The sequence below is a fragment of the Paraburkholderia madseniana genome (genome assembly GCF_009690905.1).
In the GTDB taxonomy this organism is placed as follows: domain Bacteria; phylum Pseudomonadota; class Gammaproteobacteria; order Burkholderiales; family Burkholderiaceae; genus Paraburkholderia; species Paraburkholderia madseniana.
This window is the reverse complement of the sequence record NZ_VOSW01000053.1, coordinates 1-56500: the sequence shown is the minus strand read 5'-3', so window position 1 is coordinate 56500 and position 56500 is coordinate 1. Positions and strand designations below refer to the sequence as shown.

The 56500-nt window shown below is 58.9% G+C and carries 54 protein-coding genes and 5 pseudogenes (1 of these 59 cut by a window edge); 27 read left to right on the top strand and 32 right to left on the bottom strand.

The genetic code is table 11. The features are described from left to right. The 4 genes from FSO04_RS26150 to FSO04_RS26135 form a co-directional block, all read right to left on the bottom strand. A protein-coding gene (locus FSO04_RS26150; protein ID WP_154563955.1) for a hypothetical protein crosses the window boundary here: on the bottom strand, positions 1–469 show its 5' portion. It extends 239 nt beyond the left edge of the window; only the first 469 of its 708 coding nucleotides appear in the window; it begins with the start codon at positions 467–469; its stop codon lies off the left edge, out of view. A 525-nt stretch (positions 470–994) separates the two neighbouring features. Next, a complete protein-coding gene (gene catB, locus FSO04_RS26145) occupies positions 995–1636 on the bottom strand; it encodes a type B chloramphenicol O-acetyltransferase (protein ID WP_154563953.1) in 642 nt (213 codons plus the stop codon). Between the two features lie 173 nt (positions 1637–1809). After that, complete coding sequence (locus FSO04_RS26140) at positions 1810–2277, bottom strand: hypothetical protein (protein WP_154563951.1); 468 nt, start codon at positions 2275–2277, stop codon at positions 1810–1812. Positions 2278–2748: 471 nt separating this feature from the next. Next, positions 2749–3009: a hypothetical protein gene (locus FSO04_RS26135; RefSeq protein ID WP_154563949.1), complete on the bottom strand. Its 261-nt coding sequence runs from the start codon at positions 3007–3009 to the stop codon at positions 2749–2751. Between the two features lie 429 nt (positions 3010–3438). Between FSO04_RS26135 and FSO04_RS26130 the strand changes: the two genes are divergently transcribed. The 4 genes and pseudogenes from FSO04_RS26130 (at position 3439) to FSO04_RS47110 (ending at position 6611) form a co-directional block, all read left to right on the top strand. Then, positions 3439–3888 (top strand): ester cyclase, encoded by a 450-nt coding sequence (locus FSO04_RS26130; protein WP_154563947.1) that lies wholly within the window; start codon positions 3439–3441, stop codon positions 3886–3888. A 234-nt stretch (positions 3889–4122) separates the two neighbouring features. After that, positions 4123–4299 carry a hypothetical protein gene (locus tag FSO04_RS26125; protein ID WP_154563945.1) on the top strand — a complete coding sequence of 59 codons (177 nt, stop codon included), beginning with the start codon at positions 4123–4125 and terminating at the stop codon, positions 4297–4299. Between the two features lie 88 nt (positions 4300–4387). Continuing rightward, positions 4388–5105, top strand: a pseudogene (locus FSO04_RS26120) (transposase). A gap of 1287 nt (positions 5106–6392) precedes the next feature. Then, the gene (locus FSO04_RS47110; protein WP_199203069.1) at positions 6393–6611 is read left to right on the top strand and encodes a hypothetical protein; all 219 of its coding nucleotides are present in this window, start codon (positions 6393–6395) and stop codon (positions 6609–6611) included. A gap of 49 nt (positions 6612–6660) precedes the next feature. Here FSO04_RS47110 and FSO04_RS26110 read toward each other — a convergent pair whose 3' ends face one another. Further along, positions 6661–7500 (bottom strand): hypothetical protein, encoded by an 840-nt coding sequence (locus FSO04_RS26110; protein WP_233464985.1) that lies wholly within the window; start codon positions 7498–7500, stop codon positions 6661–6663. A 185-nt stretch (positions 7501–7685) separates the two neighbouring features. Between FSO04_RS26110 and FSO04_RS26105 the strand changes: the two genes are divergently transcribed. Further along, a complete protein-coding gene (locus tag FSO04_RS26105; RefSeq protein WP_154563939.1) occupies positions 7686–8042 on the top strand; it encodes a SpoIIAA family protein in 357 nt (118 codons plus the stop codon). 49 nt (positions 8043–8091) lie between these two features. Here FSO04_RS26105 and FSO04_RS26100 read toward each other — a convergent pair whose 3' ends face one another. After that, the gene (locus FSO04_RS26100) at positions 8092–8430 is read right to left on the bottom strand and encodes a DoxX family protein (protein ID WP_233464984.1); all 339 of its coding nucleotides are present in this window, start codon (positions 8428–8430) and stop codon (positions 8092–8094) included. Between the two features lie 7 nt (positions 8431–8437). Further along, a complete protein-coding gene (locus tag FSO04_RS26095; protein WP_154563937.1) occupies positions 8438–9361 on the bottom strand; it encodes an NAD-dependent epimerase/dehydratase family protein in 924 nt (307 codons plus the stop codon). A gap of 127 nt (positions 9362–9488) precedes the next feature. On the opposite strand from FSO04_RS26095, the gene FSO04_RS26090 reads away from it, so the two are divergent. Continuing rightward, positions 9489–10094, top strand: coding sequence for a TetR/AcrR family transcriptional regulator (locus FSO04_RS26090; RefSeq protein ID WP_154563935.1), 606 nt, complete (start codon positions 9489–9491; stop codon positions 10092–10094). 135 nt (positions 10095–10229) lie between these two features. On the opposite strand, the pseudogene FSO04_RS26085 reads toward FSO04_RS26090, so the two are convergent. From FSO04_RS26085 to FSO04_RS47700, 6 genes and pseudogenes are all read right to left on the bottom strand, one after another. Next, positions 10230–10505: pseudogene (locus FSO04_RS26085) on the bottom strand (bifunctional Delta(1)-pyrroline-2-carboxylate/Delta(1)-piperideine-2-carboxylate reductase); the annotation flags it as partial. A gap of 110 nt (positions 10506–10615) precedes the next feature. Then, the gene (gene lhpH / locus FSO04_RS26080) at positions 10616–11623 is read right to left on the bottom strand and encodes a trans-3-hydroxy-L-proline dehydratase (RefSeq protein WP_154563931.1); all 1008 of its coding nucleotides are present in this window, start codon (positions 11621–11623) and stop codon (positions 10616–10618) included. Between the two features lie 57 nt (positions 11624–11680). After that, on the bottom strand, positions 11681–12940 hold the full coding sequence (locus FSO04_RS26075; protein ID WP_154563929.1) for a metal-dependent hydrolase family protein: 1260 nt from the start codon (positions 12938–12940) through the stop codon (positions 11681–11683). Further along, positions 12937–13965: an MFS transporter gene (locus FSO04_RS26070; RefSeq protein WP_325063535.1), complete on the bottom strand. Its 1029-nt coding sequence runs from the start codon at positions 13963–13965 to the stop codon at positions 12937–12939. The genes FSO04_RS26075 and FSO04_RS26070 overlap by 4 nt, the downstream gene beginning before the upstream one ends. A 163-nt stretch (positions 13966–14128) precedes the next feature. Next, positions 14129–15025 (bottom strand): LysR substrate-binding domain-containing protein, encoded by an 897-nt coding sequence (locus FSO04_RS26065; RefSeq protein WP_154563927.1) that lies wholly within the window; start codon positions 15023–15025, stop codon positions 14129–14131. A 658-nt stretch (positions 15026–15683) separates the two neighbouring features. After that, a pseudogene (locus tag FSO04_RS47700) lies at positions 15684–16988 on the bottom strand (collagen-like triple helix repeat-containing protein); the annotation flags it as partial. Positions 16989–17082: 94 nt separating this feature from the next. On the opposite strand from FSO04_RS47700, the gene FSO04_RS48785 reads away from it, so the two are divergent. Beyond that, entirely contained in the window at positions 17083–17472 is a 390-nt protein-coding gene (locus tag FSO04_RS48785; RefSeq protein ID WP_199203067.1) for a hypothetical protein, read from the top strand. Positions 17473–18089: 617 nt separating this feature from the next. Continuing rightward, entirely contained in the window at positions 18090–18530 is a 441-nt protein-coding gene (locus tag FSO04_RS26055; protein WP_154563925.1) for a hypothetical protein, read from the top strand. A gap of 373 nt (positions 18531–18903) precedes the next feature. Here FSO04_RS26055 and FSO04_RS26050 read toward each other — a convergent pair whose 3' ends face one another. Next, entirely contained in the window at positions 18904–19881 is a 978-nt protein-coding gene (locus tag FSO04_RS26050) for a helix-turn-helix transcriptional regulator (protein WP_154563923.1), read from the bottom strand. Between the two features lie 99 nt (positions 19882–19980). Between FSO04_RS26050 and FSO04_RS26045 the strand changes: the two genes are divergently transcribed. Next, positions 19981–20124: a hypothetical protein gene (locus FSO04_RS26045; protein ID WP_154563903.1), complete on the top strand. Its 144-nt coding sequence runs from the start codon at positions 19981–19983 to the stop codon at positions 20122–20124. Then, the gene (locus FSO04_RS26040; RefSeq protein WP_154563901.1) at positions 20121–20783 is read left to right on the top strand and encodes a glutathione S-transferase family protein; all 663 of its coding nucleotides are present in this window, start codon (positions 20121–20123) and stop codon (positions 20781–20783) included. The genes FSO04_RS26045 and FSO04_RS26040 overlap by 4 nt, the downstream gene beginning before the upstream one ends. A 312-nt stretch (positions 20784–21095) precedes the next feature. Here FSO04_RS26040 and FSO04_RS26035 read toward each other — a convergent pair whose 3' ends face one another. Together FSO04_RS26035 and FSO04_RS26030 are read right to left on the bottom strand one after the other, a co-directional pair. Beyond that, positions 21096–21554, bottom strand: coding sequence for an MEKHLA domain-containing protein (locus FSO04_RS26035; protein ID WP_154563899.1), 459 nt, complete (start codon positions 21552–21554; stop codon positions 21096–21098). Between the two features lie 378 nt (positions 21555–21932). Then, positions 21933–22175 (bottom strand): annotated as a pseudogene (locus FSO04_RS26030) (transposase); the annotation flags it as partial. 338 nt (positions 22176–22513) lie between these two features. On the opposite strand from FSO04_RS26030, the gene FSO04_RS26025 reads away from it, so the two are divergent. The 8 genes from FSO04_RS26025 to FSO04_RS46465 all read left to right on the top strand — a co-directional run bounded on the left by FSO04_RS26025 (position 22514) and on the right by FSO04_RS46465 (position 30259). After that, the gene (locus FSO04_RS26025; protein WP_233464982.1) at positions 22514–23692 is read left to right on the top strand and encodes an NHL repeat-containing protein; all 1179 of its coding nucleotides are present in this window, start codon (positions 22514–22516) and stop codon (positions 23690–23692) included. A 191-nt stretch (positions 23693–23883) separates the two neighbouring features. After that, positions 23884–24864: a chromate resistance protein ChrB domain-containing protein gene (locus FSO04_RS26020; RefSeq protein WP_154563897.1), complete on the top strand. Its 981-nt coding sequence runs from the start codon at positions 23884–23886 to the stop codon at positions 24862–24864. Continuing rightward, positions 24861–26045, top strand: coding sequence for a chromate transporter (locus FSO04_RS26015; RefSeq protein ID WP_154563895.1), 1185 nt, complete (start codon positions 24861–24863; stop codon positions 26043–26045). Before FSO04_RS26020 ends, FSO04_RS26015 begins: the two co-directional genes overlap by 4 nt. A 38-nt stretch (positions 26046–26083) precedes the next feature. After that, a complete protein-coding gene (locus tag FSO04_RS26010) occupies positions 26084–26818 on the top strand; it encodes a superoxide dismutase (protein ID WP_233464981.1) in 735 nt (244 codons plus the stop codon). Positions 26819–26913: 95 nt separating this feature from the next. Further along, positions 26914–27957, top strand: a complete 1044-nt coding sequence (locus tag FSO04_RS26005) for a YncE family protein (RefSeq protein WP_154563893.1) — start codon at positions 26914–26916, stop codon at positions 27955–27957. Positions 27958–27982: 25 nt separating this feature from the next. Beyond that, positions 27983–29038: a Cj0069 family protein gene (locus FSO04_RS26000; protein ID WP_154563891.1), complete on the top strand. Its 1056-nt coding sequence runs from the start codon at positions 27983–27985 to the stop codon at positions 29036–29038. 177 nt (positions 29039–29215) lie between these two features. After that, a complete protein-coding gene (locus FSO04_RS25995; protein ID WP_154563889.1) occupies positions 29216–29632 on the top strand; it encodes a cupredoxin domain-containing protein in 417 nt (138 codons plus the stop codon). Between the two features lie 177 nt (positions 29633–29809). Next, on the top strand, positions 29810–30259 hold the full coding sequence (locus FSO04_RS46465) for a hypothetical protein (protein ID WP_166618247.1): 450 nt from the start codon (positions 29810–29812) through the stop codon (positions 30257–30259). 274 nt (positions 30260–30533) lie between these two features. Here the strand turns inward: FSO04_RS46465 and FSO04_RS25985 are convergent, their stop codons facing one another. Beyond that, complete coding sequence (locus tag FSO04_RS25985; protein WP_154563885.1) at positions 30534–31091, bottom strand: hypothetical protein; 558 nt, start codon at positions 31089–31091, stop codon at positions 30534–30536. Between FSO04_RS25985 and FSO04_RS25980 the strand changes: the two genes are divergently transcribed. After that, on the top strand, positions 31090–31455 hold the full coding sequence (locus FSO04_RS25980; protein WP_154563883.1) for a hypothetical protein: 366 nt from the start codon (positions 31090–31092) through the stop codon (positions 31453–31455). The two genes, FSO04_RS25985 and FSO04_RS25980, sit on opposite strands and share 2 nt — an antisense overlap. Positions 31456–31579: 124 nt before the next feature. Here FSO04_RS25980 and FSO04_RS25975 read toward each other — a convergent pair whose 3' ends face one another. Next, complete coding sequence (locus tag FSO04_RS25975) at positions 31580–31936, bottom strand: hypothetical protein (protein ID WP_154563881.1); 357 nt, start codon at positions 31934–31936, stop codon at positions 31580–31582. A 547-nt stretch (positions 31937–32483) separates the two neighbouring features. Here FSO04_RS25975 and FSO04_RS25970 point away from each other — a divergent pair. From FSO04_RS25970 to FSO04_RS25955, 4 genes are all read left to right on the top strand, one after another. Next, positions 32484–34454 carry an alkaline phosphatase family protein gene (locus tag FSO04_RS25970; protein ID WP_154563879.1) on the top strand — a complete coding sequence of 657 codons (1971 nt, stop codon included), beginning with the start codon at positions 32484–32486 and terminating at the stop codon, positions 34452–34454. A 308-nt stretch (positions 34455–34762) separates the two neighbouring features. Then, a complete protein-coding gene (locus FSO04_RS25965) occupies positions 34763–36325 on the top strand; it encodes an HAL/PAL/TAL family ammonia-lyase (protein WP_154563877.1) in 1563 nt (520 codons plus the stop codon). Positions 36326–36439: 114 nt separating this feature from the next. Beyond that, the gene (locus FSO04_RS25960) at positions 36440–37276 is read left to right on the top strand and encodes a transporter substrate-binding domain-containing protein (RefSeq protein ID WP_154563967.1); all 837 of its coding nucleotides are present in this window, start codon (positions 36440–36442) and stop codon (positions 37274–37276) included. Positions 37277–37367: 91 nt separating this feature from the next. Then, complete coding sequence (locus tag FSO04_RS25955; protein ID WP_154563875.1) at positions 37368–38297, top strand: LysR substrate-binding domain-containing protein; 930 nt, start codon at positions 37368–37370, stop codon at positions 38295–38297. 77 nt (positions 38298–38374) lie between these two features. On the opposite strand, the gene FSO04_RS25950 is transcribed toward FSO04_RS25955, so the two are convergent. Then, the gene (locus tag FSO04_RS25950; RefSeq protein ID WP_154563873.1) at positions 38375–38959 is read right to left on the bottom strand and encodes a TetR/AcrR family transcriptional regulator; all 585 of its coding nucleotides are present in this window, start codon (positions 38957–38959) and stop codon (positions 38375–38377) included. 217 nt (positions 38960–39176) lie between these two features. On the opposite strand from FSO04_RS25950, the gene FSO04_RS25945 reads away from it, so the two are divergent. Further along, positions 39177–39953, top strand: a complete 777-nt coding sequence (locus FSO04_RS25945) for an SDR family NAD(P)-dependent oxidoreductase (RefSeq protein WP_154563871.1) — start codon at positions 39177–39179, stop codon at positions 39951–39953. A gap of 135 nt (positions 39954–40088) precedes the next feature. Here FSO04_RS25945 and FSO04_RS25940 read toward each other — a convergent pair whose 3' ends face one another. From FSO04_RS25940 to FSO04_RS25890, 11 genes are all read right to left on the bottom strand, one after another. Next, the gene (locus FSO04_RS25940) at positions 40089–41150 is read right to left on the bottom strand and encodes a maleylacetate reductase (RefSeq protein WP_154563869.1); all 1062 of its coding nucleotides are present in this window, start codon (positions 41148–41150) and stop codon (positions 40089–40091) included. Between the two features lie 38 nt (positions 41151–41188). Next, a complete protein-coding gene (locus tag FSO04_RS25935) occupies positions 41189–41485 on the bottom strand; it encodes a Dabb family protein (protein ID WP_154563867.1) in 297 nt (98 codons plus the stop codon). A gap of 139 nt (positions 41486–41624) precedes the next feature. Continuing rightward, on the bottom strand, positions 41625–42833 hold the full coding sequence (gene mmsB / locus FSO04_RS25930; protein WP_154563865.1) for a multiple monosaccharide ABC transporter permease: 1209 nt from the start codon (positions 42831–42833) through the stop codon (positions 41625–41627). Further along, on the bottom strand, positions 42826–44364 hold the full coding sequence (mmsA, locus tag FSO04_RS25925; RefSeq protein ID WP_154563863.1) for a multiple monosaccharide ABC transporter ATP-binding protein: 1539 nt from the start codon (positions 44362–44364) through the stop codon (positions 42826–42828). The genes mmsB and mmsA overlap by 8 nt, the downstream gene beginning before the upstream one ends. A 91-nt stretch (positions 44365–44455) precedes the next feature. Next, positions 44456–45526, bottom strand: coding sequence for a multiple monosaccharide ABC transporter substrate-binding protein (chvE, locus tag FSO04_RS25920; protein WP_154563861.1), 1071 nt, complete (start codon positions 45524–45526; stop codon positions 44456–44458). A gap of 96 nt (positions 45527–45622) precedes the next feature. After that, the gene (locus FSO04_RS25915; RefSeq protein ID WP_154563859.1) at positions 45623–46711 is read right to left on the bottom strand and encodes a Gfo/Idh/MocA family protein; all 1089 of its coding nucleotides are present in this window, start codon (positions 46709–46711) and stop codon (positions 45623–45625) included. Positions 46712–46735: 24 nt separating this feature from the next. Beyond that, on the bottom strand, positions 46736–47728 hold the full coding sequence (gene iolG / locus FSO04_RS25910; protein WP_154563857.1) for an inositol 2-dehydrogenase: 993 nt from the start codon (positions 47726–47728) through the stop codon (positions 46736–46738). A 41-nt stretch (positions 47729–47769) separates the two neighbouring features. Continuing rightward, entirely contained in the window at positions 47770–48648 is an 879-nt protein-coding gene (locus FSO04_RS25905) for a sugar phosphate isomerase/epimerase family protein (RefSeq protein WP_154563855.1), read from the bottom strand. Positions 48649–48715: 67 nt separating this feature from the next. Then, entirely contained in the window at positions 48716–49636 is a 921-nt protein-coding gene (locus FSO04_RS25900) for an intradiol ring-cleavage dioxygenase (RefSeq protein ID WP_154563853.1), read from the bottom strand. Between the two features lie 131 nt (positions 49637–49767). Next, positions 49768–50682, bottom strand: a complete 915-nt coding sequence (locus FSO04_RS25895) for a LysR family transcriptional regulator (RefSeq protein ID WP_154563851.1) — start codon at positions 50680–50682, stop codon at positions 49768–49770. Positions 50683–50818: 136 nt separating this feature from the next. Next, positions 50819–52033 carry a phytanoyl-CoA dioxygenase family protein gene (locus tag FSO04_RS25890; RefSeq protein WP_154563849.1) on the bottom strand — a complete coding sequence of 405 codons (1215 nt, stop codon included), beginning with the start codon at positions 52031–52033 and terminating at the stop codon, positions 50819–50821. A gap of 93 nt (positions 52034–52126) precedes the next feature. On the opposite strand from FSO04_RS25890, the gene FSO04_RS25885 reads away from it, so the two are divergent. Further along, entirely contained in the window at positions 52127–53170 is a 1044-nt protein-coding gene (locus tag FSO04_RS25885; protein WP_154563847.1) for a LacI family DNA-binding transcriptional regulator, read from the top strand. A gap of 75 nt (positions 53171–53245) precedes the next feature. On the opposite strand, the gene FSO04_RS25880 is transcribed toward FSO04_RS25885, so the two are convergent. Further along, complete coding sequence (locus FSO04_RS25880) at positions 53246–54430, bottom strand: porin (protein ID WP_154563845.1); 1185 nt, start codon at positions 54428–54430, stop codon at positions 53246–53248. Positions 54431–54940: 510 nt separating this feature from the next. On the opposite strand from FSO04_RS25880, the gene FSO04_RS25875 reads away from it, so the two are divergent. Continuing rightward, complete coding sequence (locus tag FSO04_RS25875; RefSeq protein WP_154563843.1) at positions 54941–55261, top strand: hypothetical protein; 321 nt, start codon at positions 54941–54943, stop codon at positions 55259–55261. A 128-nt stretch (positions 55262–55389) separates the two neighbouring features. Here the strand turns inward: FSO04_RS25875 and FSO04_RS25870 are convergent, their stop codons facing one another. Next, positions 55390–55851 (bottom strand): thioesterase family protein, encoded by a 462-nt coding sequence (locus FSO04_RS25870; protein WP_233464980.1) that lies wholly within the window; start codon positions 55849–55851, stop codon positions 55390–55392. Between the two features lie 342 nt (positions 55852–56193). On the opposite strand from FSO04_RS25870, the pseudogene FSO04_RS47695 reads away from it, so the two are divergent. After that, a pseudogene (locus FSO04_RS47695) lies at positions 56194–56373 on the top strand (ABC transporter substrate-binding protein); the annotation flags it as partial. Positions 56374–56500 lie beyond the last annotated feature (127 nt).

Here is a 56500-nt window from a genome sequence, read left to right as displayed (position 1 = left end):
CGTCGTTGCCGTCAACCGTTACGTGCAGGCTGGTTGGGCTGATGCCGTCTGCAGTAGTCGCGCTGCATTTGCGGCATGATGCTGCGTCCGTGCAGTGAAACGGCGGCAGGTCCTGGGTTGAACACTCAACGTTGATGAGCGGAAAAAGAATGGACGCTGTTGAGGGAATATGATTTGAGCACGTCAGGGTGACGGCTTTATTTGAAGCGCTGCCTGCAAGGAACCATACTGATCCCGCCTGATTGATACTGCAGTCAACCGCCCCTGTTGGTTGATTCTCCGGGTTGGTTGCGGACGGTATCGCAAGCAGCCATTGCCACCAAGTTGCAGACCATTCGCCATACGTTAATCCCAGGGCCGATGTGCCAGGTGGATAGACGGGGGAATTTGCACTCTGGGCGAAGGCAGAGGCCGAAAGACCGAGAAGGATGCTGGTTAATATTAACTGGCGGTACTTCTTCATCTTCATGATGGGTCTCGCTACTGGGACCATCCCAGTCAGGTCTGTTTTAGGCGATGTGGCGATGCTGTCAAGGTAGGAACAATGCCCACAATGTGAAGGTAGGAGAATCCACCATATTTCATCGGGCTATTGACATTCTGTGAGGCACAGCATGCGGAATCGGTCCAGCAGCGGACGATGCCGGATAACGCGTGTCGCAGCAATTACGCTTTCCTAATTAATTACATACCAGTACCACCAAGAATCCGGAGAGATGCGTGTGTCCGCCTTCAGTCTGCGCTGTCCCGCCGATCCCCAGTCCATCGCGACATGCTCCAGAGCCTGTCACAAGCTCACCGTCCCAACCGCGTCCCGCGTCCGTCTATGACCGTTCTGCCGCGCTGAGCCGTCATCTGGATGGCGGGAGCAGCGCCCACGCAAATGTCGCTTTGTGGCCGGTCACTGCCTCATGCGTTCGGCATGTCTCGACCCCGAGGCGACGGGGCGCGTTGTCCAACGCGGGCAATCAAAGGGACTGCCGCGAGCGCTGCATCAGCGTCCGGACAGCGATGATTCCCGCCAGTGCTCATACAGTGCTGCGATATCAGTCGAGCAGAACAACTTCATCGACTTGCCAATCTGATCGAGCGGCCAGTCCCACCAGTTCATCTCTAGAAGCATTCCAATTTCGCCGTCCGAAAACCGCTTTCGAATCGGCTTCGCTGGATTCCCGCCGACGACCGTATAGGGCTCTACATTCTTCGTTACGAGAGCGCGACTTCCGATCACAGCACCATGACCAATGCGGACGCCTGCCATAATCATCGCCTCGGAACCGATCCAGACATCGCTCCCGACAATCGTGTCGCCGGCAGGTTCGAATGCGTCACAGGCGTCGGCAAACGCAGGCTCTTCCTGCATGTAGAAAAACGGAAATGTGGTGACCCAATCGTTCCGGTGCCCTTGATTGCCCGCCATCATGAACGTGGCGCCACTTCCGATGGAGCAGAAGCTACCGATGATCAGCCGGTCCCCGACTGTGCGATCTGACCCAAGGTAGCGTGCACAGTCATCGAACGAGTGTCCGTGGTAGTAACCAGAGTAGTAGCTGTAACGCCCCACGATGATGTTGGGATTGGTCACCTGCTCGGAAAGCGGCTTCCCCTTGAATGGGCTGTCGAAGTAATTTTCCATAGAGAATCACGGTGGAGTGTGGGTTACGTTCATTTCTTCAGCGCGCGGGTCGCGAGGAAGATTGGTATGAATCAATCTACTGTCAGCGACAACATACCTGAGAGGCGAGTCGCAGTTGGCGTTCCAACGATTCGGACGCGCCGCGCTACCACTCGCCCGCCCTTCTTGATCGCCTAGTGTTGCGCGACGACCGGTTGCTGAACCGTGTCGGTTCTTAACGCTGCGGCAGTTTTCTCTACCGGGTTTTGGCGTTGTGAAGCGTTTGCGGTGGCTGTCGGTTCGCCTGCTCGTTGTGCCACCTCTTCCGCAAGCAGGTTCGCTGCGTGGCGTGCCGTGATGCGGCTTTGCGGAACGCCCTTCGCATCGAGCGCAATCACCTTGTACAACTCGCGGTCGCATTCGAGTTCCTGCTGATATTGCTCCGCCGTGTCCACCAGCAATTCAAGAAGCGTTTGACGACGCCGTCTTTCCTCAAGCGTGATAGAAGGATTCCTACATATCGAGGACGCAAGTGTGATCAAGGTATCCAGTTGAGCCAGGTGCCGGTCGCATAAATCGAAGGCGGACAGCGCAAGCTTTTCGTACTGGATTGCGTCGACAGGCGGACGTGAAGCGGGTTGATTTTTGTTGGACTTGCTCATGGTGACGATCTCCCTGTTACTTCTTGGATCGCCCGACACTCGCTTGAGAAGGGGGTGAGCGGGCACGTAGCAGGTTAGCAGACCGGGTCGAAAACAAACCGGCGAGCCTTGCGGCTCCCCACCACGGCCCGCCCATAGAAATATAGACGTGCAGAGGCAGACGCACGCCCGCCTGGGCGGGTGTGCGGTTTTCGACTACAGGCTGCTAAACCCGGCCGCCGGGTGTTTCCCAGCGACTTGGTAATTATAAGGGAGACCACCGAGGTTGACTTCAACCTTGTAGGCTAAATGTTTGATTTGGCCGAATGGATAAGAGGAGATAGGACGAGGGTGGCGTGTGTTTGACCGAGGCCGCCATTCGCCCATCGGCGCTAGTCCTTCCGCTAACTGCCACTGACTGGACGTTCGTCGTCCCGCCGCACGAACACCCGATCCCAGCTTCAACGAACGCGCACTTTCGCCCCGTTTGAGTCACTCAGAACTCGCCTCCCGCTGTCCGTTTTCGTAGCGGCATGAGACCTCCGCCGAAGACTCATCGGCTCCGCACGGCGCCACAGGGACTTTGGGAACAACGTCTACCGCTTGGGAGAGGAGTTCTGTTTCGACAGGTTCGATGATGGCAACCAGACCAGTCTCCAATCTGGCATGGCGTTCGAACAAGGCGAGAAGTTCAGGGCGCAGTCCGTCGCCGCGTTGTGCTGCAAGAGCGTGAAGCGAGAGAAATGGCAACATGGTCGAACTCCAGTCGATGAAAGGCAGGCGAGCGCGATGACGATGAAAGAATTGGCATGTCGGGCGCCTGCGAGATAAGTGTGGTTCGGACGCGCCGCGCGTCGTCCGCCGACCTCGGCTAGTGCGGGATCGAATGCTCAAGCTAGCGCAGCAGATCGGTACGGGCACTCCGTTTCTTGCTGTTCAATTGCGATGAACGTAGAGCCACGCTTAACGCGCACAGTTATGCGGTTTTGTCGCCTTTGACCGCCGGCGCGGTTGCCTACGAACGGCACGCAATAGTGACCATAGTCATCACAAGCCGCATGGCCGTTCTTCGAGTATTGCAGCAAGAAACGGGGGGCTGCTGACTGCTCGCGCCAATATTGTTCAGGCAGAGAGGCGCGATCGTGCATCTCTCTTTCAACCACAGTCAATGAGGAATTCACCATGTCCAAGGAAGATGACAACAAGGCCATCGTCGGCCGCTGGTTCACCGATTTCTGGGGCAAGACCTGCAACCTCGAAATCGTCGACGAGCTTGCCGCTCCTGACATGCTTCTGCGCTACTCGCTGCACGAGCCGCGCCGTGGCCGCGAGGACATCAAGGCATTCATGACCGATTTCCGCGAAGCATTCCCGGATCTCAACTTCTGGGGCGCCGCTGATCTCATCGCCGAGGGGGACTATGTAGTCGGTCGTTGGGAAGGTGGCGGCACGCATACCGGTCCGGCATTCAGCGATTTCCTCATTGGATCGTTGCCGGCTGCGACCGGACGGAAAATGCGCTTCACTGGCACGACTGTGCTCCAGCTAAAAGACGGCAGGATCGTTGAAGAAATCGGCCTGGACGACGGCGTGACCGCTCTGCAGCAACTCGGACTCATCAAAACAGCGTGATCGAAGGCACGATCCGTCCGATTTGTTTGCGCAACGCCATGTGCATCTAATGCTACAACGGGCCGGGTATCCCCCTGCCCGTTGTAGCCCGTGACGCCAACCGCGAAGGGATTGGAAACGATCGTTATCGTTCGGATACCTACCGATAAAATTCGAAAACCACATTACGCTGGGCTTTGACCGGTTCAGGTGGGATGCGAATGGAGACCATGGCGCTTCGACCGCCGCTCCGTCGTGCTGCTTGATGTATTGGTGCCGGATGACGCGCAGGCAAAGCATCTGGAGGGGTATCGCGCGGCGCTGCTATTCAGCGGCGGCATAAAACAGATGTTTGTAGCGATCGGCAAATCAGCGAAAAGAGGCCAGAAAAAAGGCCTGTTCGTGATGCAAACGCACGCACATGACCGATAGAATTTCGTCCTATACACACGTGACGCACTGTCGCGCGTTCGAGATCTGTCGGATCGCTTTCTCACATCGGATTTCTGGTTAATTCAGCATGGCACGGCTTGCACGGCACTACGTCCCAGAACAACCGCAGCACGTTATCTTGCAGGGGCTCACGGGGCCCGCATTCCTGGACGAAGGAGACTACCTGTACTTCCTCGCCTGCCTGGCAGACGCAGCGCGCGTCGCCGATCTGGCAGTCCACGCATGGGTGCTCATGCCTGACGCGATACAGTTCCTCGTCACGCCTTCATACGAGTCGAGCGTGCCCGTGGCGATGCAAGCGGTCGGCCGTCGCTATGTCGAGACCTTCAACCGCCGCCATGGACGCCGCGGTGCGGTGTGGCGTGGCGAGTACCGGGCAACAGTGATTGAGCCCGATCGATATTTCCTGCTCGCGAGCCAGGTCATCGATCATGCGCCGGTGCGCAACCGCCTTGTAGCCGAGCCGGGAAACTATCAATGGTCTAGCTACACGCACCACATCGGGCTGCGTGTCGATAACTTCATCAAGGACCATCCACTCTACCGGGCGCTCGGCGATACGCCGTTCGAGCGCCACCAGGCTTACCGCGATTTGGGCGTACAGCCTCTTGACGAACGCGAGGTCAATGACCTGATGCAGTCGACGCTCAAGGGCTGGGTGCTCGGCAGCGCCGCGTATTGCGAGTGGGCGGCCCAGACAGCCAACCGACGTTTGATGCCCCTGCTGCTGCGCGACCGGCCGCCCCAAGGTTTGCACGACACGCGTCCTCGCACACGTGGGCTAACCAAAAGATAAACGAGCAAGGAAACCTTGCTTGTTTGAGAGGTGCTACGTCAGGAGATGGCGATGCCGTTCGATGAACTGATGTGGCTCACTTCACGCGGCATGTGGAGGGTACGCTCAGAGGTCTAGCCGAGCCACTTGCAAAGGCAAAAAAGAAAAATGCTCGTCGCGATGCGATTCATACGCTTTCGAGCATCGTCGGAGCCATCATTCTGGCTCGCGCGGTTGATGACCCTGAACTCTCGGAAGAGATTCTTCGTGACGTGCGAGCGGCTCTGGACTAAATACGCGCCTATCAGGTGATGCCCAATTGAGCGGGCGATTGTCCCTTGTGACCCCTCCTTCTTCACAGGAGTCCAACGAGACTGCAAACACGGTAGACGAGTTGGTGTCCGCAGTGCAATGCATAGCCGACGTTAGAATGCCGGTGCAGGTGCAGTGACCAAGGACCACAGATGACCGGTCGCTGCCTGACGCGGACGGCTCGGTTCGACCCAACTTAGCCGTTGACCGATTGCGGTCGAGGGACGCGTCTAAGACTAGATCGAATTATTTTCGGGGTCGTCGCTCCCCAACTTCCCGATTCTCCGTCACGGCTCGGCGAACGGCTTCCAAAAGGTCGGGGCGCGCCTCGGGGTCGGGGACTTCGATCAGCTTGCGCGGAGCCTTGGCTTGGGGCTTCAGCGTCACACCGTAAAGTTTTTGCGGCGCAGTCATAATTCGTCTCCGGCTTCGATCACAGCTAATTCGGACGGCAGGCTCGGTCTTGCTTCTGGTTTCCGAAAATCACGCTTTCGGATCTTTACTGACTAGGGAACTGTGGACTCCGTGCGTCGCGCGTCTCCAGGCTTCGTCGGCGCGTTGCTGGGCCGATTTCACGGTATATGCAACCCCTTGCTTGCCTTTCGGCGCTGGCGAAAACGTCGAAGTCAGACCGGAAAATGTCCGGCGGATAGTCTTGCTCACCATGGCACGCTCCGAGTTTGTGTCGGAATGATAAGTCTAGGTCTTTACGTGCAATCCGCGATACTGTACGTTTATACAGTGTCTTGGGGAGTCCACTATGGACGCGAGAGAACGCCTCAAGCGAAACCGCGCCCGTACGATCACGTTGCGCCAAGCGAGTCCGCGTCAATCCACTACGCCCTTAAGAGAGTGCTATTGGGAATCAGGGAAGCTCGCCGGATTGTCCGCAGCCTTCGGCATTAGCAACGAGAGCCACGCGCATTGGAGCCGGTGGAGCGTGTCCAGTACGAACAGGAGGCGCTCGTCCGTCGGGAGGGTTGAAATGACCGATAAGCTGCGACGGCAACTCCGTGAAGTTGAGCAAGCCCTGGTGACGCTTGAAGGCGTGATTGCAGTGCGAAGGGAGTACATTTCGCTGCTTCAGCGTTTGGGATCTCGTGACAAGGAGCTAGCGTCCCTCGACGCGCTTATGACCGCCTGGTCACGTCTTCAGTCGCAGCGAGACTGTCTTGCCGCCGCAATCGCCAGCGGGGCAAGGTGACTAGTGTCGGGAGAGTTCATGCAGCCGCACGTGCTCCCGGAGAAGTCGATTACTTAGGCGGCGGCAGCGAAGGATCGAGCTTCGCCGATTCCTTGACGAGCTGATCCGTCATCGCGGCCGCGACCGGATTCGAGCCGGTGCCTGGCTTGGAGCTACGTTGGTCCGTGGTGACGCGAGCAGCTGACATATCCGGCGGAGGCAACGATGGATCGAGCTTCGCCGATTCCCTGACCAGTTCGTCCGTTTCCGGTGTCGCGCCTTGAGTCGTTATCGCGCGATGGTCCAAACCGTCTCGTCCACGCTGGGCGCGGTGCGCCGGAACCACCTTCGGCGCACCCGAGTCCTGCACGTTCACCGACGCGACGGCCGTCGACGGCGCCTGCTTCGGTTGTGCCTCCGGCTTCGGTTGCCCGGTGACTTGTGCGGCGGCCGGACTGGATGCGGGCGCGGCCGTCATGGGCGCAGGTGCTACTGCCAGAGCAGGAGCAGAAGCAGGCGCGGGAACCACCGGCTCCTGCGCGATGGCAGTGCTTTTCGTGATCGCGCCGGACGGCTTCGATTGGTCGATGCTGCCTTCCGTCACCTGATCGCCGGCGCGCGAATCGACGACGGGAGGGTGTGCGGACTCATGCATGGCGGCCGTGACTTCTGCCATTGAGCGGCGGTCCGCCTGAAGGAGCATCAAGTACGTGGTCCCTGCTGCTACGAGCAGGAGCCCTCCAATAATCATCAAAATCTTTCGGGTATTCATCATACTTACTGACGGCTCCTGCAAACGACGTGAGCCAACCATGGTAAACCACTGATCACGGATTTCATCAGACGAATAACAGCAATGGCGGACCTGACGAGCAGGAATGGGCGAGCGATAAACCGAACGGCTGGCCATGCAGCGACACGTGTCGCACGGGCGGGAAGATGGTAACGGGGCGGGGCCGTCAGCGTACTCTAAACGGCGTTAAACCTAGCTAACCGAGCCGTGTGAAAGAGGGTATCGTGAAGAAATTATCGAACGCTAGGCTCATCCGCGCCGCGCCTGAGCGTGTAACGTCTCCCTAGTCAGGCGGTCTTGCCATGATCCTGTATCACACCGAGCCCGATTCCCCTGTCATCGAAATTTCCGTCGAAGGCAAAATCACCGACCACGATCTGCGCGAAGCCATTGAGCGCATGCGTGGTGATCTCGAACTGAACGGCAAGACCCGCGTGCTCGAACGCATCGAGAATTTCACCGGCATCGAGCCGAAGGCGCTGTGGACCGATATAACGCTCGGCGTTTCCGTGGCCCGCAAGGTCACGCGCGCCGCCGTGGTGGCCGATGCGGCCTGGATCCGTGCCTCGATGCATCTGGCGCGGTTCTTTACGAAGGCCGAAGTCAAGGCGTTCCACCTCAACGAGCTGGAGCAGGCGCGCGTCTGGATCAACACCTGAGCGCCGCCTGGTGGCGTCCCGGGCTCACCCGTCTGGTGGCGAGCAAGCCTCAACCGCGGAGCACCACAGTAGCCACAACGAGAGCCGAGAAGATCAGCGCCGGGGCGAGATGCCCGAACGACTCCCGGTTTCGTAGCAACGTGAAGAGCACGGCGACCAGGATCGCACCGGCCAGCGTTAAGCCCAGGACTCTGGTTTGTTGTCCAAAAAGAAGTGCCGCACACAACAGCTCAAGAGCGCCACAGAGCAAATGAAACCATGCCGGGTAACCCCAGCGTGCGAAGTCGCGCTTCACCGCGCCGCGTCCTGTGAGATTGACCACCCCAGCAACCGCGAACAGAACCGCTACGATCATCGCGAGAATCGACTCGTAAGATGCATATTCCACGCCATGGTCATGCTCCGTTGATTTGCTGAAAGTGCTTTTGTACAGAGAGGTCCGCAATCAGGCCGGGGCCATGGGGCTGCCACGCAAGAACTTGCCGGGCATGGTGGCCGCTTACTGTCTGATCGAGCGCCAGTGCGTCCGCGAACGGTCCAAGCGATTTGCGAGCATCGTCGAGCGGCCAGGGTTCGACGCGATCGGCGCCGACCGAGGCCCGAATCGCTTCGCCCATTTCGGCAACGGCAACGGCATCTTCCGCGACCACGTTGAAGATCTGTCCCGCGACTCGACCGTCCCCACTTGCCGCCCGCTCCACCGCGCTCAGGTAGGCCGTGGCGAGATCATCGACGTGAACGGCAGGCCAGTGGTTGCGACCATCGCCAACGATCCTCACACTGCCGGTCTGACGGACCATGCCGGCAAGCATGCCGAAGACGCCGCCGCCGTAGCCGTGCACCATCGCCGGCCTGAGGATCACCGCAGCAATCGAGCGGCGTGCTGCTAGCGCAAGCACCTGTTGCTCCACCGCGGGCCGCCAGGCGATGAGTGGTGTCGGGTTCAGCGCCGATGCTTCAGTCGCGGGCTCCCCCTCCGTGTTGCCGTAGACCCAGGTGCCCGACGTATAGACAAACGCCGCGCCCGGATGCAAATGCGAAAGCATCGCTACAGCCGCGGCCTCATCAACCGCACCGGCGGAAGCATCGTTGGTCGACGCGGCGTGCACCACGCCGTCAGCGGCACCGGCAGTCGCAGCGAAAGACTGTGGCTCGCGCAGGTCGCCGGAATGCAGTGTTACACCGAGACGTGCCAGCGCGCTGGCGGCCGCCGAGCTGTCCTCGCGCACCAGCGCCGTCACCTGATGACCGAGGGTGATTGCCTTGCGCGCGACCGCTTGCCCGATGAAGCCAGTACCACCTGTAATGAACAGTTTCAAAGCGTTCTCCAATGATTGGCTGCGAAGTTGAAAAGTCATACAACGAGACTAGTCGGTCTCGTTTTGACGAATCTAAACGAGACTGCCCAGTCTTGTCAACTACTCAACGATCTGTTATTTATCTCGCATGGACACTTCTTCTCTCCCCGGCCTGAGCCCGCTGCAATGCCGCAAGCGGTCTGCGATCCTCAACGGCGCGAAAACCGTTTTCTTGCGCGAGGGTTTCGGTTTGGCAACGATGGACGATGTCGCCGCAGCCGCTGGGGTCGGCAAACAGACGGTCTACCGCCACTTCAAGTCGAAGGAGGCGCTCTTCGTTGGTGTGGTGAGCGAGATGTGCGCTCAGGTGGGCGCGCTGCTTGCCAGCGCTCAGGGCGAGCAAACCGATGGCGCACCCGAAGTCGAGTTGCGCGCGTTGGGATGGTTGCTGGCACGAAGCCTTATCACGCTGGATAATCTGCGGCTTTACCGCGCCATCGTTGCTGAGGCCGAGCGTCTTCCGGAACTCGGCCAGGTGTTTTACGAAAATGGTGCAAAGGTCGTGCGTGCCTTCGCCGCAAAAATTCTGCGAAGGCGGTTTGACGAATCGACTGCTGCATTGCGGGCAGCGACATTCGTTCAGTTGGTGCTTGGCGACGCGTATCTGGAACTGTCAATTGGCTACGCGGTACCCAATGTTGAAGCACGCTTTGCGCCGCAGATTGACGAGGCGGTGGCGGCTGCACTTCGCTAAGGAGCCCCGCATAAGATGTCGACCTGCTGCATGCGGAACGCAACAGCGTCTAGCGCGGGAAACGAGACACCGCATGTCCGCTTCCGAGCAATCACTGTTCAACACGCGTTCCGCAAATTCCCCATCCTCGATTAACTAGGCCGCCGATCGACGCTCTGACACCGCGCTTTGCTCATCCACTGCACGGGCGTTCAGCCCCTCTTCCTGCCATTGCGCTGCGCATGCCCGTGCGGTCTGCGGATTGATGTTCCATACCTCGACGGACTCGAGCTGACGTACGCTGGCTATTGCTGGCCCAAGCAGACGTCCTACCCGGCCGGCACCGACCACGAGCAGCCGCGACGCGCCGGGGTTGGCTAGCAACTTGACGCCGAGCGCCGATGCGGCCGCGGTTCGTCGCGAGGTAATAGCGTCGCCACAAGCGAGGACAGCGGAAGTAAGCGGCTGACCTCAGCGGAATCGATATTTATCGTGGCACGTAGTTGTTATTCGAAGATCCTGGAATCGTGAGCGAGCACCGCTCAACGTACCAGGAATCCATACTTGAGCGGATCGCGCTCGTCGATGATCCAGTTGGCGAATCCACAAACGTGGGCTGAGCCTTCGATCTCGGGGATCACGGCGGGGAAATCGCCGAGCTGCGTTTCACCGACAACGCGCGCGCGGAACACCGTGCCGATGATCGATTCATTCACGAGTACGTCGTCTCGCCCAATCTCGCCACGCAGATACAGTTGCGCCACGCGGCCTGCGCTGCCCGAACCCGTCGGAGACCGGTCCACTTCCCGGTCCGCGAAAATGCAGCAGTTCGCCTGAGTGGATTCGGGAAATCTCGGCGCGCCGTGAATGATCGTGCCGTAGATATGATTGATTTCCGGAATCTGCGGATGCACAAGTGGAAACGCGAGGTTGGCAGCGATCTTCACTTCAGCACCGAATTGCTTGAGCACTTCGACCGACGACTCACGAATCGCGAGGCCGTGCGGCGCGCCGTCCGTGTAGAAATAGAACGCACCTCCGAATGCGATATCGCCTGTCACCGTCCCGTACGTCGGCGTCTCGACGCTCACGTCGCGCTTGTAAATGAACGATGGCACGTTAATGAATCGCACACCGTTGGCGTGCATGCCGTCCCATTTGACGAATGCTTCGATAAAACCACAAGGTGCGTCGATGCCAACCCGCGTCTCGGGCGATTCGCGCTGCACCCAGCCGAGCTCCACCGCAGCCGTTGCCAGCGCGATCACGCCATGTCCGCAGTGGTCGCTATATCCTTCGTTGTGCAGGAAGATGATGCCGAAGTCGGCCGTGGGTGAAACGGGCGGCGTGAGATAGCCCCCGTACATGTCCGCGTGTCCGCGGGGTTCGAACATCAGGGCCTGGCGAATATTGTCCGCATGTTCGCGAACCCAGGCACGGCGCTCCACGATCGAGTTGCCCTGCAGGCGGGGAAGGCCCGAGGTGACGATCCGGAACGGCTCTCCGCCGGTATGGACTTCGACGGTACTGATTGTGCGACTGACCTGCATATCCTTATATCCTCCACGTGATGTCTGCGCGCCACTACGGACGCCGTGCTACGTGCGTTATGCTGCCACGGGCTCGAGCAGTTGTCCTGCCTGTTTGACGCAAACTCCGGCCTTGATCACCATCGGGATGTGCTCTCCCTGACCGAGCAATAGCGACAGATTCTCAACCGGGTCACCGGCCACAACGACCAGGTCGGCCTTCGCGCCCACGCTAACGGTGCCTCGCACGCCGGCTTCGCCGATGATCTCTGCTGCTACCGATGTGGCGGAACGGATCGCCTCCAGATTCCCGACTATCTGCGCGCGCGCCTCGAACTCGTCGGACTGGTACGTATGCAGTTCTCCCAGCATGTCAGAGCCGAAGCCCGCTTTGACGCCGACGCGTGCCAGCAACCTGAGTGCCTCGCGACCGACAGATCGGGCCGCATCGATCTTTTCCAGCGATTCAGGCGGGAAGCCAAGCGTAGGCCCCTGCGCGAACAGATGGTCCAGGGTAGCAAGCGTCGGCACCATGTAGACGTTGCGTTCCACCATCATGCGCGCGGTCGCCTCGTCCACCAGATTGCCGTGCTCGATGCAACGCACACCGCATTCGATCGCGCGACGGATCGCCCGCGGCGTGTAAGCATGCGCCATGACGTAAGTGCCCGCCGCCTCTGCTTCCTCTACCGCGGCCCGAAGTTCTGCCTCCGAGTACTGAGTGTTTGTGATGGAATCGTTCGGCGACGCTACGCCACCGGATGCCATGACCTTGATCTGCGTAGCACCTTTAAGAATTTCTTCACGCACGGCGAGCCGGATTGCGTCTTCGCCGTCTACGACACGCGCAATCGCGCCCTGACGGCCCAGACAACCGCAAGCGTCGCTCAACTGGTCGCTGCGCGGACGGAAGTCACCATGTCCGCCCGTTTGCGAAAGTGCCTTGCCCGATGAGAGAATGCGCGGCCCTAGGAGCACGCCGGTATTAACCGCCTCGCACATGCCGAAGTCCGCGCCGCCGGCATCGCGCACCGTTGTAAAACCGCGGTTGAGCATGCCACGCACAATCGGCACGGTACGCAGCGCGGCGAGAAAGTTCGGCATCACCGCATTCGCGCCGAGGTTGGTTTTGGAGGCGACTACATGCACATGCAAATCGATGAAGCCGGGCAGCAGCGTATGTCCCGGCAACGCGTACCGGGCGTCGGGCGACACCGACGTCGGCACGGTGCCGATCGAAGCAATGACACCGTCCTTCACGCAGACGTCGACGCCTTCGCGGCGCGTGCCGCTGGCGGGGTCGAAGACATTGATTCGTTCAAGTACGAAAGTGCTCATGAAATTGCGATTCCGCTCAGGATTGATAGGGTTTCATCAACAGAGTGCCGATCAGGCTGACGGCAGCCGCGAACACGATGTAATACGCGGCGCTTGCCCATGCGGTCGGAGAAAGCCCCGACGATTGGCGCCATCACCATCAGCACCACCCCGCTCACCACACCCGACACGAAACCCTGTTTTTGACTTAACCCGAGATAGCGCGTCGCATAGGTCGGCATGTAGAACAGGATGACGTAGGTGCAAACCGTCCACAACACCACCATCATCAAACTCGATACCACCTGGCGTGGGTAGACGCGTATTACTTCGCGCAAAGGTGTTTCAGCATGCTTCTTCTGTGTAGCGAATTCGGGCGTCTCGTCGATCTTCAGTCGGATGTAGTAGCCCACAGGCGCGATCAACATACCCACGAAAAATGGAATTCGCCAGCCCCACCGCAGCACGGCATCGGCCGGAAGGGCCGACACGATCAGCGTGCCCACCAGACTACCAATCACGACGGCAAAGCCGACACTGGTCTGGATCCAGCTCGAATAAGTGGCGCGACGGTCCTTCGGCGCGTGCTCGGTCAGGAAGGCGGTCGCCCCGCCCATTTCACCACCTGCGGAAATCCCTTGCAGCAATCGAGCGAGCACGATCAGGCACGGAGCAAGAATACCGATGGATTGGTACGTCGGTGCGAACGCAATGATTGCGGAACCCAACGCCATGAGCAGCATTGCCAGCGACAACGCGCGCTTTCGGCCGGCGCGGTCGGCATAGATGCCGAATAGAATGCCGCCCAACGGCCGCATCACAAAGCCAACACCGAATGTGGCCAGCGCAAGCAGCAGTGACGTCGTTTCGTTGCCCGCCGGAAAAAACAGCTTGCCGATGATGGCGGCAAAGAATGCATACCCTGAGAAATCGAACCACTCGAGGCCGCTGCCAATCACGGTCGCGAAGATCGCGTGACGTCGCGTGGCGGCGGGAGAAACTACGGGCACCGCTCCCGTGACGCCGCTGGGTATGTCCATTGCCATGACTGTCACCTCTCCGATGTTTTTGCCTAACGCGAACGTTCGCGGTCTGTGCACCCCTTGAATGTAATTTTTGACCTGGGGGGATGGAAACGTTAATTTCGCATTCGCGTTTGCGATATTTGCAAACGCATGGCAACGGGGAGAAGCCGTCAGCGTGCTTAGCTCACGGCGTCATCTGCGCGATGGCCCATTCACGGAAGCGTCGTGCCGGCGCACTTTCCGCTCGCTCCAGCGGGCGTGTCAGGTAATAGGCGCCGCCCATCGTTGCTGACGCCGCCGATGCTTTGACGAGCGTGCCATTCTCAAGCAGCAGATCGATGACCTTGCTCCATCCGAGCGCGATGCCTTTACCATGCGCCGCGAGTTCCGTGATCAACGGATAACTGTTCACGATGATCGTCGAGGCAGGATTGGTCCGCGTCACACCTACGCGTTCGAACCAGCTATGCCACGACATCCAGTTTCGTTCGGCATCTTCGAGTACGAGCAGCGTGTGCGACAGCAATTGCGCCGGTTCGAGAAGTGTGCCGTTCAGATAGCCGGGCGAGCAGACGGCATAGACCTGCTCATCGAACAGCTTCTGCGTGTGAGTGCCGGGCACGTCTGCGTTGCGCAGATAGAAGATACCCACGTCGTACTCCGCGGAAGAGACAACGCCGAAATGATCACGCACGATGATCCGCAGATCGATGTCCGGGTTGACCTCGATAAAGGAGCCGAGCCGGGGCGCGAGCCACAATGCGGAAAGCCCGGCAGTGCAGGAAATGGTCAGCCGCGACTTGACGACCCGCGCCATCATATTCGACGTGGCGCTGCTGCAAAGCTCGAGAATGCTTCGCACGTCAATTGCATAGGTTTCGCCGGCGGGCGTCAGGCGCAGGGCGTTGTGTTCACGTGAAAAAAGACGTCGCCCGAGGAATTCTTCCAGTTGGGAGATCTGCCGGCTGACCGCACTCGGTGACAGATGCAACTCGTTGCCGGCGCGAGTGAAACTCAGGTGTCGTGCGCTTGCTTCGAAGGCGAGCAGGCATCCGAGTGGCGGCAACGGGGTTAGTGCCATGAGTCGTGGTTCTTGGCCTAGCGGGTAGTAGCGGGAGTATGCACCGAAAGCGGAAGGACTTATGCCGCCAGCCAATCCACGCAACGCAGCCGGCTCTTACGCGTGCTCGAACTCGCATGGTTTGCGTTGACGTCGCAAATCATTCCATTGGATTTTGCCAATGCCTGTTCGATTGACGATTGCTGGCAACGTCAATCGGGCGTTTCGGTGCCGAAATCTATGTGGACGTTGCTGCCGATCCGCGTCAGGCGGACGCGCGCCATCGGCCCGTATCCTTAGTAGGATCGTTGCTTGATACCCCAACGATCCGCATCGTAGGGACCACCCAGAGGTTCTTGTGCAATGTGATCACTGAACCGTCTGCGCGATTCCTTGTGTACTCAACCAACAAATGCACTTTTTGCGGGCTGACCAGCACCGCGTGCTTATGAAGGTGGACGGTGCAGTCCCATCCAGTATCCCGCTCAAGGTCGTCAAAGAAGCTGGCGGGCAGTTGACCTTTGTCTTCTCATATCACCAGTCGCTCGCCTGAGAGAATGATGTGCGGAAAATGGAGGCAAGCGTCCATGTCCGTAAGATCACGCGCGTTGCATGGTGCCACGCGGATCGGCGGGCCGGTTGCCCGGTCCGCCGTTTTCCCCCATGCGTGGTGCCTTCGTTACTTCCTTGATGTCAGCCCACCGAGCACGCCGCCAGATGACCCGGACGTCCCTCCTCCGGCGCCGCCAAGCGCACTCGTCAGGGCATTGACGAGGCCAGTCACGGGCGCGAGCAGGTTGGTCGTGCCGGATCCACTTGAACCGCCCGAGGCGTGTAGCGCGCCCGTCGACGATGATGCTACTGACGTCGCTGGTACTAGCGGATTGTTGGCGCTGCCTGTCGCGCTGTTCGGCGCGACGCTTGCCGAGTTGGGCACGCCGGTGAGCGGCGCTAATGGATTGCCGGGTCCTCCGACCATGCTGGTCAGCGAGGAGGTCAGCGAAGTCAGCGTGCCGGTCAGAGGTGCGAGCGGATTGGTCGAACCGCCAATACTGCCAAGTCCGGCCGTCAGCGTGCCGGGCAGCGAAGTGAGGATGTTGGTGAGCGGTGCCAACGGATTGCCGGACGAGCTGCCGCCCGGATTGAGGATGCCGGTCAGGCCGCCGAGCGGATTACCGCTGCCCGAGCCGCCTGTGGTCAGCAGGCCGTCGACCGAGGTAACCGTATTGCCCAACTGGGTCACCACGTTACCTAGGTTCTTGCCGATCGGATTGCCCGTGGCGCTGCCGATCTGGCTGCCCGCAGTGTCGAGGCCATGGCCGATGGTCGACAGCAGTCCGTTGAGCGGATTACCCAAACCGGTCGTGTCGCCGACGGTCTGGGTGGTCTGCGCGAGCGTCGCGGTGATTGGCGTGATTGCAGTGCTGAGGGTCTGCGTGAGCTGCTGCACCGGGCCGTTGGTGAGCGTCGAGCCGAATTGCGTGCCCAGGCTGCTGACGGCGGTGCCCACGGTGGAGATTGTGCTGCCGAGCGGGTTTGTCAGCGGGCTGAGTGGAGCAGTTGGACCGCTGCCGAGGCTGGTCACGAGCTGTCCGGCGCTATTGACGGCCTGACCGGCGTCATAGACCAGGTTGCCGCTGCTGGCGAGCGTGGTACCGAGAGGCTCGGTCGAGTTCCCAAGCTGGCCGAGACCGTTGAAAGCGCCCGCGCCGAGTGCGGACACCCCGGCGCCGAGATTCGAAACCACACTGCCGAGCGCTGCGGCGGTTGCGGTGTTGCCGCCAGGGATCGGTGTGAGACCGATCTGGCTGCCGATGGCCGAGACAGTCTGGCCGGCCGTGGTGACGACGTTGCCGGTGTTCTGCACCACGACGCCGAGCGGGTTGGCGCTGGAGGGCGTCGGAGTGGGCGTGGGCGTCGGAGTGGGCGCGGGCGTGGGCGTCGGCGTCGGCGTCGGCGGCGGCGTGGGCGTGGGCGTGGGCGTAGGGGGCGGCGGAGGCGGCGTGGGCGGCGTGGGGGTGGGCGTCGGCGTCGGGGTAGGCGTGGGCGTCGGCGTCGGCGTGGGCGTCGGCGTGGGCGTGGGCGTAGGCGTAGGCGTGGGCGTGGGCGTCGGAGTAGGCGTCGGCGTGGGCGTCGGAGTAGGCGTCGGCGTCGGCGTCGGCGTCGGCGTCGGCGTCGGCGTCGGCGTCGGCGTCGGCGTCGGCGTGGGCGTAGGCGTAGGCGTGGGCGTCGGAGTAGGCGTCGGCGTCGGCGTCGGCGTAGGCGTAGGCGTCGGCGTCGGCGTCGGCGTCGGCGTCGGCGTCGGCGTCGGCGTGGGCGTCGGCGTCGGCGTGCCGTTACCTGAGCCGGACCCCGCCCCTCCTCCCGAACCACTGCCGGATCCGCCGCCCGTGCCTGTGATGGCGCCGCTTCCCGAAGCACTGCCAAGCGTCGGCGACTTCGTGGTCAATGTCGATCCACAACCTTGAAGAACCATCAGTGACGACACGCACATGGCGATCGTCGTCATTTTGAAATTGCGATTCATGCTTGCACCCCCCCGGTAATGAAAATCCTAGGGTTGTGACTGCAAAGGTCATACCATATGGGACCGCACCGTGTGGTGCATAAGAAAACTCGGCAAATCAAGGGCGCGCAGGCGATCGATTCCCGCGCGTCGCGATATTGAAACGCCGGTGTGGCGCGGAACATTGTCTTCCGGACCTCGAATGTAACGTAACGTGCGGAGAGCGGTTTTCACCCATCGGTAGCTCCTCCGAGACAGCTGTTCTTCGCCAATGAGCAGTCGTTTGAGAGCCGATTGCGATCGACGGTTGGTGTTCGACTTTGCCTGTCGGCGATCGGCAGAAGTCGTTGAGGGTTGTTGGATGCCTGCCGTGGTCGCCACGACTGTGAACACGCTACGGCACGTGCCGGCAGGCGTCGAACAAGCCTCAACGCCTGACGCCAATAGCACCGAAAGCGTTTCACAAAAAACCATCGGATCATTTTGTTACACCTCTTACCGAGGTCCGAACTGGCGCGCTACAAAAACCTTTCGGAGGGCGGTTATACTCGGCGCCGTCCCAAAAACCAGAGACCTTTTATGTCGAAGAGAATCTTCCAGATTGTTGCCGTTGCAGCGCTCACCACTGCAGCGTCGTTACCGGCGGTGGCCGGCGATATGAACAATGCCCTTGGCGGCGCGCTCGGCGGCGTAGCCGGCGCTGCCCTGGGTGGCGCAGTAGGCGGCAGCACGGGTTCCGTCATTGGCGGTGCAGTCGGCGGCGGCGCCGGCGGCGCAGTCACGTCAAACCGCAGGGAACGCACGGGCGCCATCATTGGTGGCGCGCTCGGGGGCGGTGCCGGCACAGCGGCAGGCAATGCGATGGGCGGCCGCACGGGCGGCCTCGTCGGCGCGGCCGTGGGCGGCGGCGCGGGTTCAGCGCTTGGCGGTAACATTTCGCGGTCAAATTCGTACGCGGACGACTATTCCCGCGGCTACCGACCGGACAAGCGCCATCACAAACATCGCCACCATGACTGAACGTTGAGCAAAAAACGGCGTGGTTCGATCAAAGGTTAAGCCCGCAACGCCGAATACTTTTCGCAGCGCTGCACGGGCGATTCTCGTGTGAGCCGAACCGGCACTCGATGAACCACGCCAGCCTCTTCAATCGGACCTTCGATTCGCCCGACAGCGGTCGTTCAAATACGGCCTTCATTGACTATCCGCTAAGAGCTTTCCACGCGCGAAGACCACCCAACTTGCCCAACTTGGATCCGGTTGGTTTGGCTGCCTCGCCTTTTTGACTTCAGGCCCCCGTTACAATCTAACGGAGTCGTAAGAAAGGAAACCCATGTCCGCTTTTCCACCTCCCGGACTGTCCAGGTTTCCTGGCTTCATCTCTTCACCAAAATTATGCGCCCCTCTTATAGAGCGCTTTCAACTGTGACAACTCTTCCATAAATTTATTCTTAAGTTCCCACGGCCCTACGATCTTCAAATTTGAACCGTATCCCAACAGCTTCCGCGCGCCGTGCTCGATGGATTCGATGGGCATCAAAAACTCTTTCCATCCTGATGGCACCTCCGCACTACCTGCACCCTGCAAAACTGGAGCGGTTTTAATACGCGCGTTGACCAACCAATTCTCGCCGCGCGCCGACACGGCGATATGTGCCGTCAACCGATAAAGATCGGTCTCGTAGCGGTCTATGGCGTCACGCCAGTGCTTCGCCAGGTCAAATCGCGCAGGACGCTTGAAACGGCGGCGAGAGGACTTGAATTCACTAATATTCGCTAGCCGAAAGGTCAGTGCGCCGGGCCTGCCCACCACCTTGGCAATCAGGTACCAGGTACCTCCCTTGAGCACCAAACCGAGCGGCTCAAGTTCGCGGCGGGATAAACCATGCCAACTCTCATACTTCACTTCGATACGGTACGAGCTCCACACGGCATTGGCGACTTCACGCAGAAATAACGGCGTTTCTTGAGCACGGTACCAATCCACCGTGTCAATGTGCAGTCGGCTAGCGACACGATCAGCCTGCTCGCGTGAGTCCGGAGGCAGACTGGCAATCATCTTTAGCCGCGCAGAGGTTGCCATGCCGTCCAAGCCCAGTTCCGTCGCAGGCCCAGGCAAACCTGCCAGAAACAGCGCGTGCGCTTCGTGCTCCGTGAGCCCAGTGAGATCGGTACTCCAACCCTCGCGTAATTGAAATCCCCCGTTGCGACCTCGATCCCCCCAGATGGGCACGCCAGCACTAGAGAGCTGATCGATATCGCGCAAGATCGTGCGCTCGGAAACCTCCAGTGCTTCAGCCAAAGCCGGTGCGGTCATACGCCCGCGCGCTTGCAGCATCATCATGATCGACAAAAGGCGGCTAGCTTTCATAAATGACACCTGACCTCAAATACATGACATAAGGCGTCATGTTAACGGACTTACTATCTGCCACATCCCTCCTCTGCTCGATCAATGCGAAGGTCAAATATGGACAAGGGCATTCACGAAAAGCAACTCAAGGTCATTGAACTACGCCAATACACCCTTCACCCCCACAAACGCGACGTGTTGATCGATCCGTTCGATCGTGAGTTTGTCGAGACACAAGATCAATTGAAGAGAGACAAATGAAAATAATTTCCGGACCCCTGAGCATGTTCGGTGCCAAGGTTGAGATCGCGGCGCACGAGAAGGGCATCGACTTCGAACTGGTGATGGCTCCGTTTGATCAGTTGCGCGGTTACGCCCCCAAACATCCAGACGTATTGCGCGTCAATCCGAAGCATCAGGTGCCGGTACTAATAGACGGCAACCTGGAGATTTTCGATTCCACGCAAATATTTGAGTATCTTGAAGACCTGAAGCCCAATCCCGCCTTATGGCCGGCGCATCCAGAGGCGCGCGCCATGGCGCGTCAGCTCGAACACTGCTGCGATGAAATCTATTTTCCCCACATTGTCCGACTGATGGGACTTGAAGATGCGCCGGATGATCCTGCGGCGCAGACTGCGCGCAACGAAGCGTTGCAATATTATCGACGCATGGAACGAGTTCTTGCCAATCGCGAATTTCTGGCCGAGACCTATTCCTATGCCGACATTGCGTTTTACATGGCGCAGTTGTTCGGCGCGCGCAAGGGTGCGCCGATAACAGGAGAGACGCCCAACCTGCTGGCTTGGCGTGAACGAATGATCGCACGTCCTGCCGTGCGAAAAGTTGCCGGTGCTATGGCGGGATATCTTGCCTCGATTGGAAGTGCAGTCCCCGATTTTCTTCATGGACTTAACTAGCAGCTTGTTGAAAAACTTCGTGCCACCGTCATTCGAGCACGAGCGGTGAGGGGGACATCATGCGTTCGGTACTGTCGTGACTTGCAGTCATTTCTGAGCGTCATACCCTCCGATTTTCGGCGATCTTCGCGAAGGTATCGAATGACTGAAACTGGGCCGCGTGCTGCCTAATGCATGAGGTATCGTTTCCGTGGCGCGCAATGCGGCGACCGACAGCGGGCGACGGCAGATTCAGCCGCCGTTCAGACTACCTTCTTCGAAACGACTGTTTTCAAGCAGCCACTGCGGCTCGTCCCAGATTGATATGCGCGATCAAAGGTCGTGCGTGCTCGGGATGACAACCGCTTGGCCGTGCAGTTTACCGTTCGTGTCGAGAAGCTGCCACAGCGTGGCTTCCTCGATCATGAAACGCTGGCCCGACTTGGTGATACGCACACCCTTGTAGCCCGCCTCGTAGCCGAGCCGCTGTACGCGTGCGAGAAATTGCTGCCGCTCCTCGCGATTCGGAGCCTCGGCCGAGAGTCGGGACGGCAGTCGGGTGATTTCATCCCAGCTATATCCAAAGCGGCGTTGCGCGGCCTTGTTGCCGTATATAAAGAGCGGGTCGGGATCGGTGTTGTGCGCGAGTACCGCGAACGGGGCATGCTCATAGAGCCATTCGGTAGCTTCGGCCAGGGGCATGGCCTGTTGCACCAGGGGCCGACCAAGTAGCCGGGCATAGCTGTCGGCAAGGAGCTGATAGAAAGCTGGATCGCGGTGGAGTGGGATCATCTGGGGCATTTCGACGGAGATCGTGGGGTCTGTGCGACGGCGGTGGCGCTCACGATACAGCATTGGCGGCGAAGGTTTCCAGCTTCCCGGCGTACTGCGGCGGCATAGGGCGGTGATTGATCAATCGCCGGAAAATTGTGACGGACACTCCACGGTCCGATGCGCACGCGACCGAGGATCGCTGCTGGCCGCGTCTGCCTAACGCATGAGGCATCGTTTCCCGTGGTGCGCGATGCAGCGACCGGCAGCACGCGACCGAGGGTGTGTGGAAACTCGATTTTCGCGGCTGAGGGCGAGGTTCGCGGTCGGGTCAATCAAGTTAGATACGTCGAGCTTGCGCTATTCGAGCAATGCGAGCGCAAGAAGCCCTTCAGGGCCTCAGCTTCCAGCCATCCTCATTGCCTTCATTGTCCTCGCAACCCCAAGTATATTCATGACTCGCTTGAGGTTGTATGCCAGTACCTGAAGGCTCATTTCGGTGCTCACCCGCCCGAGCGTCCGGGTCTGGAAGTGTGTGGCACCCATCCAGTGCTTGAGCGTGCCGAAGACGTGTTCAACGATGCTTCTTCGGATGGTCATCGCATCAGGCTTCCGGTCAAGCCGACGCTGCAACTGCTTCAACTCGAACGGACTAGCGTGCCATGACAGGCCACCCCGTGTGGCCGGTCACGCTGGAATATTTGTTCCTGCCAGCCGTTTACTGCGCACGGACGATCCCATTCCGTTATGCCTGAACCAGGCCTCGATTGCCACGCACCCGCCGGCAAGGGTCTGCGCTTGCCTGTTTGCAGGATTCGCCCCGCCGTTGCCGACGCTGCGCGACGCGCGTTCGAGTTGCAGGACAGCGGTGCTGGTTGCCGTCTCGTGGGCACGGGCGAAATTCGCTAGCGGCGGCCGGCACGCACTGCGCGCAGCGACAACAACGCGCCCGCCCCGCGGCCTTCTTGGAGATGCCAGTCATGAACCCCGTCATAAACGGCTTCAATCCGATAATCGACCAGCAACCCTGCCAGCGCGGTGTCCGTGCAAAAGACCGCACGCTGAAACACCTGCTGCTGGCTGCCCTATACGGCGCCAGTCTCGCGCTTTCGGCAGCGGGCTCCGCCCTCGCCGACGAGCTCACGCCGCTGCTCCCGCCGTCGTTCGTCACCTCGACGACGATACCGGCCAACGGTGATGTCAATCCGTACGGCGTCGCCTTCGTGCCCGACGGATTTCCCCGCTTCGGCACCATCGCCGCAGGCGACCTGCTGATCTCGAACTTCAACAACGCGCAGAACGCCCAGGGCACTGGCACGACGATCGTCAAGATCGTGCCGAACAACCAGCCGGCCACGACGTTCTTCCAGGGCGCCCCGGGGCTTGGCCTGAGCACCGCGCTCGGTGTTCTCAAGGGCGGCTTCGTGCTGGTCGGCAGCGTACCGACCACGGATGGCACCTTCAATACGATCCAGCCCGGCGTGCTGCTGGTGCTGAACCGAACCGGCAACATCGTCGCGCAATGGACGCCTGCGATGGCGAAGATCGACGGACCCTGGGATCTGACGATCTTCGATCAAGGCGACCGTGCAAAGGTGTTCGTATCGAACGTGCTCAACGGGACGGTTGTGCGCCTCGATGTGAGCGTCGACGACAACGGCGTTCATCTCAACCACGCGACGCAGATCGCCTCGGTTTACCCGCATCGCAGCGATTCCGCGGCACTGGTCGTAGGCCCGACCGGACTCGCCTACGACCCACAGCGCGACGTACTCTATGTCGCGTCCACCGTCGATAACGCGATCTTCGCGGTATTCGATGCGGGCAAATCGCAGCACGACGGTGGCAAAGGCGTGGTGATCTATGCGGACAACGCACATCTCCACGGCCCGCTCGGGCTAACCCTCGGACCGAACGGCCATCTGTTCGTCGCGAACGGCGATGCGATCAATAGCGATCCGAAGCAGCCGAGCGAAATCGTCGAATTTACGCCGCAAGGCCGCTTCGTCGCGCAGCTTGCCGTCGACCCGGCCCAAGCCGGTGCCTTCGGACTGGCGTTCTCGCAGCCGCGTCATGAGTTCGTGCGCTTTGCGGCGGTCGACGACAACACAAACAGCGTGACGGTCTGGAACGTGCCTTTCGAGAATGGTGGGCAATAACGGGCGTTGGAATGACGTGCAAAGCGCTCGGAAGCGACTTCATGAAATCAGGTCTTTCGCCGGTGGCTGGCATGCGACTGCCAGCCACTGCGCGCCTCGGCGCGTCGATTCCATTACCCGCAATCCGACGCCGGCCGACGCTTAAGAAAAATAATTTGTAAAGTACGCTACACACATGTAGTTTACTTTACATGACTACCTTGACCACGTGGGCCGTACTGGTCCTGACCTTTCCGACTGAGAACGCTACCGCGCGGATGCGGGCATGGCGGGCGCTGAAAGCGAAGGGGGGCGCCGTCCTGCGTGACGGCATCTACCTGTTGCCGCACACCGCGGAGCGCGAAGACATGCTGCGCGAACTCACCGGCAGCATTGACGAAGCCGGTGGCACTGCGCATCTGCTGCGGGCGCAAAGTCTGGACTCGTCGCAGGAAGCGGACTTTCGCGCACTGTTCGACCGGAACGACGATTACAGGACCTTTGTCGCGTCACTGGGCGCCGCGCGGAAGACGCTCGGAGGCCAGGCACCAGCGGAAGTCACCCGCCTGATGCGTCGCCTGCGCAAGGACTATGACGCGATCCGGACGATCGACTATTTCCCGGGCGCCGCTTTGACCGACGCCGAAATCGCCTGGGAAGACTTTGTAGCGCTCGCGGATACGGTCCTGTCGCCAGGTGAGCCGCATGCGGCCGAGCGGGCCATCCGGCCGCTGCGGCGCGACGAGTACCAGGCCCGCACGTGGGCAACCCGGCAACGGCTATGGGTCGATCGCGTTGCGAGCGCATGGCTGATCCGTCGCTTCATCGATCCGCAGGCACGCTTCCTTTGGCTCGTGTCGCCGGAAGCCTGCCCGTCGGATGCACTCGGCTTCGACTTCGACGGCGCGGCCTTCACACACGTGGGCGAGCGCGTGACGTTTGAGGTGTTGGTTGTGAGTTTCGGCCTCGACGAAGACGCGGCGCTTCTTCGGCTCGGTGAAATGGTGCACGCGCTCGACGTCGGCGGCGCACCGGTACCAGAAGCAGTCGGCTTCGAAGCGGTGATGGCCGGCGCGCGGCTACGCGCATTGGACGACGATCAACTGCTCGACGAGATGAGTCGCGTGCTGGATTCGATCTACGCGCACTTCACGGCGAGCACAAAAAACACCGACGCAGGGGGCCGGTCATGAACACCACGGCGGCGACCGCGCCGGGCTACACCCTCTGGCAGTTGCTCTTTTACATGCTTCGCCTCGGCACCTTCGGTTTTGGAGGGCCGGTGGCGCTGGTCGGCTACATGCACCGTGACCTGGTCGAACGTCGGGGCTGGATCAGCGAGCAGGACTACAAGGAGGGGTTGGCGCTGGCTCAAATGATGCCAGGTCCTCTGGCCGCACAACTCGGCATTTATCTCGGATACGTGCATTACCGAGTCCTCGGTGCAACGGTGGCCGGTATCGCATTCGTCCTGCCTTCGTTCCTGATGGTTGTGGCGCTCGGCTGGGCCTACGCGCAGTATGGCGGCCTCTCCTGGATGCAGGCAGTCTTCTACGGCGTGGGTGCCGCCGTGGTCGGAATCATCGCCATGAGCGCGTACAAGCTGACCAGGAAGACCATCGGCAAAGACAGACTGCTGTGGGCGATATTCCTGACGCTCGCGGTCGTCACCGTGGTCACCCAATCCGAGATCGCATGGCTGTTTATCGCGGGTGGCCTGATCAACTGGTTCTGGCGTGCGCCGCCGAAGTGGTTTGGCAAAGGCGGACTGAATGCGCTTGCCGTTACGCAGGCGCCCGGTATGAGCGGCGTCCTCAGTGGTCTTGATCTGCCACTGCTCGGCCAGATCGGCCTTTTCTTCGCCAAGGCCGGGGCGTTCGTGTTCGGCTCGGGACTCGCAATCGTGCCTTTCCTCTACGGCGGCGTCGTGACCGAACATCACTGGCTCAACGACAAGCAGTTTGTCGATGCGGTGGCCGTCGCAATGATCACGCCGGGGCCGGTCGTCATTACGGTCGGCTTCATCGGCTATCTCGTCGCCGGATTTTCGGGCGCCTGCGTCGCCGCACTCGGGACTTTCCTGCCTTGCTATCTGTTCACGGTGCTGCCGGCGCCGTACTTCAAGAAATACGGCAAGTTACCGGCCGTCAAGGCGTTCGTCGATGGCATTACTGCGGCGGCCGTGGGCGCAATCACGGGCTCAGTCATTGTCATCGCGCGGCGCTCGATCGTTGACTGGCCGACTGTCATGCTTGCTCTTGTGACGCTCGTGTTGCTCTGGCGATTCAAGAAGCTGCAGGAGCCGGTAATTGTCGTTGCGGCTGCCCTGTTTGGTCTCGCTGTCTATCCGCTTATCCATTCGCACGCCATCTGATTGCCCGCGCGTGCGCGCATTCTACGAGGATCGTATTCATGGCCACACGCCGTACCTTCCTGCAAGACACCGCCGCGGTCGGCGCTGGAATCATGCTGGCCCAGGCACAATCGGCACGTGCCGCAGAAGAGCTCGGTTACACCGACAAGCTCACAGACGCGGACGGCAAGTATGCCGCTGCACCGCTGCCATTCGCCTACGATGCGCTTGAACCGGTTATCGATGCGCGCACCGTCGAACTGCACTACAACTTTCACCACAAGCCCGCGGTGGCTGCCGCGAACAAGGCTGAAGACAGCTTGGCGAAAGCCCGGGACTCAAACGACTTCGCGCTGGTGAAGTTCTATGAGAAAGAACTGGCCTTCCAGCTATCGAGTCACATCCTGCACACCATTTACTGGACCAGCATCTCGGGTACAGGCGGTGAACCGAAGGGCGATCTGGCAAAAGCAATCGACAGAAATTTCGGCTCCTATGCGAAGTTCAAGGCACAACTGGTAGCCGCGACGATTGCTGTAGAAGCATCCGGCTGGGGGGTTGTTGGCTACCATCCCGCGACGGGCAAGCTCATGATCCTCCAGTGCGAGAACCATCAGAAGCTGACCGCCTGGGGCATCCAGCCCATCCTCATCCTCGATGTTTTCGAGCACGCGTACTACCTGAAGTACCAGAACCGGCGTAACGAATACGTCAACCAGCTGTTTAGCCTCATCAACTGGGACAACGCCGCCATGCGGATGCAGGCAACGTTGCCTGGGCGGAGGCTGACGTGAACTGGATGATGCGTGAGGCTGGCGAAGACGACGATTGAACGAGCGCCGCTCGCGGATCGTCGTTGCACGGCGCACACACTGATGAAACTAGCATCATGAATGCACTTTGGACTCGGCCTGCTGCTCGTTGGCTGCTTTCTGTCGCGTGCGCTATTGTTGCCGCGTTGGGGGTCGTGAGGTTCTCCGCGTCAGGTGCGGATGACGGTCTTGAAATGGGCGACCTGCCGTTGAAACAGATCACCGACATTCCGCTGGGCGGACGACCGACCCGACTCGATTACGCAAGCCTTGACCCGCACCGTCATCTGCTATTCATTGCCCATCTGGGCGACGGCGAGGTGGTCGCGTTTGACACGCGCGCAGCGCGCGTAATCGCCCGGATTCCAGACGTGGCCTCAGTGCATGGCGTGCTGGCGCTTCCGGAATTGTCACGCGTGTATGCGTCGGCCACCGGTTCAAATGAGATCGTCGCGATTGACGAAGCCACACTAAAGATCACCGCGCGCATGCCGGGCGGCAGGTACCCGGACGGAATTGCCTACGCGCCCGATGCGCACAAGCTCTATGTGTCCGACGAAACGGGCGAAACCGAGACTGTGATCGACGTTCGCTCGAACACGCGCATTGCAACGATCCCGCTCGGCGGTGAGGTCGGCAATACCCAGTACGATCCGGTCTCCCGGCACATCTTCGTGAACGTGCAATCCCGGCAGCAACTGGTCGAAATCGACCCGGCCAACGACCGGATCGTAGCGCGCATCGATCTGCCGGGCGCGCGGGGCAATCACGGACTGCTGATCGAACCGCAGCAACGGCTTGCTTTCATCGCGTGCGAAGGCAATGACAAGTTGCTGGTGCTCGACATGCGCACGATGCGCGTCAAGTCGTCCTTCGATGTCGGTCGGGATCCGGATGTCCTGGCCTTTGATCCGCAACTGCATCTGCTCTACATCGCCGGTGAGACTGGCATCGTCTCGATGTTCAAAGCCGACGCGGGCAACGTGTCGAAGATTGGTGACGGCCGCATTGGCCCCAATGCGCACGTCGTCGCGGTGGATGACTCGACGCATCGCGCTTACTTCCCGCTCAGGAACGTTCAGGGACGGACGACGTTGCGCATCATGGCGCCTCAAGCCTGAGGCCGTGACGAGTGTGGAGGATGAGATGAGTCAAACTGAAACGGCCAAGGTGGCCGTACTGTGGCGCGGCGATCATGAGGCGCGTAAAAGTGCGACACCGGCGAATAATCGCTTTTATCGCATCTTCGAAGAACTGACGGCGATCGGCATCGCTGCTCAACCCGCCGTCTATTCCGACGAGCTGGTGGACGAAGTGCGTGAACAACTCCTGAATGTCGATGGCGTACTGGTATGGGTCGACCCGATTCACGATGGGCAGACCCGAGTCGTTCTCGACGCGATGTTGCGGGAGGTGGCGTCGCGCGGACCCTGGGTCAGCGCCCACCCTGACGTTATCTTGAAGATGGGCGTCAAGGAGGTTCTACATCGCACCAGGCATTTCGGCTGGGGAACGGATACCCATGTCTATCGCAACAAATCTGCGTTCCAGTCCGAGTTCCCGTCCCGGCTGGAATCGGCTGGGCCCCGCGTGCTCAAACAAAACCGGGGCAATGGTGGTCAGGGGGTCTGGAAGGTCGAGCAAATCTCGCCGCCGGGCAGCGATACCGTATTGGTTCGAGTTCTGCATGCCCGCCGAGGGAGTGTGCCAGAAGAGACAACGCTTCACGAGTTCATGGCGCGTTGCGAGATATACCTCACGCCCGACGGCTGCATTGTCGACCAACCCTTTCAGTCACGCCTGCCCGACGGCATGATTCGCTGCTACATGGGAAGAGAGAAGGTTGTTGGATTTGGACACCAGTTGATCAAGGCGCTGATACCGCCTCCACCGGAAGGACCCGACTCTGACGCTGCGCAGCCCGGGCCACGTATCATGCACCCCGCCTCGGCTGAGCCGTTCCAGGCCCTCAGAGCGAAAATGGAACTCGAATGGACGCCGCAAATGATGGATCTCCTGAACATCGACAGCGCTTCGCTGCCGATTATCTGGGATGCTGACTTTCTTTATGGGCCGCGCACCGAATCGGGCAAGGATACCTACGTACTCTGCGAGATCAACGTCAGCTCGGTTTTCGCCATACCAGACCAGGCACCGGCAGCTATTGCTCGCCTGGTGAACGAACGTCTGCGAAAAAAATAGGCCTCGATCTGAGGTTCCGCCGAAGTACGACCAACATGATTTGCGTTACGTCGGGCGGAGGTGGGATCGGTTAGCGACCGACACGAAAATAGTTCTCGGACACGGGAATAAGCCCGCGGCACCGGCCGTTTTATTTCTGTACTGTTGATACGCGCGGTATTCGTAGAGGAAAACGTCATGTTCTCAAGCTCACGCACCGCAGTCTTCCTTGGTGTGGCCGCACTCGGCCTCGTTTGCAGCCCCAGTTACGCAGAGCAGACGATAAAAGCCACGCTGCTCACGAACACGATCCAGCTCAATGCAAGTGACGTTAAGGCAGGCAAAGTCACGTTCGAGGTAAGCAACGCGCCGGACACCGGTATGACGCATGAGTTCGTCGTTCTTAAAACAGACCTGGCCGCCGATAGGCTGCCAGTTAAAAATGGACAGGTGTCGGAGAGCCAGTTCAAAAAAATGGGAGAGGTGGAGGACATCGACCCCGGCAAGAGCAAGCGTTTGACGCTCAAGTTGGCACCCGGCCGCTACGTAGTAATCTGCAACCGGCCAGGCCACTACTCGATGGGCCTGCATACGTCTTTGCTCGTCACGCCCTGACCGGCTTGGGTCATGCTTTTTTTGACGCACCACGTTTCACTGATCCAGATGAGCTTGGCGACCTCGTTTTGTCACGCGCGGTACCGAATTTCCGCTGCACGCTCCCCGGACATGTGTGCCTCGCCGTGGTCTAAATCTTTAGCGGAGTCGTTCCGCCACATTAGATGAGGTCTTACCGTGCAGCACATGATTTTGCCCCATTTGACAGGGGTATTTGCAGCCGCATTGCTGGGCGGCTGTGCCGTGGCGCCTTACGACACATCGATGAATTCCTGTGATCAGGAGTACATGATGACCAATCCTGCGGGCGCTGAATATTACTGCGGTCCCGCCTATGGGTACCCCCTGTACGAAGGAGGTTTTTCCGGCTTTGTCGATATTGACAACTTTCACCGTCACCACCACGATCACGACCACGACCACGACCACGACTTCGATTTTCATCGCGGCCATGACCATGATCGTGACTTTCATCACGGCGGCGCAATGGCTGGCCGCGGCCACGGCGAAGCGCACGCCGAAGGCCACGCCGAAGGCCACGGCGGCGGGCACGACTCAAGTGGTTTCGGCAGCGACTTTCAGCCGTCGGGAGCGAGCGGATCGCACGGGGGTGGTCCGCGTAAGTAACCGGAATCACGCAACGGACCGCACCTCCACAATCTTCCGCTCGAACGACTCCGATCCCGGTCTACGTTTTGTCGGACCACCGCTTTTTAGCGGCACGCTCTGGTCTTTCTAGAGATCTCGCGTGGGTGGATCGCAGTAATACCAGGAGGCGCTGTACTGGCCCGGGCCGGCTGACGGCTACCCTTGTTCGACGTAGTTCGCCGGCGCGGCGTGAACGGTCACGTTGGACGATCCCATATGAGCGTTGCGAGAGGCGCACATAGGAAAAGTTGGACTAGCGCCGATGCATTCCGCCGGACCCATTCATGCCGCCGAATCCATGCATTCCGCCGGACCCATGCATGCCGCCGGACCCATGCATGCCGCCGAATCCCCTCGTACCACCGAAGTTATGCATACCACCGCCCGGGAACGGACCGCGGTGAAAACCCGTTCCGTTTGGTGCAAAGCGAACGTGACCCATCTGATGAAAGTGGTCGAAGTGATGGAAGTGATGGAAACGGTCGACAAAGATAAAGCTCACGCCCGCGCCGATGAATACCGGCGGCCCCCACCACCAGGGGTCGGAATAGGGATAGGCCGCGGCGGGGTACCACAGCACGCTGCCATCCTGGCTTTGAACAATCTGCCAGGTCCCATCACTTTGCAGGCAAGCACGTCCGACAACCTGCTGCATCGTCCCATCGATTTCTGCCTGCCCGACAACAGCTCGGCAATTCGCGCTGTCCGTGCTGTCGACCGGCACCGGTTGCTCGTCATACGTTTGCGCGAGTGCAGGCGCAGCGAAGCCGAGACAGACGAGCAATGTCCCGAAACGAAGCAGTTTGTTCATGATGTATGGCCACATGAATCCCCGACGTTTTCGACGTAGTGTCGTCGGCGTCACCCAGCACATCGGTGTGCTTGCGCAAATTCACGTCGCAAGCATGGCCGCGATAGGGGCCTGCCGCTCGGGACGTGGTTGCCTGACGAGTAAACGATGGAACATGTCAGCTTATTCCAGCAATACTTGTTCTCTGGCGCTTTTGAATTCCGTCATTCGAGTGCGCAGCCAGGGCAATGGTGACGATCTGCCGGATGGATCTACCAATCGCGCGTGTGGTGAATACGATGTGAGGAATCGCTGGCAGCAGCCGACTTATCAGTCAATTGCATCGATGGATCGACGCAATAACCTTCGTATTGTGCGTTGGTGATTCACGAGTTCGACAGGTACAGTTGAACACGCGCGGATCCGGACAGCAGTTGCAAACGGTCGAAATTGGGCGCCTTGTACACTAACCATCGGAAGACGGCTGCCGCTCCGCTCCCGTCGCGCTTTCAATCATGGTCGTCATTTGACCGCCTGTCCGACGAACTCTTCAGCTCTTTATCCCCTGATTTCTTCGTTCGATGCAGCGAGTTTCCGATCTGTCCGGTGACATCCTGGATAGATGAGCGCATGTACCAAGGCCACCAGGCCAGATGCCAGAACCACAGGCATGCTCCGCGGTATCCCCGGAGCCACTCACGGTTTATACCAGTCGCAGGAAAGCTTTCAAGGCTGCGATGGCCGAGCGCCATCACACCAATCGTCATCCAGACAACCGCGATGACGAGGGTCGGAAGTGACAGAACGCATGCGGCGACAAATATCGCAAGCGGCAGACAGATAGTGAGTGGCGAGCGGGTTTTCATTTTGCTTTCGCCCCTATATAACGGATCTTATTATTTTAGATTAGCGTATTTTGGAGGTATTAACCGCCAGGATTTTGTACCATCGCTGGACCCTAACGCCGACCGTCAAACCGCAGAATATTCTGCGGTTTGAACACCCAAAGTGTGATTCATAGTCAGGCTCTAACCCACGAAGTGCCAATGCTTACGTGGAAAGCATGAAGTTTTGCATGCACGAAAATCGCCCCGAAACGCCGCCGGCGGTCATAGCCAAGCTAAAGACATGTGAAAACATGACACCGATTTATGTTGAAGCGACGAGATAACCGCAATGAACAATGATGTGCTCGCTGCCTTTGCCACGGGCGAATTATGCAATGTGAATCGCAGTGAAAGTAATTCGTTGGCAAATTCACATGCCAGCGACTTTTTTTTGTCCCCGTATTGTCATTCCCTCCCTATAATTTCTTCCCGTCGTAACGCTTTGTAATGGAGGCAGCGTCCCCACGCAGGGAGCTGCCCGTCGTCGCCACACGCCACATTACCGCTTGCTCGTCCGAGTAACGTCATGGAGGCGTTCGTGAAAAAAATTGCCAACGTAATTAGTACACCCATATTTAGAAGCGGCTTGCTTTGCGGCGCCGTTTCCGTCGCGCTTGCCGCGGCTATCTGGCCGACCGTCGCGCAAAGCCAGCTGCAGGCCGCGACAGCGGCTGCGCCAGTGAACACCGCGTCGCCGATCAAGCATGTCATCGTGGTGGTCGGCGAGAACCGCACGTTCGATCACGTATTTGGTGCTTACACGCCACGCCAGGGGCAGACAGTGGCGAACCTGCTGTCGAAGGGCATCATCACGGCCGACGGCCGCCCGGGTCCGAACTTCGCGCTGGCCGCGCAATACACGGCTAGCGCCACTGACCCGAAGCGCTTCGAGATGGCGCCTGGCGGCAAGCAGCCGTATACAGTGCTGCCGGCGCCGAATACCGGCTCTACGGCAAGCACACCGAGCGATACCAGTCCGCCGCCGTTCGCCACGCTCACCGCGGCGCAGGCCGCCGAGGGCGCGATGATGGAGCCTTGGGACGTCGTGCATTTGACCACCGGCGCGAGCGGCTTGCCGACGCATAGCGTCGATACGCGCTTCGGCTCGAACACGTATAACCTGCCGAATGGACCGTATCAGATCTCGCGCGTCGGTCCCGACTATGATCAGTACATCAACAGCCCGGTGCACCGCTTCTACCAGAATTGGCAACAGGCCGATTGCAGCCTCGATCACGCCACACTCGATAATCCGAGCGGTTGTCAGATGGATCTGTTCGCGTGGGTGGAGACGTCGGTGGGCGCCGGTTCGAACGGCAAGCCGCGGCCCGCGAACTTCAACGACGAGACGACCGGCGAAGGCGCGACCGCGCTCGGCTATTACAACGTGAATACCGGCGACATGCCGTACTTCACGCATCTCGCGCGCCAATTCACGATCAGCGACAACTATCACCAGCCGGTGATGGGCGGCACGGGCGCGAACAGCATCATGATCGGCACCGCCGATGCGCTCTACTACACGGACGGCAACGGCAATGCCACAAAGCCGCCGGCAGATGAGATCGAGAATCCGCTACCGCAGGCAAACACCAACAACTATTACACGCAGGACGGCTATTCGGGCGGCACGTACAGCAACTGCTCGGACAGTCATCAGCCCGGCGCCGGCGCGCTGCGGCAGTACCTGAACCGCCTGCCGTACAAGCCGGACGCGAAGTGCGCGCCGAACACGTATTACCTGCTGAACAACTACAACCCAGGCTACAACGGGGACGGCACGGTCAATACGAGTACGTTCACGATCCCGCCGTCGCCGGTGCGGACGATCGCCGATACGCTGATCGAGAAGAACATCTCGTGGAAGTACTACGGCGAAGGCTGGAATACGTTTGTGACGACGCCGGCCACGAGTGTCTACTGCAATATCTGCAACCCGTTCCTGTATGAAACCGCGATCATGACGAACCCCGCGCTCGTCAAAGCGCACCTGCAGGACACGACCGATCTGTACGCGGACATCGCGAACGGCACGCTGCCCGCGGTTTCGTTCGTGAAGCCGGGCGGTCTGCTCGACGGGCATCCGGAGTCGTCGAAGTTCGGACTCTTTGAATCGTTCGTGCACAAGCTGGTCGACACGGTGCAGCGTGACCCGAGCCTGTGGGCTTCGACAGCGATTCTTGTCACGACCGACGAAGGCGGCGGCTACTACGACTCAGGCTACATCCAGCCGCTCGACTTCTTCGGCGACGGCCCGCGCATTCCGATGATCGTCGTGTCGCCATACTCTCGCGGTGGCCGCGTCGTGCACCAGTACGGTGATCACGCGTCGATCGTGAAGTTCATCGACCGCAACTGGCATTTGAAGCCGATCACGGAAAGAAGCCGTGACAATCTGCCGAATCCGATCCAGTTGCAGACGCATCCGTATGTGCCGGTCAATGCGCCCGCAATCGACGACCTGTTCGACGCGTTCGAGTTTCCGCGCACGCCGTAACGGTGTGACATGGACGGCAGAGCCGGACCGGCTCTGCCGATCTCAAGGATCGAGTCGTTCTGACACCCTCAAAAAATCCGAGAAAATAGTTTTCTCGAATTAAACAGAACTCACCCTTTATAAAGTCAAATTAAGCACGAAACAAAAATCCGACTTTAGAAAAACTAAACACGGAACTCAAATCAAATCGTTTGTGCGCTAACACCCCCGCCGCTACTCTGTCCTGCAATGATCTCCGGCAAACATCACGCTTTGAAGCGGATTTTGCCACCCACTTCATTTCATGCATTCGACAGAGGAAATTCAGAATGAGTCTGGCGCACATCGAATCTCGACCCAGCAAGATATCCGAAGTTCAGCTCGGGGAATCCGATATTTCAATCGAGCAATTCATTGCCGTAGCCCGACATGGCGCACAGATAAAGTTTTCGCCCGTCTATCGCGAGCGCGTGTTGAACTCGCGCCGCCTGGTCGATCTTTTTCTGAGCCAGAACCGGCTTGTCTATGGGGTGACGTCTGGCTTTGGCGCAAATTCGACACGCGTCATCAGCCCGGACGACGCCGAGCAGCTTCAGCGAAATATCGTGCGCTCCCATGCCGTCTCGGTCGGCGAACCGCTGCCTCGTGAAGTGGTTCGAGCCACGCTCCTGATGATGCTGATCAGCCTCGGCAAGGGTTATTCCGGCGTAAGCCTCGAGTTGCTGCAGCAAATCGCCGGACTGCTGAACAACGACATCACGCCGTTCGCACCGGGCGATGGATCGGTTGGTTATCTCGCGCCCGAGGCACATATGGCGCTTGTGCTGATCGGCGAAGGAGAAGCTTTCTATCGCGGTGAACGCGTGAGTGGCGCCGAAGCATTGGAGCGAGCGGGGCTGAAGCCGCACTCGTTGCGCTGCAAGGAGGGGCTTTCGCTCACCAACGGCACTACCTCAGTGACCGCGATCGGGATGCTCGCGCTTTACAACGCGCTCGAGCTTTCGAAGGTTGCGGACATCGCCGCATCAATGTCCCTGCAGCCGCTCAAGGCCACCACGCGCTCGCTGGATGCCCGGTATCACTCCGTCAAGAAACACGTCGATCAGCGGAACACGGCCGACAACATCCGGCGGCTCCTCGCCGGAAGTGCGCTATGCGATCGCTTTACCGATTACCGGCTGCAGGACGCCTACAGCCTTCGCGGCATTGCTCAGGTACATGGAGCGTCCAAGCGGGCGATCAAGGACGCGTACGACGCGATTCTCGATGAAGTGGGGTCGTGCGGCGACAACCCTGTCATCCATCCCGACGCCGAGGATGGTACCGCGATATCCGGTGCCAACTTCGACGGTACGTTCGTCGGCATCGCGTGCGATCTCCTTTGCATCTCCATGACCACGCTCGCGAAGATCTCGGAGCGCAGGACGGACCGTCTCGTCAACCCGTACTTCAGCGAACTGCCTGCGTTCCTCGCGAAGGATCCCGGGCTGAACAGCGGTTACATGATTATTCAGTACACGGCGGCCGGATTGCTGGGCGAGATGCGCACCCTTGCTCAACCGGCAAGCGTCGATAGCGTGCCGACGAGTGGCAACCAGGAAGACCCCGTGAGCTTCGCTTATCACGCGGCACGAAAAGCCTACACAACTTCGCAGAAGTTGCAGCACGTGCTGGCGATCGAACTGCTCACCGCCGCCCAGGCGCTGGACTTCTTCGATCCAGCCGACGCTTCACCGGCAACCGCGGCGGTGTATGCGCGAATTCGACAGGTTGCCCCGACAGCAGAAGGCGATCGGTTCTTCTATCCGGACATGATGGGCGTCCACCGGCTCGTCGAACAGGGCGACTTGCTGAGCATCGTGGAAACCATCGCCGGCACCTTGCACAACTGAAGCCGGTAGCGCCAGCAATGCCGCGAACTGTGGCGATCCGAGTATTTTCAATCCAAGCACAACCTTGATTCGACACTATAGAGGTGTAATGTGAATGCGATTTCAACAAGAGTCCTGAAGACTTCTCTCGTCACCTTTCTCGGCGTGCTGGCACTGGCAGGAAACGGCGCTCAAGCAAAGGAATGGAAGACCGTGAAGGTCGCCCTGGAAGGCAGTTACGCTCCATGGAATCTGACCTTGCCGAACGGAAAAATCTCGGGGTTCGAACCGGAATTACTCGACAATCTGTGCAAGCGGGTCAACCTGCAATGCGAGCCGGTCGCCCAGGACTTTGACGGCCTCATTACCGGCCTGCAGGCCGGCAAATTCGATGCTGTGATGGATGCCCTTGCAATCACACCCGAACGTCAACAGGTCATTGCCTTCTCCAAGCCCTACGCTGCAACGCCGGCCGCGTTCGCGACAATAGATGGGCACGGATTGGCGAACACGACAGGAAAAACCTCTTCGCTCAAGCTGACTGGCGACACCAAAACCGACAGCCCCATGATCGCCCCGCTGCGCGATCAACTGAAAGGGAAATCGATCGGCATTCAATCCGGCACGGTTTATACGAAGTTCATCAACGACAACTTCAAAGACATCACTTCCGTACGCCTCTACAAGACCTCGGCCGAACGTGACCTCGACCTGGTCAACGGGCGCGTCGACATAGCCTTCGACGACGTCACCTACTACGCCGGAATCGCCGACAACAAAGACACCGCCCGAATCCGGATCGCCGGACCAACCATCGGCGGCGCGGTTTGGGGGCCGGGAGAAGGTCTTGGGTTTCGCAAACAGGATACGGATCTGAAAGCAAAATTTGACGCAGCCATCACGGCAGCACTAGCAGACGGTACCGTGACGCGCTTGTCGGAAAAGTGGTTCAAGACCGATGTGAAGCCGTAAGCGTGCGGCATTGCATGACGCCGTTGCGCGTCGAGGCGGAGATCAGTCTTTGCTAGACTGGCTTTACGATGGCATTTGCCAGGTCAACGACATGAACCGCCTTCCTCCTCTTCGAGCCTTGCAGATATTCGATGCCGTCATTCGTTACGGAGGCGTCGTAGCCGCCGCCGAGGCGCTTCACGTGACGCCCGGTGCGATTAGTCAGCAGATTCGCGTCCTTGAAGACTTTCTCGGGGTCGCGCTTTTCGAGCGGGAGAACACGGGCCTGCGGCCGACCCCGCTCTGCGAGCTGTACCACGCGCACATCTCCCGGGGGTTCGAGTGCTTTCATAGCGCCCAGGCGGCGCTCAAGGCGCAGACGGGCCGTCGGCTCACCCTGATGACATTTCCGTCCGTGGCGACCCATTGGCTTGCCTCCAGATTGGACACGTGGCACACCATCTGCCCTCATGTGCAGGTCCATGTCGAGGTCGTCGACCACGAAACCAGTATCGCCGCGCGAAGTGCCGACGTCCGGTTAACGTATGGGGCACTCCCGACTGACGGAACGCCCTATCACGTCGTCTTTACGGACAGGGTTGCACCAGTGTTCGCACCCTCGCTACTGCAGGCGGAAAAACCAATCTCGCAACCGGCAGATATCTTGCGATACCCGCTGATTCACGTCGAGTGGGGGTGGGCAAACATGTCGCCACCAACGTGGGGACACTGGTTGCATGCGGTTGGCGTGCCTCTGCCCGAGGGCTTGGCGCCACTCACTTACTCCGTTTCCGGCATGGCAATCGATGCGGCAATTCGGGGAAGAGGCATTTCGTTGGGACAGGGCTTTTTTGCCATTGATAGCATCAAGCGACACGAACTCGTCGCGCCGTTCAAGGTCGCTCTACCCATGCCGTTCCCCTACTTCATTTGCTGGAAGCGAACTGCGGCAGACTCCCCTGCAACCAGGCAATTTCTCGACTGGCTAATTGCCGAAGCCGAGCAGACGGGACGCGACATTAAAGCCATGTTTGGTGAGTGAATCGTCGATCCTCACCGAACAACGCCGGTACCGCTCCGGGCTATGGCGAATGCCATTGCGCCCGTCGCAAGTAACACTCAGCCAACCGGCGATGCGTCGCGACTCATGACCAGTGCGAGCGACTCGGAGAGAATCGATTTCGCCAGTTTGTCGTTGTCAACGGCGCGCGCAAGCGTAATGGCCCCCACGATGGTCGCGACGATACCCAAGCCAGCGTCTTTGCTATCACTGGATGCCGCTTGCGCTATTCGTGACGCCAGTTTGCGCACGTAACCTGTGAGCAGTTCCCTGACATCCGGATTTGCATGACGCGCTTCCCCGGCAAGCGCGCACAGCGCACATCCAGTGCCGGGATTCTTCACGTGACGCTCATTGAGGAAAGCTTCGGCAATAGCCTGCAGGGGCGTTTCCCCACGCTTTGCCGAGCCGCTTGCGAGCGAAGCCATGCGCTTCTCGCTCTGACTCACCGCGTGCTCGAGCGCCTCCAGGATCAACGCATCACGCGACGAAAAATGGCCGTAAAACGCACCGTGCGTCAGCCCCGCGCTGCGCATGCAGTCGGCGACGCCAAGCGCCTCGATGCCGTGTTCGCGAATCTGTCGTGACGCGTTCTCCAGAACCCGCTGCCTACTCTCAGCCTTTTGTGCCTGCGAATAACCCATTTTTCCGCCTCATCACGCTTGACAAACTGCATGATGAGCATAATACTGAATTTCTGCATGATAATCAACATACAGAATGAGATGTTGACAACGTTCATGCCAGCTTGGATGCAGCGGCTGTCCTGCGCTGCTTAACAGAGATTTTTTCGAGGTTTTTGCGCCGCCAGCAGATGCGGCTTGGGACGTGATCTCGCGGCGTAATACACAGGAGAAGGAAATGCGTTTTACCGGAAAGACAGCGCTCGTCACTGGCGGCAACAGCGGCATTGGCTTTACTACAGCGAAGCTTTTGATCGCCGAAGGCGCCCGTGTTGCGATTACCGGCCGCGATCGCGCAAAACTGGATCAGGCAGTATCCGAGCTCGGCGAAAACGCGCTTGGCATTCAGGCCGATCTCGATGATGAAACCGCGATCGAGTCGACGTTCAAGCAGATCCAGGCAGCATTCGGGTCCCTCGACATCGTCTTCGCTAACGCCGGAATCTCCGGTCCGACGCCGCTCGGCGGCACGACCGCTGCTGCATTTGAGGCGATTCTTCGCACCAATCTCACCGGTGTGTTTCTCACGGTTCAATCGGCCCTGCCGTTGATGAGCGCCGGAGGCTCGATCGTATTGAACGGTTCCGTGATGCGCGAGCTGGGCTCGCCCGGGTCGGCCGCTTATTCCGCAACGAAGGCGGGCGTCACCGGCATGGCAAAGGTGTTTGCGTCGGAACTCGTGCAGCGTGGCATTCGTGTCAACACCGTGATTCCCGGCGGCACACGCACACCGATCTGGACGCGCGGCGCACGGGCCGGCGCAACGCTTGACGCGACCGAAGAGGCGTTGGCACCGCGCGTTCCGATGGCTCGCCTCGCTGCACCTGAAGAAGTTGCCAAGGCCGTGCTTTTCCTCGCGTCCGACGATGCTTCGGGGATCACGGCGGCGGAAATCGTCGTCGACGGCGGCACGATCGGTGCGCCGTGGGGAGCGCCTATGTTCCGCAAGGGGTGAAGGCACTCGAGGTTCCGGGAGCGGCTTGATCAGCTTAGGACAGCGACGCGCAGTCCTAAGCTGCCGGCTAGTTTGCTACCGCCAGATCGAAGACTCGTTCCTGCGAACCTCCTTTGGGGCGCCCATTTCCAAAGGCTACACGGACGGACGAAGGCCCTCCCAAGCACGCTGTAGCAGTGCTCTAAGCGGCCCCTCCTCAATCGGTCGCGGGTTCCAGTATGGATTCGACAATGCCACTTCGCACGCGTGATCGAGATCGGCTTCGCCCAACCCAATCTCGCGAAGCCCTCGCGGAACGCCGAGTTCTTCGTTGAGCTGGTAAAGGCCGTCTGGCGCCGAATCTACGTTCAACGCCCTGGCGATTCGGCCCATCGCCTCATCCGCAACGGTACTGTTATAAGCGAGAGAGTGAGGCAGAACGATTGCGTGAGTCTCAGCATGAGGGAGGTTAAATGTTCCACCCAAGGTGTGGCACAGCTTGTGATGAAGAGCCATGCCAACATTGCCGAGCACCATTCCGCACAGCCACGCACCATACAGGCACTCGCTACGCGCCACTTTGTCCTTACTGTTCTTCTTCACTCCACGCAGGCCGTTGGCGAGTGAGCGAATACCCTCCTCCGCCATTAGAGACATGACGGGATTTCCGTCCTTTGCGTACAGTCCCTCGGCAGCATGAGCGATAGCGTTGAGACCGCTGACAATCGAGAGGCGAACCGGGAGCCCGATGGTCAACTCCGGGTCGTACAGGACCGTCTTGGGGATGACCTTGGCATCGCGACCGGTTTTCTTCAGGCCGTTTTCCGTTATCCCGTAGATGGGAGTCATCTCCGACCCGGCATACGTCGTCGGTATTGCGATAATCGGCAACGACGATTCGAGCGCAATCGCTTTGCCGAGCCCAATCGTCGAACCGCCACCAATAGCCACAGCACAGTCTGCGTCGACCGACTTCGCGTGTTCGCGCGCGCGGCGAGCGTTCTCGATAGGTACGTGCATCTGGGCGCCGTCGAAGACGCCTGCGCTCGCAGGTCCAAGAAGAGACGAAACCACTTCAGCCTGAGCCTTTTGCTCGGGCGTGCAAAGAACCAGCGCCCGGCGAGCACCCAACGTTTCCACTTCCTGTTGAATCAGTTTCATGCTCCCGGCACCGAATACGACTCTCGACGCCTGCGTGGTATAGGTAAACTCATACATGAGATTAGCTCCCTGTGTGGTCAAACGGTACAGCTCGCTTAGATGTAGTCGACCTGGTGGCGAGCGATACGAACGTCACCCACGATCTGCTTCACTCGCAGATGCTCAGGGTGCGACGCATACGCGTCGAGCGACTCCTGGCTTCCGAACTCTGTGTACAAGACTACGTCGCAGGCATAATCCACAGCGCTTACATTCAACCCGACCTCCAGCCTGGTAAGTCCGGGAATCTTTCCGCTCAGACTCTCGAACGCAGTCTTTACGAGCACAGCGGATTCCTTCTTTTGCTCGGGAGTCTCACCGCGAACGTTCCACATCACGATATGCTTGACCATATTCGATTCCATTAGTGTTGCTTATTACCAGGCCAAATGTTCGAGATGCAACCTCATGACTCAAGTATGCATATCAGTTGGGCCTCGCCACGCACCAAGCCCCGCTGAGTTCTAAATCCGGTCTGCCATAGGAAAGTAGTTACGCTTTGTTCTTGTTGTACACGTCGACGAACACGGCCGCGAGCAGAACGATACCTTTGATAACCTGCTGATAATCCACACCGATGCCCATGATGGACATGCCGTTGTTCATCACGCCCATGATGAAGGCGCCCACAACCGCTCCGACCACCTTTCCGACACCACCAGAGGCGGAAGCGCCGCCGATGAAACACGCTGCGATGACGTCGAGCTCGAATCCCGTGCCAGCCTTCGGCGTTCCACTATTCAGACGTGCGGCGAAAATCAGACCTGCCAGCGCTGCAAGGACGCCCATATTCACAAAGGTCAGGAAGCTCACTGCCGGAACGCTGACACCCGACAATCTCGCTGCCTTTGCATTGCCGCCAACCGCGTAGATACGTCGACCGATCGTGGTGCGATTCATGATGAACGTGTACACACCAATCAGCACAGCCATGATGACGAGCACGGTAGGCAGGCCACGATAGGATGCAAGCAGGTAGCAGAAGAACACTATCAGTGCCGTAAGGACGAGATTCTTCGCCACGAACATCGAGAACGAGCCACTCTCGACGCCATGTTTCGCCGCGCCGGCGCGATGCCGAAGCTCAATCGCGAAAAAAAGCGCGCCGACAAACGCGCCAAGGACTATCGAAGTGATGTGAAGTGCCTGTCCGTGAAAAAGGTCCGGGATAAAACCCGAACTCACGGCGCCGAATGCATCAGGGAACGGGCCGATGGACTGACCTTGCAGAACGAGGTTTGTCATGCCGCGGAAAACCAGCATGCCGGCCAGCGTCACGATGAACGAAGGCATCCGCCAGAACGCAATCCAGTAGCCTTGCACAGCGCCGATCAGCGCGCCGGCCGCAATACAGATGATGGTTGCCCAGATATAGTTGACCTCAAACTGCACCATCAATACTGCCGCCAACGCGCCCACCAAACCGGCCGTTGAACCGACGGACAGGTCGATGTGGCCTGAAACAATCACCATCAGCATGCCAAGGGCCATGATGACGATGTAGCTGTTCTGAAGCACCAGATTGGTCAGATTGAGCGGTTGCATCAATACGCCGCTCGTCGAGACCTGAAAGAAGACCATGATGATGACGAGCGAAATGAGCAGTCCATACTCGCTGCCAATACGCTTCACCACACCCAAAACTTCGCTTTTCTTAACCTCGGCGCCTTCGGCGACCACTGGAGAGAGTGCCTTACGCATTTTCGATGCCTCCATTTCGCATAATCGCCCGCATAATCTTTTCCTGCGAGACTTCTTCTGCGGTGAATTCGCCGACAAACCGGCCTTCGTTCATGACGTACACGCGGTCGCACATGCCAAGCAGCTCGGGCATTTCCGAGGAAATCATGACCACACACTTACCTGCCGCAACCACCTGATTGATGATGTTGTAAATCTCGTACTTCGCTCCCACATCGATGCCTCGCGTGGGCTCGTCGAGAATCAGTACCTCGGGTTCAGAGAACAGCCACTTGCTCAGCACCACCTTCTGCTGGTTTCCACCCGACAGGTTGCCAACGACGTGGGTAACGCCTTGAGCGCGGATCCGGAGCTTCTTTAGAAAATCGGTCGCAACCTTGATCTCCTCGTGCTCATCGACGACGCCAAATCTGGAGACCCCAATCAGGTTCGCCAGCGTGATGTTTCGCTTGATGTTGTCGTCCAGGAGCAGACCGTTGCCTTTCCGGTCTTCTGTCACGTAGGCGATACCCGCTTTGATGGCCTTCTGTACCGATGAAACGTCGACCTGCTTTCCGTGCATCAGCACCTGGCCCGTGATGTCCTGACCATACGTGCCACCGAAGACGCTCATGGCAAGCTCCGTGCGACCAGAACCCATCAGCCCTGCGATGCCAACGATTTCGCCCTTGCGTGCCGCCAGATTGACGCCTTTGATGACGGCACGGTCCCTCTGCGTGGGATGCTGCACACGCCAATCCTTGACTTCAAAAATGACTTCGCCGATGTTCGGCGTACGTGGCGGGTACCGGTCGGACATCTCGCGGCCGACCATCGCCTTGATGATTCGGTCTTCGCTCACGCTCTCGGCTTTGCAGTCGAGGGCGTCGACCGTCGAGCCATCACGGATAACAGTGATTCCATCCGCGACGCGCGAAATCTCATTCAGCTTGTGCGAAATGATGATTGACGTCACACCGCGCGACTTGAGTTCGAGCAGAAGACTAAGCAGTGTGTCGCTGTCTTTTTCATTCAGGCTTGCGGTAGGCTCGTCGAGAATCAACAGGCGAACCTCTTTAGACAATGCCTTCGCAATCTCGATGAGTTGCTGCTTGCCAATCCCAAGCGTGCCGACCGGTGAATCTGGCGAGTCTGAGAGGCCGACCTTCGCCAGCAACGCCTTTGCCTTCGCACGCGACACCTGCCAATCGATGACGCCGCGCTTCGACTGTTCGTTACCCAGATAGATGTTCTCGGTAATCGAGAGCATCGGTACGAGGGCTAGCTCCTGGTGGATGATGATGATTCCGACTGCCTCGCTATCGGAAATATCGGCGAATGCCCGCTCCTGACCGTCGTAAAGGACGTCGCCAGAATAGGAGCCGTGCGGATAGACGCCACTGAGGATCTTCATCAGGGTCGATTTTCCCGCGCCGTTTTCTCCGCAAATGGCGTGAATCTCGCCCTGACGGACCTTCAGATTGACGTTATTCAGAGCTTTGACAGCGCCAAAGCTTTTCTGAATTCCGCGCATCTCCAGAATGGTATCCATGGTCAAATTCCTCTGATTGGTCACGCTCGCGAGCGTGTCTGCGTGAAGCGAGGCCCTGGTGGGCGCCCCGCCACGCGGACGTTCAGATGCCTTACTTGATTTGGGCCTGCGTGTAGTAACCGCTGGTCACCAACTCCGACTGGTAATTGGCCTTGTCTACCAGGATTGGCTTCACGAGATAAGTCGGAACGATCTTCGTTCCGTTGTTGTAGCTCTTCGTGTCGTTGACAGGCACCTGCTTGCCGCTCAGCGCGTTGTCGACCATTTCGGCGGTCACGCCAGCAAGCTTGCGAGTGTCCTTGAACACGGTCGAGGTCTGGTCGCCCCGAACAATGTTCTTGACGTTCTGGATGTCTGCGTCCTGTCCCGTGACAACGGGCATGGTTTGCTGGGCCGAACCGTATCCGATGCCCTTAAGCGATGAGATAACGCCAACTGCAATTGCATCATTGGGCGTCCAGACCGCGTCGAGGTGGTCCTTGCCGTAGAACGCGCTCAGCAAGTTGTCCATTCGAGCCTGAGCCGTCGCGCCATCCCAGTTGCGCGTCGCGACTTTATCGAAGGCAACCTGTTTGCTCCGAACCACAAACTTGCCGCTATCAATGTACGGTTTGAGGACCGACATGCCACCCGCGTAGACCATATGGGCGTTGTTATCGTCCGATGAACCACCGAACACTTCGATATTGAACGGGGTTTTGCTGCCGGCCTTCTGCCATGCGCTGACGATGCTCTGTCCTTGAAGAACGCCAACGCCATAGTTGTCGAAGGTTGCGTAGTAGTCGACATCCTTGGTCTGGCTAATCAGACGGTCGTACGAGATGACCTTGATGCCTTTCTTCTGCGCGAGCGCCAGAGCGTCAGAAAAGGTCTTTCCGTCGATCGGTGCGATGACCAGTGCTTTGACACCCTTCGCAAGCATGTTCTCGACCTGGTTCACCTGCGTCGGAACGTCGTAGTTTGCGTACTGGAGGTCGGCCGAGTAGCCTTTCGCCTTCAGTGCATCAACCATGCTTTTGCCGTCGGTAATCCAGCGGGATTCAGTCTTGTCGGGCAGTGAAATGCCAATAACACCCTTATCCTGGGCGAAAGCAGCGCCAGACATTGCCGAGAAAGCTGCCGAAGCAGCCAGGATGAGCGCGACATTTTTCAGAATTTTCATGACTTCGTCTCCTATTTAGGAATGCGTATTTGTGTTGCCGGTTTATGAAGTACAGAATCCTCGGCCGACGCCCGAAGGCGTCAGCCATTCAAATGCTTAACCGATCAAGACCTCTGCACCCGCTTCTTTGGAAGAAGCGAACATGGCCTCGATGACACGGCTAATGTTGTACGCCTGCGTAGCCGGCACAACCGACTGCGTGCCGTTGCGCAAAGCGTCGAAGAACGCGTTCGATTCCCGATCGAAGTACACCGGGTTGCCGATTTCGGCGATATCGGGCGAATACTCCGTCTTTTTTGTTGCCCAGATTTCCGGGAAGCTGGTCTCCTGCCACTCGGTCCAGCCCTCCGGATGGTCGCCTTTGCCCGCGTCATAAATCTTGTAGCTCGCGGGCAGCGAGCGGGAAGACATGATGCCTTCCGTTCCGTAGGCGGTGATGTCCCAGCTCTCGGTCCACGGCAAGACGTCCCACGACATGAAGTCGACAGTGACAATCTTGTCTTCATAGTTCAGCACCGCGCCTGCTGCGTCTTCACGCGATTCGTCACCGTGAAAGTTCGGGAACTTGGTGATACGCGCGTTGACAGAGCGGGGCAAGCCGAAGTGCAGAAGGATGCGGTCCACCAGATGGCATCCAATAACGAATACCGCGCCGCCAATATCACCTGGCTGGGTCATGTGCGGCGTTCCGGCCTCATCGTGCGAGCAGCCGCCGTGGGCGCGCACCTGAACAACTTTGCCGAGGCGTCCGCTCTTGAGTGCCGCCTGCATGGCATCGACCGATGGTGCAAAACGCCAGCAATAGCCGACTTGCACGAGTCCGCCCGTACGCTCCACAGCCTCGACGATGCGCTTGGCGTCGACGGAACTGCGGCCAGCAGGTTTCTCGCACAACACTGCCTTGCCCGCCTCGAGCGCTTCAATGGTCAGATCGGCCATCTTCTCGCTCTTGGAGTGGACGAGCACGACATGAACATTCTCGTCCGCCAGGATATCTTCCTTCGAGCGCGCCTCGAGACCGAGCGCGTCGACGAACGGTGTGAGCAGCGGGCTTTTGTCCCACGCACCGAGCATCTTTGCGTCGGTGCGACGCTGGATTGCCTTGACCCGCCCGGACGTATGGGGGTGAGTGATGCCAAGACATGCTACGCCGAGCGTTTCGTTGGGACCGATCTTTCGCGTCATGACCTATCTCCTCCAGATTTCCCGTTACACCTTGACGGCTTTGCCCGACAACGCCGACTCGAGCGCGCAGTCCGCCAGACGCAGCGCCTTCAGCCCGTCCTGAACGGAGGTCGGCAAAGGCGAGTTGGCGTTCAGTGCGTCGACGAAGGCTTCGAGTTCGGCCTTGTATGCAGCCTCGTAGCGCTCGAGGAAGAAGTTGAGCAGCGGCTCGCGGACGTCGGTCGCTTCCTTGGACCAGCGTCGAATCGTCGAACGACGCAGGTTTTCCTGCAGGAGCATTCCCTTCGAACCCGACACTTCCATGCGCTGGTCGTAGCCGTACACGGCTTCGCGACAGCAGTTGATGTGGCATTGCTTGCCTGAAGCTGTCCGCAACTGCACCATCACCGTATCGAAGTCGGTCAGCTTCTCAAGCGACTCGTCGACGAGACGGCTGGCCATGGCCATTACCTCGACCGGTTCTTCGCCGAGCAACCAGCGAGCCATGTCCAGATCGTGGATCACCATGTCGCGGAAGATACCGCCCGAGTGCTCGACATAGTCACGCGGAGGCATGCCCGGGTCACGGCTCGAAATAATGACCTGGCGCACTTCGCCGACGTCGCCTGCGTCGATCGCTTTGCGGAAGGCTTGCGATGTCGGGTCGAAACGTCGATTGAACGCGAGCATGACGCGACCGCCCAGTCGCTCGACTTCGTTTGCCGCGGCCAGCGACTTCTCCATGTCGAGGTCGATAGGCTTCTCGCACAGAACAGCCTTGCCGCGTTTGACGGCTTCGAGCATGAACGTGATGTGCGTATCCGTCGGCGTACCGATGACCACTGCGTCGATGTCGTTGCGCTCGAGGACGGCTGCCGCGTCCGTCGAGGCCTCGCAGCCCAGACGGCTAGCTAGCGACTTAGCCGCACTTTCAACGGGGTCTGCCACCACGACCAGTTTTGCGTTCGGGCTCGCGGCGACGTTGCCAGCGTGAATGCGACCAATGCGGCCGGCACCGAGTACGGCGATTCGAATCATGTGAGTCTCCAGAAATACGTTGTCGGTTAAGGTCGAAAGCTTCAGGCAGAAGTCGCGGTTTTTGCCGAGAACTGCGCGATGGTGGTGTCGTAAGCGCGCTTTGCCATCTCGTCGAGCGGAAATTTCCGGTGCACCTCGGAGATGAGTTCCACGCCGTAGTACGGCAGCGTGCAGCCTGCTTGCTCAAGGGCGTCGACGAAGGCCGGGCAGTCACCTGCACCTTCGCCACAAAGCTGGCGGTTAAAGGTCGAGTCGTCGAACAACGACCCCTTAACCTGTGCGCCGACGTCATCCATCTCTACGCCCTTGATGAAGCGCGCGGGGATCTGGGCGACTTCGCTATAGGGGCTGCCACCGCGTGCTACGTGCCAGTGGTCAACCATCAGGCCACCATTGGGTTGGTTGGCGCCTTGAGCAACCTGCAGCGCTTCTGCGATGTTTCGAATGGGAGAGAAAGGCATGAACTCGATTGCAACCGTGGCGCCAACCGCCGCCACGTCCTGGCAAAGCTTCCCGAATTCGTCGGTCATGCGGGGAAAGTCGGCCGGATTCTTGTCGAAGGGGCTCGCACCGATTTTCAGATTGCGCATGCCCAGTTCGCGACCCAGTTCGATGAAACGGCGGCGGCAATCGTCCGACTTGGCGCGCGCCTCGCCGTCGAAGTACCAGTCCATGAGGATCTCGAGCTCGAAGTACTTCATGCCCGTGTCGTCCAGAATCTTCTTGACGCCGGACACGCCGTACTTCCCGATGCTGTACTCGAGGTCATCGAGAATGAGACCGATACCGCTCCAGCCGGCACGCGAAGCTGCTTCGCAGCGGTCGCGCAGCGGGAACGGGCTGATTTCGTTCGGTGCACACGGATAGACGTCACCAGCGAGTGTCCAGTACGCAGCTAGCAATTCTTTCTTCGCGCTCATATGTAGTACTCCTGTATCTCTCAATGTCATCAGTTTTTTCGACGGCACGCTCCCGCGCACCAAACGATTACGGGATTGCCCGCGTGGGCTTCGTGGACGTCGCGAGGGTGAAGTCCCACGAAACAGACCAAAACGGTGATAAGACCCCGACGCGCTCACCAGCTTCCGGGTCGTCAATCTTGCTGAATTCAGCGATGAGTTCACGCTTGACGCCGAAGACCGCGTCTTCGGGGAGATACGGACAGTCGGGCGTAAAAATGTGAGTGATGACCGGGTCAAAGCCAGGCGCGGTCACGATGAAGTGCAGATGAGCCGCTCGGTTAGGGTGTCGGCCTATTGCGGCGAGGAGCTTACCGACCGGACCATCCGAAGGAATCGGATAGTGACGCGGCTTGACAGACTTGAACCAGTAGCGGCCTTCAGCATCCGACGTAAAAACGCCGCGGAGATTTGAGTCAGGCTGAATGCCTTTCTGCTGCACGTCATAGAAGCCGTCGTCGTTGGTCTGCCACACCTCGAGCTTCGCGTTAGGAATCGGGTTTCCCTTGATATCGGCAACCCGGCCTTCAACAACCATGGGCTCGCCCTTTCCGTCCAGGCAGATGTTCGCGCCGTTCGGATATTCAGGTGCGTTGGCGATGTAGAAGGGACCCAGAATCGTGTTCGGCGTAGCACCGCTCGGACGACGATGATTGATTGCATCAACGAGCATCGAGACGCCCAGAACGTCCGAGAGCAGGATGTACTCTTGCCGCCAGTCCGTGCACATTTGACCCGTCTCGGTCAGGAAGCGAATGGCGGTGAACCACTCTTCATGCGTCGGCTCAATTTCCTTGACCGCAGCATGAAGATGCTTGACCAGAACCGACATCACTTGACGCAGGCGAGCGTCGGCATCTTCGCTCATACGGGCATTGACGACTTCGGCCGAGCGAGCCTCATCGAAATAAGGCGATGCGGACGGAACTGCAGAGGTTGCGCTTTGCATTACGTGTCTCCATCAATCTCTTCTGTAGCTTTGAGACGAGTCTATATTCGTCGTGACTGGCAAAACAGAGCTAGAAAGGGAAAGTCTTTCGCGCTGGGTGGGAAGAAACCCCAAAAGCGATGAGCGCAGGCTCACGCTGTCCAATGCCGTTCGTATTCGTTCTGGTGAAACCGCTCGACGAGCGCATCAATGAACAGGCGTACCTTTACAGGTAGGTGTGAGCGAGTCTGAAACGCGATGTTCATGGTTAGGCGAGGAAGGTCCCAGTCGTCGAGCACCGGGACAAGGCGGCCTGCCTTGAGGTCGTCGTAGATGATGTATTTGGGCTGCACCAGAATGCCCATGCCGTCTAACGCGGCGATACGCAATATCTGGCCGTCATTCGATTCCACTAACGGCTTCACTCTGACAACGACGTTCTCACCACCGCGTGTGAATGAAAGCTCGCGTGGATTGTCGGCGAGTTGATAGTTCAGCAGCCTGTGCTTCGCGAGTTCCGCCGGGAAGCGAGGGCGCCCGTTCGCCTCGATGTAGCCGGGCGATGCGGCCAATATGCGGCGTGTCGAAGCCAATCTTCTAATGGTTATGTTGCTATCTGGCTCGAGGACTTTCGTACGAATCGCGACGTCGATGCCGTTCTCGATGATGTCGCAGTAACGGTTAGCCGCTACCACGTCCACTGTAATGTCGGGGTAGCGCGCCGTGAAATCAGGAAGCATCGGGGCGATATGAAGCATGCAGAACGATAACGAGGCGGTGACGCGAAGGACACCGCTTGGACGCACGACCGCTTCCTTGGTGACAGCTTCTGCTTCGCCAAGATCGGCGAGGATGGATTTGCAGCGTCGGTGAAACTCGGCGCCAGCCTCAGTCAGGTAAAGGTTGCGAGTCGTCCTGCGCACCAATTGGACCCCAAGTCTCGCCTCCAACGAAATCAAATACCGACTTGCGGCCGAGATGGAAAGCTCGACAGCTTCCGCAGCCCGGCTGATGCTGCCCGTCTCGGCCACCTCGACGAATAGTTGTAGTTCCTTGAACTGATCCATGCCCTTGCACCATTGCGCCTCGTTCGCCCACGTCCAATCCGGATGCGGGAGCACGCGCGACTTTGCTGAGTCATTTCGTGTGTCGCGTCGGCATCATGATAGTGCCGTGGGTCTATCTTTTAGTCACAAAAACACATCAATAATCTATCAGTTCAGTGGATTCGCCATTCCCTTGACGCCAGGCATGCTTCGCGAGGGCTCGCGCAAACTCGGACGGCTCCCAGTCCTCCCGAAGCGCTCTGAGCATCATCTGGCCTTGGCTCTCCGGCGCGAGTCCCCCGGCGGGCGGATCCCTGTCAAGGTTTGTCGGGAACGCATAGCCTTCGGCGCACGAGGCAATCACCGACAGCGCTTCGAGCCCGGTTATCTTGCCGGTCTTAAACCTGTCCCGAAGGACTGGGTAGAGGGTCTCGGACATGCGTGTTCGATCCACCGCTTCCATCGCCCGACCGTAAGCCGACGAGATTTGAAGCAGGTTTGCCATGCGCTGAACGTGGCTCGTTCGATTCGGCCCGGCTGCGTGAAATAGCGCCGGATTGAAGAAGATGGCATCGCCCTTGGCAAGCGGCACCTGAACGAAGTTGTTCTCGAAATACTCGCGGAAATCAGGTCTACGCCAAGCCAGATAGCCTTGAGCGTATCGCTGCGAGTAAGGCAGGAGTTTGGTCGGACCGCTCTCAACAGGCATGTCGCTGTGCGCAACGGCCCCTTGCAGCGTGAGAAAAGGCGACATCCAATGCACGTGCGCTGGAAAAGACGCCGCCATCTCAGCCGTCTGGAAGCCCAGATGGTAATCACGATGGGCTTGCTGTGCCTCGCCGCCGGGTCTGACAACATTGACCTGCGACGTAACCTGAAAGCACGGGCCAAGCCATGCCTCGGCGGCCGCCGGCAGCCAAGGGTTCGAAAAGTATCTGGCGAAGACCTCCGGTGCCGCAAGGCAGAGTTTTTCCTGCGCGTTCCAGATACGATCGTTTGCGCCTGCTTTCGCGAAATGGTCAGCCTTCGAGCCCGATTTCTTCTCGGCTTCAATAATCGATTCGAAGATGGCCGTCGCCTCATCCACGCACCCTGTGTCGGCAAAAGCGTGCTTGAGCACAAAGACGCCCGCTCCATCTCGCAGGACCCCGGCCCACTCCGACAGTAGCTGAAGCCTTTCCGTTTCAGACGAGCGCACTTCTTCCAGCTCGCGGCATTCGTATACAGGAATCGCTTGAACCGACTTTGCCGCGTAGCGTAGCCCACGCTCCGCCGCCGCGTTGAGCGCCGTCACTAAATCACCCAAGCTGCAGTCGCTTTCGCGATACCAATTAGTTCGCTCAGCGAGATAGTCTTCGCGTCGGTCGTCCATACGTGCCTCCCATTTTCGATGTAGGATAGCTCGCAAAGCACAGATCGAATTATCAGAAATACATCAAAAAACTATCAACAATGGAGGGTCGGATTGGCTCACCGCTTCTTGATCAAGGAAATTGCCCTTCAGGCAGGGCTTGGAGTGGCAACTGTTGATAGGGTGCTGAACGGACGCGCAAACGTCCGGGAGCACACTCGCAATCGGGTTGAGCAGGCGATAAAAGAACTTGAGAAACAGGAGCTAAACCTGGCGAACACGGGGCGCAAGCTCATGGTCGACGTGGTAGTAGAAGCGCCGGCGCGGTTCAGCGACGAGATAAAAAATGCGCTCGAGGCGGAACTCGCGTTAATGCACCCGGCGGTTGTTCGTCCGCGCTTCCTGTTGCGGGAGACGATGACGACGCCCGAAGTCGTGGATGCCCTTCGGTCTATCGCCCGAAGAGGCAGCCATGGTGTTTTTCTGAAGGCCCGCGACGTTCCCGAGATTGCCGAGGTGGTCCGCGAACTCCAGCATCACGGCATTCCTGTCGTCACCGTCTTCACCGACATACCGCTGTCGGGCCGCATCGCCTACGCCGGACTCGACAATCGCGTCGCTGGAGCCACGGCGGCCTACCTTCTGGGCCTTTTGCTGGGCCCCCAGCCGGCTAATGTGTTGATAACGATGAGCGACGAGCATTTCCGGGGCGAAGAAGAGCGCGAGATAAGCTTTCGTCGAGCACTCCGCAAGCACCACCCCCGACTCAGACTGATTGATGCAAGCGGCGGACATGGCCTTGATTTGCCAACTGAAGAGCGAGTCCGAAGCGTTCTCAACGATGGTACTGATATCGCTGCCGTGTACTCCATGGGAGGGGGTAACGTCGCGATTCTTCGCGCGCTGGAAGCGCAGCAGCAAGCTCCGGTCTGCTTCATCGGTCACGACCTGGACAAGGATAATGTGCAGCTTCTACGCGCTGGAAGGATTCAGGCAATCTTGCATCATGACCTCCGACAGGACATGCGCTCCGCGTGTCATCATGTCATGCACTTTCACAAGCTCCTGCCAGCATCCTCTGTCGCGTCATCTTCTTCGGTCGTAGTCGTGACGCCAGAAAACATTCCAGACCACATCGCCAGTCGTTTCCGCGATTGATTCGACCGCTCATAAGTGCAGACGCAGCGTCTGATAGGTCCGAAAGAAAGTCGTCACCCGGACCTATCCACAGCATCAGAACGTCGTCGCCAACCCTGCAATAACGCCAAACTGGCTTTTGCCATAGTTGGGGTTGGTGCTCGAGGTGCTTCCGTTGACCGGGTCGTTGTTGATATTCGCGCCATACAGACCACTGTCGAGGCCGATGTTAGACGACGAACTGTTTCTAACGTACGCCAGCTCCGTGTACAGGAGCGTTCGCTTGGACAGCGAATAGTTCGCCCCCAACGTGTAGAGGGTTGCGTTCCCGTTCCCGTTGTTTGCATTCGCGTGATAGACGGCGCCGGTGATAGCAAGTGCGGGCGTCGTCTGCCAGATCGCACCAATCCACTCATGATTAACGGCTGTCGGGAGGCTCGTTCCTGCCGGCAACGCTGACGGGGTCGCCGTGCCAAAATAGCCCGCATTCGATGCGTTCGGAGCGCTCAGATGCTGGTAGCCAACGTATCCGGTCACAGGACCGAATGCGTACGTCAAGCCCGTGAGAATCGAGCGGGAAGCAAGGTACACGTTGCTGAATTGGCCGTTTCCGTCGCGAACCTCGTCATAGGTCGCCTGCCAGAAAAGGCCCTTGTTCGCGTAAGAGAGTTTGATACCATCCGAGCGGCCCTGCGAGCTTCCGAGTCCGCTGGAAGTACCGAGTTGACCCGGTGCGCTTCCAGGATTTCCCGCATTCCACGTCGACGAATTCGTCAAATCATACTGGCCTTGCAGGGTAAAACCGCCGATCGTCGGCGACAGGTACTCCGCGCCGTTCCCTGCCTGCGAAAAGATGCGGCCGCGTACCAGCGTTCCAATCGCATACTTCTTTGTTTGCTGTGGGTCGACGTCGCCCGAGTATTGACTTATTTCAGCCGATCCCATGTTGCCGAACTTGATTTGACCCCAGGTGTCATTCTGCAAGCCTACTGTCGCCTGTCCCTCGAAGAAACTTCCGTTCGCGAAAGCCCCGGTCATGGTATTCAGTCGGGACTCGAGCGTGAAAATTGCATGGGTGCCGCCGCCGAGGTCCTCACTGCCTTTGAGACCAAATCTCGATTGCGCCCAGCCTCCACTTTGCGCACCGAATACATGCCCCTTCGGTAGATTGGTCTCGTATGCGATACCGTTGTCCACGATGCCGTATAACGTGACGCTGCTCTGAGCCATCGCGGTTGCCGTCGCAGACAATGCGAACACGCCGAACAGAAGTTTCTTCATCGCTATCTCCATTAATATAGTTGTACTACGTACTTCCCCTGCTACCGAAAGTGCTCACACCTTTCCCAGCGTCCGTCTATCTTTGATCAAATGCGACACGGCTGAAGGACGTGGAGTCTCAGAGACGCTCGCAGGGAAGGAAATGAGAAGAAAGAAAAAACAAGCACTGGAGTGAGGCTTATGCGGAGGGTAATAATTTCCGTGGGGCACGTCTCCTGAACTGCGCTTGTATTTTTGCCCGAGTGTATATTCCCCATCCACTCGAACAAAGAGCAGAAAGGGGAATCTCTTTCGTGAAATCAGGGAAAATGCGCGTTAAAGCAAGTGTGCAAGAGCCTTTCAGCGTTATGCCTCGTCACCTCCTCGCGGTTAACCCCTGTATTCCTGTCGACGTCTCATCGATTACGGTTCGAGCGTTCCCCATGCGAAGAGACACGTTCTTCTCAGGAACCAACCCAAATGGTCCGTGAGCAGTCTCACGCCGCCTAACGCACCCATACGGAGATACGTATGAAGTTCAAGCAACTGTCTGTTTTTGTTGTTTCAGCAGGTATGGCTTTGAGTCTCCTCTCACTTCCGACGTTGCAAGCTCATGCAGCGACAACCGATGCCGGCGCCTCCGATAGTGCGATGTCGAAGCAAGAGATGAAGGCGCAAAAGAAGGCCGACCGCAAGGCGCGCCGTGCGAAGAAAAACGCCGAACTCAGCAAGCTGGAAAAGAACGGGTACAGTCCGGCGGGGAATCAAACGAACTATCCGCAGAATCTGCAGAATGCCGAGCAGAAGGCGAATGGTCAAAAGCCTACCAACGCACCTGCGGTCGCACCTTGACGCTTTACGCGTACTGAATCGCACGCGTGGTCAAGCCGATGATGGCTCGAGTCGCGCGGGCGATCGAACAGGATCGTGGGTTGACTGCCGTCGTGTGACGGCCTCCACCTCTGCCCACAAAAAGAAGGCTACGTAAGCGCCATCCCTCCTTCAGCCTCACTCCACCTCGCAACCCATCCGGGCAACTCCGGCGACGGCTGCGTAATCGCCGACAGTTCCAGCAACTCGGCAGTCGTCACAACGCCGCCACTTCGCTTCAGGAACCGTGCGCGCACGACAGCCAATGCGACTTGCACATCATCGCGCACGAAACCTTGTTCGATGAAAATGTGCTTCTCATCCCAACCGATAACGCGAGTCTGAACGTTATAGCAGTCGCCAAGCTCGAGCGACCGATGAAAACGCATCGTTTCCAGTGTGACGACTGGATACCAGCCTTGTGCCTTCAATTGCCGCCACAGACCACTGCGCATCATCAGATCTACGCGCGCCAAATCGAGGATCGTGAAGTAACGGCCGTTGTTCATATGAAGCAAGACGTCGAGGTCGTTGAGCCAGACTCGAAAAGGCGTGACACACGTGTCGAGCACGTGCAGCCGACTCCGACGACCACTGGTGATTAACAAAAGCAGCAAACGAATTAGTAGACTCATGCGAAAACCCGGTGATAGGAACGCGCCGTGCGCGGCATAGAACCGTGAATGGTAGTCGCGCAGACAAGATCCGGGACGCAGAAGGCGGGGCAAATCTGTAGAACACTCCCTCGAAAAGACGCGACATGCCGTGGCGAATCACGACATAGACATATGTTGTCCGCGCACGCCTTTCGACAATTGCCAGGCTAATATCGCTCTGGCACGCTAATCAAGGGCAACCCAAGATGACAAAGCCTTCAATCGCAAAACGCCGTAGCGGTGGTGTGTTCTGAACATCTGTTGCTGACGCGCGAACTGTATCACGCGACAATCGTCCGGATTCCAACGTCACCGGCTGTTGTGCAGTGCTTTCTGGATCAGCATCTGGACGTGGCTGCAGGCGTCAAGCAGCAGCTCGAAAAAGACGCCGCTAAAGCGGGCGGATTGCGGATACTGGATCAGCGCTTCGTGGTGATCTGAGGTTGACCCGGTTCGACGGATAGATTTGCAGTTGAGTCTAATGCGGTGTGGCACCTCCCGATAAGGTTGAATCGCGGGTTGTCCACGGTCGGGCGGCGGGTCGCCTGTCACGACCACGACGCTG

Bases quoted from the DNA above. Each gene is read 5' to 3' on its own strand.
- FSO04_RS26105 (WP_154563939.1), top strand. From the start codon at position 7,686: ATGATCCTGTATCACACCGAGCCCGATTCCCCTGTCATCGAAATTTCC.
- FSO04_RS25880 (WP_154563845.1), bottom strand. From the start codon at position 54,430: ATGAAGAAACTTCTGTTCGGCGTGTTCGCATTGTCTGCGACGGCAACC.
- FSO04_RS26045 (WP_154563903.1), top strand. From the start codon at position 19,981: ATGGACAAGGGCATTCACGAAAAGCAACTCAAGGTCATTGAACTACGC.
- FSO04_RS26070 (WP_325063535.1), bottom strand. From the start codon at position 13,965: ATGGCAATGGACATACCCAGCGGCGTCACGGGAGCGGTGCCCGTAGTT.
- FSO04_RS26025 (WP_233464982.1), top strand. From the start codon at position 22,514: ATGAACCCCGTCATAAACGGCTTCAATCCGATAATCGACCAGCAACCC.
- FSO04_RS26135 (WP_154563949.1), bottom strand. From the start codon at position 3,009: ATGTTGCCATTTCTCTCGCTTCACGCTCTTGCAGCACAACGCGGCGAC.
- FSO04_RS26130 (WP_154563947.1), top strand. From the start codon at position 3,439: ATGTCCAAGGAAGATGACAACAAGGCCATCGTCGGCCGCTGGTTCACC.
- FSO04_RS26075 (WP_154563929.1), bottom strand. From the start codon at position 12,940: ATGAGCACTTTCGTACTTGAACGAATCAATGTCTTCGACCCCGCCAGC.
- FSO04_RS26065 (WP_154563927.1), bottom strand. From the start codon at position 15,025: ATGGCACTAACCCCGTTGCCGCCACTCGGATGCCTGCTCGCCTTCGAA.
- FSO04_RS25945 (WP_154563871.1), top strand. From the start codon at position 39,177: ATGCGTTTTACCGGAAAGACAGCGCTCGTCACTGGCGGCAACAGCGGC.
- FSO04_RS25905 (WP_154563855.1), bottom strand. From the start codon at position 48,648: ATGAGCGCGAAGAAAGAATTGCTAGCTGCGTACTGGACACTCGCTGGT.
- FSO04_RS26040 (WP_154563901.1), top strand. From the start codon at position 20,121: ATGAAAATAATTTCCGGACCCCTGAGCATGTTCGGTGCCAAGGTTGAG.
- FSO04_RS26035 (WP_154563899.1), bottom strand. From the start codon at position 21,554: ATGATCCCACTCCACCGCGATCCAGCTTTCTATCAGCTCCTTGCCGAC.
- FSO04_RS25980 (WP_154563883.1), top strand. From the start codon at position 31,090: ATGATGTATGGCCACATGAATCCCCGACGTTTTCGACGTAGTGTCGTC.
- FSO04_RS25890 (WP_154563849.1), bottom strand. From the start codon at position 52,033: ATGGACGACCGACGCGAAGACTATCTCGCTGAGCGAACTAATTGGTAT.
- iolG (WP_154563857.1), bottom strand. From the start codon at position 47,728: ATGATTCGAATCGCCGTACTCGGTGCCGGCCGCATTGGTCGCATTCAC.
- lhpH (WP_154563931.1), bottom strand. From the start codon at position 11,623: ATGCAGGTCAGTCGCACAATCAGTACCGTCGAAGTCCATACCGGCGGA.
- FSO04_RS25935 (WP_154563867.1), bottom strand. From the start codon at position 41,485: ATGGTCAAGCATATCGTGATGTGGAACGTTCGCGGTGAGACTCCCGAG.
- chvE (WP_154563861.1), bottom strand. From the start codon at position 45,526: ATGAAAATTCTGAAAAATGTCGCGCTCATCCTGGCTGCTTCGGCAGCT.
- FSO04_RS25950 (WP_154563873.1), bottom strand. From the start codon at position 38,959: ATGGGTTATTCGCAGGCACAAAAGGCTGAGAGTAGGCAGCGGGTTCTG.
- FSO04_RS25995 (WP_154563889.1), top strand. From the start codon at position 29,216: ATGTTCTCAAGCTCACGCACCGCAGTCTTCCTTGGTGTGGCCGCACTC.
- FSO04_RS25965 (WP_154563877.1), top strand. From the start codon at position 34,763: ATGAGTCTGGCGCACATCGAATCTCGACCCAGCAAGATATCCGAAGTT.
- catB (WP_154563953.1), bottom strand. From the start codon at position 1,636: ATGGAAAATTACTTCGACAGCCCATTCAAGGGGAAGCCGCTTTCCGAG.
- FSO04_RS25975 (WP_154563881.1), bottom strand. From the start codon at position 31,936: ATGAAAACCCGCTCGCCACTCACTATCTGTCTGCCGCTTGCGATATTT.
- FSO04_RS25900 (WP_154563853.1), bottom strand. From the start codon at position 49,636: ATGCAAAGCGCAACCTCTGCAGTTCCGTCCGCATCGCCTTATTTCGAT.
- FSO04_RS25895 (WP_154563851.1), bottom strand. From the start codon at position 50,682: ATGGATCAGTTCAAGGAACTACAACTATTCGTCGAGGTGGCCGAGACG.
- FSO04_RS25970 (WP_154563879.1), top strand. From the start codon at position 32,484: ATGGAGGCGTTCGTGAAAAAAATTGCCAACGTAATTAGTACACCCATA.
- FSO04_RS47110 (WP_199203069.1), top strand. From the start codon at position 6,393: ATGACCGATAAGCTGCGACGGCAACTCCGTGAAGTTGAGCAAGCCCTG.
- FSO04_RS26005 (WP_154563893.1), top strand. From the start codon at position 26,914: ATGAATGCACTTTGGACTCGGCCTGCTGCTCGTTGGCTGCTTTCTGTC.
- FSO04_RS26090 (WP_154563935.1), top strand. From the start codon at position 9,489: ATGGACACTTCTTCTCTCCCCGGCCTGAGCCCGCTGCAATGCCGCAAG.
- FSO04_RS26050 (WP_154563923.1), bottom strand. From the start codon at position 19,881: ATGAAAGCTAGCCGCCTTTTGTCGATCATGATGATGCTGCAAGCGCGC.
- mmsB (WP_154563865.1), bottom strand. From the start codon at position 42,833: ATGCGTAAGGCACTCTCTCCAGTGGTCGCCGAAGGCGCCGAGGTTAAG.
- FSO04_RS25955 (WP_154563875.1), top strand. From the start codon at position 37,368: ATGAACCGCCTTCCTCCTCTTCGAGCCTTGCAGATATTCGATGCCGTC.
- FSO04_RS26010 (WP_233464981.1), top strand. From the start codon at position 26,084: ATGGCCACACGCCGTACCTTCCTGCAAGACACCGCCGCGGTCGGCGCT.
- FSO04_RS25940 (WP_154563869.1), bottom strand. From the start codon at position 41,150: ATGTATGAGTTTACCTATACCACGCAGGCGTCGAGAGTCGTATTCGGT.
- FSO04_RS25915 (WP_154563859.1), bottom strand. From the start codon at position 46,711: ATGACGCGAAAGATCGGTCCCAACGAAACGCTCGGCGTAGCATGTCTT.
- FSO04_RS26020 (WP_154563897.1), top strand. From the start codon at position 23,884: ATGACTACCTTGACCACGTGGGCCGTACTGGTCCTGACCTTTCCGACT.
- FSO04_RS26055 (WP_154563925.1), top strand. From the start codon at position 18,090: ATGTCGAAGAGAATCTTCCAGATTGTTGCCGTTGCAGCGCTCACCACT.
- FSO04_RS26015 (WP_154563895.1), top strand. From the start codon at position 24,861: ATGAACACCACGGCGGCGACCGCGCCGGGCTACACCCTCTGGCAGTTG.
- FSO04_RS26140 (WP_154563951.1), bottom strand. From the start codon at position 2,277: ATGAGCAAGTCCAACAAAAATCAACCCGCTTCACGTCCGCCTGTCGAC.
- FSO04_RS25985 (WP_154563885.1), bottom strand. From the start codon at position 31,091: ATGAACAAACTGCTTCGTTTCGGGACATTGCTCGTCTGTCTCGGCTTC.
- FSO04_RS26110 (WP_233464985.1), bottom strand. From the start codon at position 7,500: ATGGCCAGCCGTTCGGTTTATCGCTCGCCCATTCCTGCTCGTCAGGTC.
- FSO04_RS26000 (WP_154563891.1), top strand. From the start codon at position 27,983: ATGAGTCAAACTGAAACGGCCAAGGTGGCCGTACTGTGGCGCGGCGAT.
- mmsA (WP_154563863.1), bottom strand. From the start codon at position 44,364: ATGGATACCATTCTGGAGATGCGCGGAATTCAGAAAAGCTTTGGCGCT.
- FSO04_RS25875 (WP_154563843.1), top strand. From the start codon at position 54,941: ATGAAGTTCAAGCAACTGTCTGTTTTTGTTGTTTCAGCAGGTATGGCT.